This is a genomic window from Campylobacter fetus subsp. fetus (assembly GCF_900475935.1).
GTDB classification, from domain to species: domain Bacteria; phylum Campylobacterota; class Campylobacteria; order Campylobacterales; family Campylobacteraceae; genus Campylobacter; species Campylobacter fetus.
The window spans coordinates 1-55,920 of the sequence record NZ_LS483431.1 but is presented as its reverse complement, the minus strand read 5'-3'; the positions used below and the strand labels follow the sequence as shown (position 1 = coordinate 55,920).

The window sequence follows — 55,920 nt, the reverse complement described above, 5'->3', positions numbered from 1 at the left end:
CCAAAGTGCATATTTTTACCTCTTGGAAAGTCTCCAAAACCTTTAAGTTCTGTTTTATTACTAGGTGCAAGATCTGCGCTACCGCCGATAAATCCAGGAAGCGCGGCAGCTAAAGCATTTAAAATCTTGCCGTTACTATCTCTAGTAGCTAGTTTCTCTCCTTTTAAATTTGGAAAATCAATTTTAGAAAAATCGGGATTTAAAAGAGTGTTTAAAAGCTCTTTTTTCTCATTTGGAAGTTCGCTAACTAGCTTGTCCCACTGCGCATTTGCAAGGTCTCCTAACTCCACGGCACTTCTAAATTTAAAAAGCACGTCATCATCTACAAAAAACTGTTTTTGCGGATCAAATCCGGCTTCTATTTTAGCTTGTTTTATGATTTCTTCACCAAGCGGAGCGCCGTGAGCATGGTGACTACCTTCCAAATCTCCTGCGCCTTTAGCAATCTTTGTACTTGCGATAATAAGATAAGGTTTTTCTTTCGTATCTGCTTCGCAAAGTGCAAATTCAATCTCATCATAATTATGTCCATCTATCCGCGCAACTTCAAATCCAGCCGCTTCAAAACGTACTTTTACATCTTCACACCACGCTATACTAGTATCGCCCTCTATCGTGATATTATTGCTATCATATATAATCACTAAATTATCTAAAGAGTGTTTTCCAGCCAAAGCACAAGCTTCATAACTGATACCTTCTTCTAGATCTCCATCGCCGCACAGACAATATACTTTATGATTTATAATCTCATTTCCAAGTAAATTTGAAGCGCTTTTTGCCGCCATGGCAAAACCTACAGCATTTGCCACTCCTTGTCCTAATGGTCCAGTTGCTATCTCTACTCCCGGGGTTTCTATCTCGGGATGTCCGGGAGTTTTAGAGTGAAGTTGTCTAAATTTTTTCAAATCATCCAAACTAACGTCATAACCACAAAGATATAAATAACTATAAACCAAGCTACTTGCATGACCACCGCTAAATACCAATCTATCTCTATTTAACCATGTTGGATTTTTAGGATTATGTTTTATATGATTTACCAAAACACTCATTATATCAGCCAAACCCATAGGAGCACCCGGATGTCCGGAGTTTGCTTTTTGAACCATATCGGCACATAAAAACCTTATTGTATCGGCTTGTTTCTTAAACATTTTAACTATCCTTTTAGATATTTATTTATTAAATTTAAAATCAGAGTTTTAAGAGGCGATCCATCAAGCTCGTATAAAATCTCATTTTCTATCTCATCTCTAGCATCTATAGCGCCGTTAACACCCATTAAATTTGTAAAAGAATTTTTAAACAAATCGTTATTTACTGTTTTACCAGCTTTCATCTCATCGCTAGTAGCGTCTATTATATCATCGTGAATTTGAAACGCAAGTCCGAGCTTTAATCCTATATTATAAATTTTTTCACATTGTTTGTCGCTCTGAGCTGATATTATGGCACCCATTTTCATGCTAGCTGCGATCAAAGCGCCGGTTTTATGCAGATGTAAAAACTTAAGTTCATCTAAATTTAAATGCTTATTTTCAAAGTAGCAGTCTATGGCTTGACCTATTACCATACCGTATATACCGCCATTTTCGGCTAATGTTTGGACGCATTTTACTACCGCTTCGGCAGGAAGATTAGCCGAACTAAGCATATAAAAAGCATGGGTATTCAAAGCATCTCCAGCCAATACCGCACTTACTTCATCGTATTTAACATGTAAAGTTGCAACGCCTCTTCTAAGATATGCATTATCCATACAAGGGAGATCATCATGTATAAGAGAATATGTATGAAGCATTTCTACTGCTGCTGCGACTGGGTAAGATGCGCTCTTAAGATCAGGCTTCAAAGCATCTACGACTCCTAAAAGAAGTTTAGCTCTAAAATGCTTTCCGCCTGCTTTCAAAACCCAAGAAAGAGAATCATTAAAATGAGGATGGAAACTATCGACCTTTGGTAAATTTAACTCAAAAAACTCTTCAAAGCTCATCTATAAACTTTCACAAAAAACTGAAAATCATCACGCGAAACTAGATAATAAAAAGCACCATTTTTTGCAGACATTATTTTTTCTATATCGGCTGAGGAATTCAGTTGTTTTTTATCAATCTGCATTATTTTATCTCCGTTCCTAAAACCGGCTTTATACGCTTTTGAGTTTCTAGCTACACTTTTTATAGTTAAATTCGGATTTAAAGTTATACCGTACTGACTTAAAAAAGTACGCTTTTTAACAGGTTTTTTGGCTTTGAGCGAGGATGTTTTATTATCATCGGAAGAATTCATAATTTTATTTGGCAAATTTGACATCTTGATGCTATAAGACTGGTTTTTACCATCTCTGTTAATATCAAATTTCAACACCGCATCTTTTGGAGCAAACAAAATCATCTCGTTTATTTCTCTTAGATTATTTGGTACTTTTGAATTTACAGATACTATAGTATCTCCTGTTAAAAGCTCTTTTCCTGCTCCAAAAGGATTTGCGCTTTTTACTGTTATAGTTCCGTTATCATCACTAAAAGTCACGCCTATATCGCCGTAATATACATCGTTATATTTCATAAAATGTTTTATGTATCTATTTCCTATAAATTTATTTCCTCCAACGCCTATACCGACCATAGTACCGCAATCGCAAACTAAAAGTCCGGCTTTGCTAGCGTTATAACTAAGCTCGTCGAGTTCGCCTATATCTTTTGCAAAACTCTTTATATGCCCCATTTCAGTAGAGTTTTTATCTAAAATCATAACCCACATATCTTCTTTGCTATCTAGCTCATCTATCATAAATGAAGCTCTTAAAGTATTTTGGGATTTGATAAGATAAAGCCCTAAGTACGGATCAAATTTAATATAATCCTTACTATCTAATTTATTGTTTTTATCATAAATAACAGCAGCAAGATCCGCATTTAATGCAACTGCGATATTGCCTTTATAGTTAAACTGAGAATCTTTGTTTTTTTGATATATCGCATCTACGTCTTCAGGAGTCGGCTTAGGTGCGCTGTAAGCAAAAATAGCTAAAAATAGCAGTAAAAATGAGCATAATTTTTTCATTCTACACTCCAAATCCGCCAAGACCGCCAAACATAGCAGAAGCGGCACGTTTTTTCTCGTCTTCAGATAGCTTAATAGCATCATTTATAGCAGATATAAGCAGTATTTGAAGACTCTCTTTGTCTTCTAAAAGCGTATCATCTATACTTATGTCTAAAATTTGGGATCGACCGTTAGCTTTTACACTTATAAGACCGCCGCCGCTTTTAGCCACAAACTCTTTAGCGGCAATCTCATTTTCAAACTCTGCAGCCTTTTTTTGAGCCTCTGAGAGCATTTCACCCATTTTAGAAAAATCAAAATCTTTAAACATAAACTACCTTTAGTTTTGATTAATTATAACAAAACGGGTATTAAATTTAGCTTTTTACCGAATTATCAAATCTTGAAAAATCCTATTAATTCATTCAACTTTCTAGATATCGCTTCCAACTCTTTAAGTTTTTCTTGATTTTGGTTCATATTGTCTTGAGTATCATGTGAGACTTTTGATATATTTTCTATATTTGTAGCCAATAAAACCATTGATTCTACTTGATTTTCAGCCACACTTACAACTTCACTAGCTTTATGAGACGAATCAACTGCTTGATTATAAATTTCATTTAAAAGCCCTGCTACGTCGCTTGATAGTTTGTATCCGTCTTCGACTCTTGGAACTCCTTGTTCGATAATACTTACTGCCACTTCGGTTTGTTCTTGAATAATTTTAATTGTATTTGTAATCTCATCTGTGGCCGTGCCTGTTCTTTCGGCAAGCTTTCTGATCTCGTCTGCAACAACCGCAAATCCTCTTCCTGCTTCTCCTGCTCTAGCTGCTTCGATAGCCGCGTTTAGAGCTAAAAGATTTGTTTGATCTGTGATTTCTGAGATAAGTTCAGCTGCGCCACTGATATCTTTAGCATGACTGCTTAAAAGTTTTATTTGATTTACTTGTTCAGCAACAGTTGCGTTTATCTCATTCATCTTTTGAGCAACTTCATTTGAAGAATTTTTTCCATTTTGGCATAACTCTGTGGCTTTATTTGAATTTAACTGAGTGTCTTTTGCCATATTTGCTACATCGCCGGTTTTTTGTTTTGCTAATTGAACTATTTTTGTAGAATTTGTTGCTATATCATTTTGTTTAGTAACTGATGTATTAACATTCTTAAACGTCTCAATCAAAATCTTAGTTTTATCATCGACTTGATATGAAGCTTGATTTATGGATTCGACTATCTCTTTTAATTTATTTTGCATTTTGATAGTTTGAGCTAAAATACTAGCCTCATAAGTCGTATCTGATTTTATACTTAAATTTCCGCGAGCGACTTCCGAAATAATGTTATTAACATCTTTTGGTTCACCGCCGATCTGCCTTTTTATACCACTTTGTATCAAAAATCCTATAGTAGAAGCTATAACGATAGCTATCAAAGTCAAAACGATCATTATGTATTTAAAACCGGAGGCTTCGGCTTTTATAACATCGGTAAGCTCTTTGTTTGCGTTTTCTTGATAATCTATAAATTTGTTAATAGCAGCCAACCATTGCGTAAATTTGCCAGCTATTTCATGCATAAGAAGCTCATGAGCTTCATCGTATTTTCCTTCTTGTTTTAGCAAAATGGCTTTTTTGTATAAAGGAACGGTGGTTTCATTGATATAATCAATATCCTTTATCATATCTAGCTCTTCTTTCGTTACTGAGCCGATCTGCTTTATAAACTGTTTTAGAGGAGCGTCAGATTCATTATAGAATTTTTCAAGCCTAACTATATCGTTTAAAAATGTTTTTAATTCATCATTTTCATTTGTCAATATAACATCTCTTATGGCTATAGCCCTATCATGAACCGATCCTCTAAAGTTTATACCGTATCTTTGCTTGAGTGAATTAACATCTGTCATTGTAGATAGAGATTTATCGATAAAATCAACCCTATTTATGCCTATCACGCTAATTATTATCATAAGAAAAATGACAATAGCAAAACTTAGATAAAGTTTTGTTGAAACTTTTAAATTCTCAAAATAATTCATAAACAAATCCTTTTCGTAACTAAATTTGGCGAATTATAACATTTTTTGTTAATTCTATGTTAATTCACATAATTGATACTTATTATAATTCTATTTTTTATCTCTAAATAAACTAATAAATATAATCTAATAATTTATTATTTTTGTACAAATAATGCGATAAAAACTATGCTTTATGTATATTATAATGATAAATATCATCATTTCAAATATTTATTTTTCAATATTTATTTACATTTATAAATTTTTATTTTTTTTAAAAATAGGATTATTTTAGTCTATACAAATTTAAAAGTTTTATAAATACTTAAATATTTTAATATATCAAATTAAGACTAAATTTATTATCTTAAATGAAGAGTATAGGGTATAAACCTAGGCGATCCAAATTTAAAACTAGATTATTTTTAAATTTAAATAGCCCAAGTAGAACTTATAGTATATTTTGCATCTAAAATCCAATTTGGGAAGCTTGCATTGTACCGTTTCATTCGTTAATTTCGTTTTTTTCATTTACGTGAACTATCGTAGGAGAGAAGTTTTTTGCTTTTTTACGCTTCATCGACGCGTAGCTTACTATGATTATTATATCACCTATACATACTTTTCTAGCTGCTGCTCCGTTCAAGCAAATTTCACCTTTTTTTTCACCTTTTATAACATATGTTTGAAATCTCTCACCGTTGTTAATATCTAAAATTTCAACCTTTTGAAACTCGAGTAAATTTGCCGCTTTCATAAGTCTCTCGTCTATAGTTATCGATCCTACGTAGTTTAAATTTGCATCTGTGACCGTGGCTCTGTGAATTTTGCTATATAACATCTCTATTTCCATTTTAATTCCTTTTTTTGGTTTAAATAGCACTTAAAATTTCTTGAACGACTAATTTATCGCTAAACGGATACTTTTTACCGCTTATTTCTTGATAAGGTTCATCGCCTTTACCAAGTACTACTACTGTTTTACCGGCTGCTAGTTCTATGGCTTTTTTTATTGCATCTTTTCTATTTTCTATAGAAAAAACGCTGTTATTTATCTGCATACCAGCTAGTATATCGTCGATTATTGAATTTGGATCTTCTGTTCTGGGATTATCGCTTGTGACTATAGATATCGATGCGTATTTTTGTACTATTTTACCCATTATAGGACGTTTTGTTTTATCTCTATCTCCACCTGCGCCAAAAACTACTACAAGCTCATCGTGACTTAAAGCATCTAAAACTTTTTCTATTCCATCTGGAGTATGAGCAAAATCGACGATAACAAGCGGATTTTTACTAACTATCTCGACTCTACCTGCCACGCTTTCAAATTTGCGCACAGAGTCAGCAGCCTCTTGCAAGCTAACTCTGCTTAAAAACTTAATGGACCCGATCGCAGCCAAAAGATTATAAAGATTAAATTTGCCTTGTAAATGACTTTGCAAATTTGCCGTTTCATTTTTGCTTTTTATATTAGCTTTTATACCGCCTTTAAAATCATAATTTTCTACGAAAAAACTTGCGTCGCTATTTTTAAGCCAATAAATCATAGTATTTTTATGATTAAATTTAATACTCTCGTCATCACCGTTTATAAGCTTAGGAGAATCATCATCAAAAAAACTTGATTTTACTCTAGCATACTCACTAAAACTTTTGTGATAATCTAAATGATCTTGACTTAAATTAGTAAAAACTTTAAGAGCAAAATTAAGCCCTTCTATACGATTTTGAGCTATGGCGTGCGAACTTACCTCCATTACAAAATATCTACATCCGGACTCTTTTGCCTGCTTTATATAGCTTAGGGTTTCTAGAATTTGACTTGTTGTGAGACCTTTATCTGCTATTTGTTTATCGCATATAAATGCGCCCCTTGTGCCGCTTATCCCGACTTTATATCCAAGAGACCTAAGTCCAAAAGCAATAGCAAACGCGGTTGTAGTTTTACCGTTTGTACCGGTGATACCGATTAATCGTATTCCATCATCTAAATTTAAAATAGTTTTTGCTCTCTTAGGAGTTATGATAATAGCTCCGCTCTTTATCGCATCATTTTCAAATTTAGCATTAGAATTTGATTTGAGAAAAAAGCATCCGCTTTCACATGTTTTGGAGTTATCGGTTATAAAATTTCCGTCATTTAACAAGATTTTCATTTTTATTCCTAAGCTTGTTTAACATCTGTTCTATGCGAATATCTCCGGCAAACATAACAGCTGAACTCTCAAGATAATTAAGCCCCATCTCGTCATATCCATTATCTATAAGCTTAGTGACAAACTCAAGCAAATCCTCTTTATCTGCTATAATAATTTTAGTCGAAAACATAACGCTTTGAAATATATCTTTAAAATCCTTGCCTTTTAAGAGATTTTTAAAATCCGCGTATGTTATAGCATTTTCATAATCTAACTCTTTTAAGTTCTGCATATTTCCACTTTGAAGTATATTTATAATCTCGTTTATATTATCTTGTTGATTATCTTTAGCCGTATTTATATAAATTTCAAACAACGACAAAGCCTCTTGACCGCTTGATTTTGCGACCTCACATAGATCAATGAGGGCTAACAACTCTTCGCTACTTTTATCTTCATAAGCTAGTGAAAAGTATGATTTTGCTTCATCGAATTTAGAAGCCTTAAAAAGTTTTATACCTAAATCTTTGTAATTTTTAGAGTTCAAATTCCTCTCCTATTGGTATATTAACTACACTGAGTTCTGGATGAATATCTACTTTTAGCTGTCTTTCTACGCCGTATTTCAACGTCTGTGAACTAGCTGCACATCCATGACAATGCCCAGTAAGTCTAACATATACAACTCCATTTTTGATCCCAAGAAGCTCCATGCCGCCGCCATCTTGTTCTAGCATAGGCATAATAACTTTTAAGCTTTCTTTAACCGGTTCCAACAGCTCTTCATCGCTAAATGGTATCATAAAATTCCTCTTTATTTTTAGCTTATTATATCACTAAAGGACTAAAACAGAACTTATCTGTTTAGGCCAATAAACATGAATTATCTTTAAATAAAATATCGTTTTAAATTTTAGAATGTTTAATAAATTTGAATAAAATTTTGATTTATAATAAAATAATTAAGAAGCCTTTTTAAATTTAAAAAGGTTTGCCAAGAAAATTCTTGGCAAAACAAGACTACTAGTTATTGGGCTACTAACTCTATATAAGCCATCTCGGCTGCGTCGCCTTTTCTAACGCGAGTTTTGATGATACGAGTGTATCCGCCGTTTCTTGTAGCATATTTTGGGGCTATTTCAGTAACAAGCATATTTGTAGCTTCTTTGTCTTGCAAATGTGCAAAAACAAATTTATGGGCGTTAAAATCACCCTTTCTAGCTCTTGTTATAAGTTTTTCTACATAGCCTCTTAGCTCTTTTGCTTTTGGTAACGTTGTTTCTATCTTACCAGCCTTAACGATAGCTATCGTAAGGTTTTTAAGCAAAGCTGCACGGTGAGAGCTAGTGCGTCCTAGTTTTCTATATCCGTGATTATGTCTCATTATATATTCCTTCGCTTCTTATGATTTTAACTCAGATATCTTTTTTCTGAGCGCTTCTTTACTATCACCTAATGTATTTTCACCAAACGGATAGCCGATTTCTGCCATTACAGCTTTTATCTCATCAAGAGATTTTTTACCTAAATTTTTGAGATCTTTCAACTCACTCTCTTCCATAAGAGCAAGCTCGCCTATATAGCGTATATCGGCTTTGTCAAGACAGTTAAAACTTCTAGCACTTAAATTTAAATTCTCAACGCTTTCAAGCAATTTTGAATGCTCATTTGAGTTTTGACTTGAAGTTAATGCCATATTTACATCTATATTTAGAACATTATTAAATATAGACATCTGCTTGTACATAGCCTCTATTGAGTGTTTAAACGCTTCTATAGGACTTACTTGACCATCTGTTGTCACTGTTAAAACGATCTTTTCATAGTCTGGATTGTCTTCAACCAAAACATTTTCTATCTCATAAACCGCTTTTTTAACAGGAGTAAAGAAAGCATCAAGCGCTATATACTCGCTATCTATATAATCCCTGATCTCTTCGCTAGGCACATATCCAATACCTTTTTCTACTATAAGGCTAAACTTAAGCTCAGCATCTTCGTTTATGGTAGCAAGGTAAGAATCCGGATTTACAATCTCAACTATATCATTGTTTAAATCAATTCCGGTTATCTCTTTTGGCCCTTTAAAGCTATACTCTATGACTTCACGTTTTGAGTCATTTTTGAGCTTAAAACGTAAGTTTTTTAAATTTATAATAAATAGCGTAACATCTTCAAGCATACCGCGCATACTATCAAATTCATGAGCTACGCCATCTATCTTAACAGCAGTCGGAGCAAATCCAACCGTGCTAGTATAAAGTAATCGGCGAAGCGGATGAGCCAAAGTTACAGCGTAGCCTGTCTCAAACGGATATGCTATAATCTTAGCTACATTCTCACTCACATTAACAACCTCAATCTCAGTTGGCATATAAGCTGATGTTGTAATTTTTTTCATAATCGCCTCCTACTATTTTGAGTAAAGCTCTACTATATATCTTTCCTCAACTGGAATGACCACTTCTTCACGTTCTGGAATCCTTGTGAAAATTCCATATTTTTTATCTTTTTCTACATCAACCCAAGCAACTATACCAGTTTGATTTGTAAGTTCTATTGCTCTTACGATCTGTGGATTAGTTTTACTTTTTTCTGCGACTTCGATTTTCTCTCCGGCAGTAACTCTATATGAAGGGATATCAACCTTTTTACCATTTACTAAAATATGTCCGTGAGTTACAAGTTGTCTTGCGAATCTTCTAGTTGTAGCAAATCCCATTCTATAAACTACGTTATCAAGTCTTTGCTCTAAAAGACCTATAAGAAGAGCTCCGGTGTTGCCCTCTCTTCTAGCAGCTTCAGAAAACAATCTTCTGAATTGTTTTTCGCTAACGCCGTACATAAATTTAGCTTTTTGTTTTTCTCTTAATTGTAAACCATATTCGCTAATTTTTGTTTTTCTTTGTCCGTGTTGACCGGGTGCGTATGGTCTTTTATCTAACGCGCTTTTACCAGCTAGTCTTCTTTCACCTTTTAGTGCAAGAGATACACCTAGGCGTCTTTCTAATTTTTCAACTGGTCCTCTATATCTTGCCATTATAATTCTCCTAAATTCTATCTAACATTACACGCGGCGGCGTTTTGGTGGTCTACAACCGTTGTGAGCAAGTGGAGTTATATCTTTTAGATACAATACCTTAATACCCTCAACTCCGCCAATACTCTTAACTGCTGTTTCTCTACCGCTTCCTGGTCCTTGAACTTTGATACCAACTTCTTTGATACCATGCTCTTTTGCTTTATTCATAGCGTCTTCAACTGCTTGTTGAGCTGCGTAAGGAGTAGATTTTTTACTACCTTTAAAGCCAAGACCGCCGGCACTGCTCCATGCTATAGCATTTCCCATTTCATCAGTCACTGTAACCATTGTGTTGTTGAATGTAGCAGAGATATAAACGATACCTTTTGCTATATTTTTTCTAACGATTTTTTTCTTAATTACTTTTCTTTTTGCCATTTTCTATCCTTACTTTGTAGCCGCGCCGACAGTTTTACGTCTGCCTTTTCTTGTTCTTGCGTTAGTCTTTGTTTTTTGACCGCGAACAGGAAGACCTTTTCTGTGTCTTAAGCCTCTATAGCTACCTAAATCCATAAGTGCTTTGATATCCATTGCAACGCTTTTTCTAAGATCACCTTCAACCATATAGTGTTCTTGGATCTCTTTACGAATAGCAGCAGCTTCATCTTCGCTTAACTCATAAACTCTTTTATCATAAGAGATTCCAACAGCATTAAGAATCTTTCTTGAAGTAAATAAGCCTATACCGTAGATATAGGTAAGGCCATACTCAACTCTTTTTTTCTTTGGTAAATCAACACCTGCTATACGAGCCATACCTTATCCTTGTCTTTGTTTATGTTTTGGATTCTCGCAAATAACATGAACTATGCCTTTGCGTTTGACAATTTTACATTTGTCACACATCTTCTTAACAGAAGGACGAACTTTCATCTTAGTCTCCTAAAAATTTATTACCACTTTTATTCAACTGCACTTAGGTTTTGACGAAATCTCAAACCAACTGTTTTCAAAATAGTGGTTAATTTTGAAAACACTTCTTCACACAGTTAGTTGCAAAAAGTTGGATTTTATCTAAATTTAGCTTTAATATTACTTATACCTATATGTTATCCTGCCCTTATCAAGGCTATAAGGCGTAAGTTCAACTTTAACGCGATCCCCCGGCATAATCTTAATATAATGCATACGCATCTTACCGGCTATGTGACAAAGTATTATATGCTTGTTGTCAAGTTCGACTTTAAAAGTCGCATTTGGTAGAGCTTCAACTACATTGCCATCGATCTCTATGACATCATCTTTTGCCAATATTTTCTCCTTTCTATTTTGATGTTCTTTTAGCGTACGAATAAATTCGTACTAAAGAACCAAATACTAAAGTCCGTTCGCTTTTGCTCACGCTTTAGAAATTTATATTCTTTCAAATGACACGAATAAATTCGTACTAAAGAACCAAATACTAAAGTCCGTTCGCTTTTGCTCACGCTTTAAGTATTGAGTAAATTTAATTAAATACCTAAAATAAGGTATTTTTACCAAGCAAGGCGATTTTTAAATTTAGAGTGATGCAAACTTAACATCAGTGATTGACTAAATTTAAAAACCAACACAACATAGTCAAAAAAGACAAAGTTAAAAACTTTAAATTTGACTTAAAATCTCTGCTTTACCGTCTATTATCGCTAAACAATGCTCATAATGGCTAGTTCTAAGACCATCTTTGCTCGTCACAGTCCATTTATCATCTGCGATAACTGGTGTACCGTCTTTTTGACATATCATAGGCTCTATGCAAAAAACCATTCCATTTCTGATCTTTGGTCCGCTTTTTGGATTATTTCCCTCAAGATAATTTGGAATTTCTGGCTCTTCGTGAGGGCGTTTTCCTATACCATGACCGCAAAAACCCTTTAATGGAACAAATCCTCGATTTAATATAAAATTTTCAAGCTCATAGCAAATCTCTTTAAAATGCATTCCGGATTTTATATACTCAATCGCAAAATAAAGAGCATCTTTACTGCAAGCTATCAAAGCTTCATCAGTAACTGAGATTTTACCGACTGGATATGTTCTAGCACTATCGCCGAAATATCCTTTTAAATTTGAGCCGATATCCACACTTACTATGTCGCCCTCTTTTAGTTTATATTCATTTGGAATACCATGGATAACCACTTCATTTACGCTTATGCAAGCTGCATTTGGAAAACCGTAAAGCCCTTTGAAAGCCGGTTTTGCACCGGCACTTCTTATCATATCTTCGCAAATTTTATCAATTTCCAACAAAGAAATTCCAGGCTTTATATAGTTATGCAGATAATCAAGAGTATTAGCGACAATTTTATTTGCCGCTCTTAGTTGTTCTAGATCCTTTGCATTTTTAATAGATATCCCCATATTAAAGTCCAACCGCACTTAATGTTTGATATTTATTCATGTAAATTTGAGCCTCTATTTTTCTCATCGTGTCAAGCGCTACTGAAACGACTATAAGAACACTTGTTCCGCCAAAATAAAACGGTACTCCCATAAATTTAACCAAAATCCAAGGAAGTGTTGAGATAAGTCCTAGATAAACAGATCCGGTTAAAGTAAGTCTGCTAGCAACCTCGTTAAGATATGTAGCCGTACTCTCGCCCGGTCTGACTCCTGGGATAAATCCGCCTTGCCTTTTTAAATTCTCGCTGATATCTTTTGCATTAAACGTAATAGATGCGTAAAAATATGCAAAAAATAGAATAAACAAAAATGTTAAAAAGTTGAAAAAGTAGCTATTTGGATTTAAAAAGTCGTTTATAGCTAGTATAAACTCATTTGTGCTTGCTTGCAAAATCGTGCCCGGGAACATAAGAATCGCACTAGCAAAGATAGGAGGAATAACACCGCTTAAATTTACTTTAATCGGAATGTAGTTCATTATTCTCTTATTTTGGTTTTGCATTACCGTTTTTCTTGAGTATGAGATCGGAACACGTCTTTCACCCATCTCTACAAAGATTACTATTCCTACTGTTATAAGTATAACAAGAGCTATACCAATAACAACTAAAAAGTTCATCTCTCCGGTATTTACTAAATTTATAGTTCCGCCAATAGCACTAGGAATTCCACTTACTATACCAGCAAATATAATAAGGCTTATACCGTTACCGATACCTCTTTGAGTTATCTGCTCACCTATCCACATAAGAAGCATAGTTCCGCTTAGCATAGAGATACAACTTATAGCTATAAATAGATTTATATCTATCATAATAGCTTGCTCGCCGCCTCGTCCAGTAAGGCTTTGCAAACCTATACTCACTCCTATAGCTTGGATAATAGTTATAACTATAGTTGCGTAACGGATGATTTGCATATATTTTTGCATACCGTCACGCTCTTTTTTCATCTTTCCAAGAGTAGGGAATGTGGCTGCTAATAACTCCATAATAATCGAACTTGTGATATAAGGCATAATACCCAGTGAAATAATACTCAAACGTTCAGCTGCTCTACCGCTAAACATATTAAATAATCCTAAGGCATTGTTACTATTTGAAGTAAAGAATTCTTTTATGACATCAACATTGACGCCAGGTACTGGCACATAAGCCAGCACTCTGTAAGCAAACAAAAATCCAAGCGTAATAAGTATCTTGTTGATTAATGTTTTATTCATTAGTTATTTCCAGTAACGGTTATGTTCTCGTCTTTTATTTTGCTTGCTAAATCTTTAGCACCCGCACCAATAAGCTTAACTTTTTTGATGCTATTTGAAAATTTATGAACTGTTTTAAGGCTATCAAGCGTAATTTCGCTTAAAGTTTTAATACCTTCATTTTTATCTACGTTTATGGCATAAGGTTTTACAAATTTAGAAGCAAAGCCGACTTTTGGAAGTCTTCTTTGAAGCGGTTGTTGTCCGCCTTCAAAACCTCTTTTTTCATTATAACCTTTTCTAGCGGTTTGACCTTTACCGCCCTTTGTAGCGGTTTTACCCCAACCGCTACCTTGACCACGACCGATTCTTTTAGTATTGCGAGTTGAGCCATTAGCTTTTTGTAAATTTTCTAGTCCCATGCTCTCTCCTTAACCTTTTAGCATACTAAGCGCTTTAATTGTAGCGCGAACAACATTTGCAGAGTTGTTTGAACCAAGTGATTTTGTAAGTATATTTTTTATACCTGCAAGCTCTACAACAGGACGTGCGCCACCACCGGCGATAACTCCGGTACCTTCACTAGCCGGTTTTAGCAAGATTCTACTTGCGTTAAATTTAACTTCAATATCATGAGGAATCGTACTGCCTTTTAGTTTTACTTCAACTATGTTTTTAAAAGCGTCATCAACCGCTTTTTTCATAGCGTCTGGAACTTCTTTAGCTTTTCCAAAACCAAAACCTACACGACCTTTTTTATCGCCTACTACCACAAGAGCCGTAAATCTAAATCTTCTACCGCCCTTAACAACTTTTGTAACGCGACCGATGTCGACGATTACTTCTTCAAATTCTTCTCTATTATACTTTTCCATCAACAATCCTTGCGTTATAGCTTAATGCCATTTTCTCTTAAAGCTTCAGCAAAAGCCGCAACAACGCCATGATATAGATAGCCGTTTCTATCAAATACTGCTTCGTTTATACCTTTTGCACTTAGCTTACCTGCGATATCTTTAGCCAAAACTGCTGCTCCAGATTTGTTTGCCTTTATACCAAGCTTCCTACCATCACTTGCACAAAGAGTTGTTGCATTAATATCTTCGATCGCTTGAACATATATAGTTCTATTTGATTTGAAGATTGAGATTCTCGGGCAAGACGGTGTACCGCTAATTTTAGCTCTGATTCTTCTTTTTCTCTTAATTCTTAGAGATATTTTTCTTTTTAATACATTTGCTACCATTACTTACCCTTATTTCTTAGATGTTTTGCCGGCTTTGCGGATTATGCGCTCTTCGACGTATTTAACACCTTTACCTTTATATGGTTCTGGCGGTCTAAATCCTCTAACTTCTGCTGCTACTTGACCAACAACTTGTTTATCGCTTCCTTTGATAGTGATAATATTTTTTTCCACGCTTATCTCTATGCCTTCTGGAAGTTCATAATTTATAGGGTGAGAAAAACCGAGCGCAAGCTCTAAAACTTTACCTTTTGCAGCTGCTTTATAACCGACACCGTTTATCTCAAGTTGTTTTGTAAATCCAGTAGTTAGACCAACAACAACGTTGTTCGCTAAAGCTCTATAAGTTCCCCAATAAGCCCTGCTTTGTCTATCATCGCCTTTACTTGTAAATATGATATTTCCGTCTTTAACTTCGATATTAACATTACCTTTAGTATCTAGCTCTTTAGTGTTGTTGCCTTTTTTAAAAACCAAAACACTACCTTTTAAACTAACATCTAAACCATTTGGGATAGATATCGGTTGTTTTCCAATTCTTGACATCTTTTTCCTTTTTTATTTGTCTAGGGTATTTCTACATAAAACGAATGGATACCCAATGCCATAAAAAAGATTTAGCCTTTTTTAAATTTAATACTACAAATTTAAAAGGCTAATTCAACTCTTACCAAACTGTGCAAAGTACTTCGCCGCCGACACCTGCTTTGTGGGCTTCGTCGTTGCTTAGAACACCTTTGCTTGTGCTTACTATGATAGTTCCGTAACCGTTTTTAAATCTTTTGATCTCATCTCTACCTTGATAAACTCTACGACCTGGTTTTGAAACTCTTTTTAATTCATTTATAACACTTCTTCCACGCTCGTCATATTTTAAAACTACGTTAATAAACTTTTTATTTCCCTCTTCAACAACGTTATAACTCTCTATATAGCTTTTATTGGCTAAAATTTTCAAAGTTGCTTCAACAACATTTGAATGAAGAAGTTTTGTTGTATCGAGTCTTCTCATGCTAGCGTTTCTAATGCGTGTTAGTCCATCTGAAATTAAGTCATTTATCATCTTGCTTCCCTTACCAACTTGCTTTTTTAAGACCAGGTATTAGTCCTTCGTTAGCCATTTTTCTTAGGCACACACGGCAAATTCCAAAATCTTTATAAACAGAGTGTGGACGACCACAAATTTGACATCTAGTATATCCGCGCGCGCTAAATTTAGGTTTGCGTGCTGCTTTTGCTATCATTGATTTTTTTGCCATATTACTTTCCTTTTGCAAATGGAATGCCGAACAATTCAAGTAATTTGAATGCTTGTTTGTCATCACCCGCTGTTGTAACTATAGTTATATTCATACCATGTGTTCTTAAAATTTGATCATATACTACTTCTGGGAACATTAATTGTTCATTTAAACCAAAATTGTAGTTTCCACGACCATCAAATCCATCTCTTGGAAGACCACGGAAGTCTTTAACTCTTGGTAAAGCAACGCTTACAAGTTTATCTAAAAATGTATACATTTGCTCTTTTCTTAGAGTGACTTTGATACCTACAGGATAGCCCTCGCGAACCTTAAATCCAGCTACTGATTTTTTAGCGTTTGTTACAACTGCTTTTTGACCAGCTATCAAAGATATCGTATCAGCCATATTTTGAAGTAATTTTTGATCTTTTGCGCCCTCGCCTGCTCCAACGCTGATAACAATTTTCTCAATTGCTGGGATAAGCATAGGGTTTTTTATATCAAACTCTTTTGTTAGAGCCGGTTTAATGCTCTCATTATATTTTGCTTTTAGTCTCATACTTATCCCTCAACTTTTGCAACATTTGAAATGTCAATAGGCATCTCTTTGCTAATAAATCCACCATTTGGATTTTTCTCGGTCGGTTTAACCGCCTTTTTAGCAACCTTAACACCCTCAACTATTACCTGACCTTTTTTTGGCAAAACCGCAATAACTTTTGCAACTTTACCTTTATCATCACCTGCGATTACTTTTACTTCATCGCCTTTTTTAATTTTATATTTAACTGCCATTATAGAACCTCCGGTGCAAGAGATACAATCTTCATAAAGTTTGCATATCTTACTTCTCTACCAACCGGGCCAAATATACGAGTGCCTACTGGCTCTTTTTTATTATCAAGTATAACGGCTGCATTTTCGTCAAATCTAATAAGTGATCCATTTGCTCTTTGGACCTCTTTTTTCGTTCTAACTACTACTGCTTTAACTACTTGACCTTTTTTTATTTTACCGTTTGGTAGAGCTTTTTTTACTGAGCAAACGATGATATCGCCGAGGCTTGCATATCTTCTTTTGCTACCGCCTAAAACTTTTATACACATAAGCTCTTTTGCGCCACTGTTATCAGCTACTGCTAGTCTTGTAAAACTTTGTATCATTATTCAACTCCTGTTTTCAAAACCGCTTGTAAGCGGAAGCTTTTTCTAGCACTTAGTGGTCTGCACTCAACAGCAGATATAGTATCTCCTGCTTTTAGTTCATTTTTTTCATCATGAACTAGGTATTTTTTAAAGCGTTTTACAAATTTGTGATATCTTGGGTGCATAACTCTTCTTTCAACAAGAATAGTCGCCGTCTTATCACCAGCCTTTGCAACGACAACGCCTTGAATTTGTCTTTTCATTTCTACTGCCATTGTTCGCCCCTTATTTCGCAGCACTAATTGCAGTGTTAATTCTAGCGATATCTTTTTTAGTCTCGCCGATCTCGTTTGGGTTAGTTAGCTGCATAGTTTTTAGCTTTTGTCTAAGTGTAAATAAAAGCACCTTTTTCTCTTTTAATAAAGCGTTAAGTTCGCTCATACTTTTTGCACTTATATCAATATACTTCATTTTCGCTCTCTTTAGTTACAAACTTAGTCTTAAATGGTAGCTTGTGCATTGCAAGAGTTAAAGCCTCACGAGCAAGCTCTTCACTAACTCCAGACATTTCAAATATAATTCTACCAGGTTTTATATTCATAACCCACTCTTCAACACCGCCTTTACCTTTACCCATACGAGTTTCAAGAGGTTTTTTAGTAATAGGTTTATCTGGAAAAACTCTGATCCAAGTTTTAGCTTGTCTTTTCACATGACGAGTATATGCTTGACGAGCCGATTCTATCTGACGTGAATTTACTCTACCGGCTTCAACAGCCTTTAGTCCAAACTCACCCAAAGCAAGATCTACTCCTCTTGTTGCATAGCCGCGGTTACGACCTTTCATCATTTTGCGATATTTAGTTCTTTTTGGTAATAACATAACTATTTACCCCTTCTAGCACGTCTTGGTTTTTTTGGTGATGTATCTTCATTTTTATCGGCTTGAATACCTTTTTGAAGTACTTCGCCTTTAAAGATCCAAACTTTAACACCTATGTTACCATAAGTAGTATGGGCTTCTGCAAAGCCGTAATCTATTCTAGCTCTTAGCGTATGAAGCGGCACACGACCCTCCAAATACCACTCTGTTCTAGCCATTTCAGCTCCGCCTAAACGACCAGCAACTGAAACTTTGATACCTTTGGCACCAGCTTTTTGGGCACCTTGGATAACTTTTTTCATAGCGCGACGGAAAGCAACACGACGCTCAAGCTGCATAGCTACGTTTTCTGCTGCCAATTGAGCTGAACTTCCTGCTTTTCTCTCTTCTTTGATATTGATAGCGATATCTTTATTTACAAGTTTTGTAACCTCAGATCTCAAATTTTCAATCTCTCCGCCCTTTTTACCTATTATGATTCCTGGACGAGCCGCAACTACGGTAACGCGAAGTTTTTTAGCTGTTCTTTCAACAAGAATTTGACTAACACCAGCATAATATAACTTAGTTTTTAGGAATTTTCTTATTTTATAGTCTTCGCCTATATTTTCTGGTAAAGTCGCTTTTGATGGAAACCATCTAGACTCCCAGTTTCTATTGATACCTAGTCTAAGGCCTATTGGATTAACTTTTTGTCCCATTTTATGCTTCCTTACTTTCAGGTTTAGATACTTCTACAAGAATATGGCTAGTTGGTTTTCTAATTCTACTAGCGCTTCCTCTTGCACGTGGTCTAAATCTTTTAAGAACCGGACCAGCATCTACTCTACAACTTTTTACAACTACCTCTTCTGGCTCAAATCCGCCATTAGCTACAGCTGAGCTGATAGCACTCGCGATATATTTTGCGCCGCGATTAGGCATAAAACTCAAACTTGCAAGTGCAAGCTCTGCGTTCATTCCTTGTACTTCATCTGCTATAAGTCTAGCTTTTGTTGGAGATAGTCTTATGAATTTAATAATAGCTCTACTCATAACTTCCCCTTACTTACCTATTTTCTTTTGCACAGAGCCTTTATGACCCTTAAATGTGCGTGTTGGTGCGAACTCACCGAGTTTATAACCTATGTGATTTTCTGTTACATAAACCGGAATAAAACCCTTACCGTTATGAACGTTAAATGTTAAACCTATCATTTCAGGTATTATCATGCTTCTTCTTGACCAAGTTTTTATCGGCTTATTATCATTAGCAGCTTTTGCAGCTAGAACTTTTTTCATAACATGATCATCGACAAATGGACCTTTTTTTAGCGATCTAGCCATCGTTATTTACCTTTCCTTCTTGATATTATAAGTCTATCACTAGCTTTTTTGCGGCGAGTTTTAGCACCCTTAGTTGGTTTGCCCCATGGAGTAACAGGATGGCGACCTGAATTTTTCTTACCTTCACCACCGCCGTGTGGGTGATCTACCGGGTTCATCGCAGAACCTCTAGTTTGAGGGCGAATTCCTCTATAACGATTACGACCTGCTTTACCGATAGTTACGTTTGCCCAATCTTCATTTCCAACAACGCCGACTGTAGCCATACACTCAGCTAAAACTTGTCTCATCTCACCGCTTGGGAGTCTTAAAATAACATATTTTTCTTCTTTACCCATAAGTTGAGCATAACCACCTGAGCTTCTAGCCATTTGAGCGCCTTTGCCCGGCTTAAGCTCTATGTTATGAACTATTGTACCAACAGGGATACTTTTTAACTTCATAGCATTACCTGGTTTTATATCAAGTCCGCTTTCAGCTGAGCTTATAACATCACCTACATTTAAACCGCTAGGGCGAATAATATATCTTTTTTCGCCGTCGCTATAAGATATAAGAGCTATACGGCAATTTCTATTTGGATCATACTCGATAGTTTCAACTTTTCCAGGAATACCAAATTTCTTTCTTTTAAAATCAATTATACGGTAAAGTTTTTTTGCGCCTGCTTCTTTATGACGACTTGTGATTCTACCATTGTGATTTCTACCTGCGGTAGCCGGAATTTTTACAAGTAAGCTTCTAACGCTTGGTTTAGCAGTTATATCTTCACTTGACAAACCTGTCATAAATCTTCTGCTTGGAGTATATGGTTTAAAACTTTTTATAGCCATCTTACGCCTCCCCATTTTCTAGGCTAACGCCATCTGGTAATTTTACATAGAATTTTTTGAAGTCGTTTCTTACGCCGACTCTTCCTTTAAAACGCTTAACTTTTCCGTCCATTCTTAATGAATTTACTCTAAGCGGCGTTACGCCAAAATACTCTCTTAGCACCTCTTTTAGACCGTTTTTAGTCATTTTTGGTGAAGTTTGGATAACCACTACACCTTGTTCTTGAAGGCCAAGAGTCTTTTCTGTATAAAGTATAGTTTTGATATCTGTTATATCTGCCATTTTTAGCCCTCTTTTACGATAGATTGTAGTGCTGCTTTTTCAGCTATAACCGCACTATAAACTGAAACCAAATATGCATTTACTTCGCTAGCATCTATAACGTAGCAATTTGCTAAATTTCTAAATGCTAAAAGTGTTTTTGCATCAAGTTCATTTTTGATGATAAGTGCATCTCTTACACCGAGTTTATTGATGATAGATGCTGCATCTTTTGTCTTGCCGCTTGATATTTCTATGCTATCAACCGCAAAAAATTTGCCGTTTGCAACTTTGTCATTTAAAGCAAACTCAAGAGCAAGTCTTTTTTGTTTTTTATTAACTTTTTGATCATAATTTCTGTTGTTTTTTGGACCAAATGCAACTGCACCGCCTACCCATACGTTAGTTCTAGTTGAACCAGCACGAGCACCGCCGCGACCCTTTTGTCTCCAAGGCTTTTTACCACCACCACTTACATCTGAGCGACCTTTAGTGTGGGCTGAATTTGCTCTTATACCAGCAAGGTAGCTTTTAACATATAAATATAAATTATGCGAATTTACTTCAGCGTAACTTGCTGGAAGTTCAATCTCGCTTGTTTTTTCAAATTTTTCGTTTAAAACGGCTATTTTACTCATTTGACTATCCTTACTCTACCCATAGCACCGTTAAATCCTGGTACTGAACCTTTTAAAACCAAAATTCCATTAGCACTATCAAAGCTCACTACTTCATTTTTAACTGTAGTTTTCTCATTGCCGTAATGCCCTGCCATTTTTCTACCTGGCTGAACACGACCTGGCCATTCGCAGTTTCCTATAGATCCCGGACGTCTGTGAAAACGTGAGCCGTGACTTGCTGGACCGCCTGAGAATCCGTGTCTTTTTATAACGCCCTGGAAGCCTCTACCTTTAGTATTAAAACTTACTTTTAAAACTTTTGCTTCATTTAGTGGATTTACGTCCAAATCGCCAGCTTCGCTATTTGCAACGCTTAAAGTAGCAAATGAATTAAATTCACTACTCAAACCATATTTTTTTTGCTGACCTTTTATAGCTTTGTTATCTGCTTTTGTATACGCATAAGCCACTATAGCTTTACCGCCTTCGCCTAGCTCGCAAACTTTAGCAGGAACTAGCCTAAGCAGAGTTACAGGAGTACTAGGAGCTGAAACAGTTCTACTCATGCCTATTTTTTCTACAATATATTCCATCATTTATTCCTTTTACTCTTACTTGCCCATAGCACGAACTTCGACATTAACTTCTGGAGCTAAGTCAAGTTTTGTTAAACTATCAACTGTATCAGGAGTAGCTGCTACGATATCTAGCATACGAGCATGAATTCTCATCTCGAACTGTTCGCGAGAATCTTTATTAACATGTGGAGATTTTAACACTGTATAGCGTTTAATCTTTGTAGGCATTGGCACTGGACCTCTTACGTCGGCTCCAGTTCTTTTAACAGCTTCTACGATAGCTGCAACTGTACGGTCTAGAACTCTGTGGTCATAAGCTTTTAGCTTAAGCCTAATTCTTTCCATTGTTTTTCCTTTAAAAATAACTTGTCACGACACGTGACCTTTTGATATAATCAAGCTTGCATAGGCTTTATTTGGGTTAGAATAAGCATACAAGTAAGGCTAAGCCTTCTCATCAAAAGACGCGTATTATATCCAAAACAGAGTGTAAATAGCAAATTTTACGTTGATTTTTATACATTTTTTATAAATATTTTCCTTTAAAAAAGGAATAAATTAAAATTTAAAGCTATTTTGCATATTTTAAATTTAAAAGATTTTTGAGTTCAAAAGCTAAATTTAAAGTTTAGTTAACGGTAAAAATTATAGATTATCGGTTATAGAAAGATTGCTAAATAAGCAAATTTATTATACTATTTCAAATCAATTTTTTAGCACTAATAGATTAAAAAAGCAGAACCAAAGCCGGTTCTGCTATAATTTATAAATTTATATAAATGTTATAAGTCAATTATATCTTAATGACAACCGCAATGTCCACCGCAACAGCCCGAACCTTTATAAATTTCATCTATATAAAATTTAACCGAGCTTAAACTCTCTTTTTTAGCCCATTCATAAGCAGCACTTACAAAGTCCCAATTTATATTTTCATAAAATTTCTCTAAATAAGCAGCTCTTGCATTTCTCGCATCGATATAGTATGCATGCTCCCACACATCAACTACTAAAAGTGGGATCAAACCTTCAGTTACCGGCGTTCCTGCGTTACTAGTGTTTTTTATCTCGAGTTTATGTGAATTTGGATTATAAACAAGCCAAGTCCATCCGGCACCGAATAAAGTAGTAGCGCTCTTTAAAAACTCAGATTTAAAATCCGCGAAATCACTCTGCAAAGCAGTTTTTAACTCATCGCTAATATCTGTCTTAGCAGCTATACAATCCCAGTAAAAATCATGATTGTAAATTTGAGCAGCGTTATTGAAAATCGCACCTTCAGAGTGAGTTAAAATCTCAAAAAGATCGGCACCTTCAAAATCCGTACCTTTTATGAGGTTGTTTAAATTATTTACGTAAGTTTGATGATGTTTTCCATAATGATAGTTACAGGTTTCTTCACTTACGACAGCATTTGTAGCCGGATTAAAAGGCAGTGTTCTTAATTCCATAATTTCTCCTTAATTATTTTTAATAGCATAATTATACACAAAAAAGTTAAATAAGAGAAATATACTCTTAAAAACTACTCTCTACCATCTAATAAAGGAACAAACTCACACTCATCAAGAACTATTTTTTCTAAATTTGAGCCATTTTTTTTAAATTTAACTATAAATTGTTTACTATTTTCTTTAATAGGAGCTACTAAAATTCCGCCATCTTTTAACTGCTCAAAAAGCCTAGTCGGAACACCTAAACAAGCGCAGCTAAGTATTATTCTATCATATGGAGCGTAACTTTTCCAGCCTACGTTTCCATCGTCATATCTTATATTTACATTATTAAAACCGAGTTTTTTCATCTTTAGCTTAGCTTCATTTGCAAGTTTTTCTATACGCTCAATACTAAAAATTCTGTGAGCAAGCATACTTAAAATTGCAGCTTGATATCCGCTTCCGCAACCGATCTCAAGTATATTATCGCAATTTTCAGCTTCCAAAGCAAGTGTCATTTTAGCTACTGTTAGAGGCGAACTAATCCATTGATTGCCTCCAATCGGATGAGCATCTAACTTAAAAGCATTGATCGAAACCGGAACAAAATCCGTACGTGGAGTACTACAAAACGCCTTATAAACCATAGGCGTCAGCTCTATAACATCGGCTATATCATCAGCCATTTTTTGACATCTGGCACGCTCTAAACTATCCATTTTTTCCCTTCAACAAAGGGAAATTATACATAAAATTTGCTTATAGTAGTATTTAAATTAAACGAGTCCTAAAGATTTTTTAAACTCATTAGCCGAATTTGGTTCAAACTCAGAGCTTTTGGCAATGTGACCATTTGGCTTAAAAACTGCTTCGAATTTTAGATCTTTATCGCTACAAGCCACCACGTAGCATCTATTTTGTAAGGCTAAAGCTTCGCACAAAATTTCAAAATGTCTTTTGCGTCCTTTTCCCCAAAGCGATGGCACGAGAATGATATCCGCGCCTTTTAATTTCTCCCAAAGCTCAGTAAAACGTAGCTCAAAGCAGATCAAAACGCCGATTTTAACGCCCTCAAGTTCAAATAAATTTATATCTTCAACTTTTCCAGCTTTGAACTTATCTTGTTCTAAATTCGGAGTAAATAAAATCGCTTTTTTCTGTTTATAAATTTCTTTATCGCCATTTAAAAGTATAAATTCGTTAAAACCATCACTAAAATGAGTAAAACCGAAAAAAGCACCGTTAGAAAGCGATTTTTTTAAATTCGCTATTAGAGCGTTTTCAAAATTATCACCCAAACTTTCATATCCGCTCACGCAAAGCTCACTGCCTAACGCCAATTCGCCCGGTTTTATATCTTTTACTAAATTTAAAAGCTCACTAGCCCTATTTACCACACCAAGCGAATCAAGAGTTAAAGATCTAAGGCTAGAAATCATCAAAAGTAAGGCTTCCTTTACTATAATTCGTAACTTTACTTTCAAAGAAATTACTCTTTTGGTCGTTAAATTTAGCAAAATCATCAACCCACTTTATAGGATGTTTTGCGTTATAAAGCTTTTTAAGCCCGATAGAAGTCAGCCTATCATCAACGAGATAGTGGATGTACTCCTCTATAATATCATCGGTAAAGCCCATTATCTGATTTCCAGTGATGTATTTTCCCCACTCTATTTCAAGGTCTCCGGCTTTTTTGAACATCTCGTAAATTTTAGCTTCGACTTCGCTTGTAAATAGATCTGGACGCTCTTTGCGCACTGAGTTTATCATGTTTTGAAACAAAAGTAAGTGAGTTATCTCATCTCTTTGGATAAAGCGTATCATCTGAGCGCTTCCTAGCATTTTTCCGGCGCGCGCCAGTGCGTAAATCGCTGTAAATCCACTGTAAAAATACACGCCTTCTAAAATTTGATTTGCCACCATAGCAAGAAGTAGTTTCTCATCCGTAACTTCGCCCGCAAGCTCTTCATATACGCTTGAGATATAGTCGTTTTTCTTACGTAAAACGTCGTCGTATTTTTCCATTTCGTAAATCAGATCCGTGTTATCGCAGATCGCTTCTACCATTACGGCGTAACTTTTTGAGTGATTTGCCTCTTCGTAAGCTTGACGCGCTAAGATCGCATTTATCTCAGGAGCTGTGATATAAGGATTTATGTTATCGGCTAGATTGTTTGTCTGAAAACTATCCATAGAAATGAGTTGGCTCCAAACTAAGTCATACATGCGTTTTTCAGCGGTCGTGAGATTACATGCGTAGTCACGCACGTCATCGGTGGTATCGACCTCTTTTGGAAACCAGGTATTTGCTTCCATAAGATCCCAAAGCTTGAGCGCCCATGTGTATTTTGCTTTTGTGAAGTTTAGAATTCCATGCGGATTTCCACCAAATACTTTTCTATCGTTTAAAGTCTCGTTTGAGCTTGGATTATAAATTTTTTTTCTATTCATAATAAATCTTTCAAATTTTAAAGTAGATTAGATTTTATCCAAAAAAGTATTAAATAACTTTGAATACAAATTTATGAAAATAAAATAATAATGCATGCTTTTTAATAATTATTGATAATATATTAATTACATTGGTATTAGAATTCAAATTAAAAAAAGGATTACCGATGAAAAAAGCATTTACGATGGTAGAATTAGCATTTGTTATAGTTATTACCGGCTTATTAGCAAGTGTTAGTATACCAAAACTTACAATGTCAAGAACGGATGCCGAAGTGGCAAAAATAGTAGTCGATATAAAAAATACATTTGATAAAATAAACTCTATCTATATATCAAATAGCTCAGTCAATAAAAAATTAAATGCCGATAAAAACGAAGTTGATAGTTATCTCCATTTAAGATTATTAATAGGAAATGACTCGACATTATCTGATTTTGAGGCGATTAAACGCGGTGCTAAAGAGCACCCTTGGGCAGTTGAATGCTTATTTTATAGTATTGATAATAGCACGATAAAGTTTAAAACCATGTGGCAGCAATCATCTATCTCATGGAAAAAGACCTGCAACGCTCTTTATCTTCACCCTACAATGAAAGAGTGGATACAAAACGGAATTCAATTAGGCGGAGATAGCATCTTAAAAAACAGTTAAATTTATAATTGGATAATTTTTATATAACTGAAATATATAATAAATATCGGAAAATCAAATTTAAATACGAAAAGTAACGATCTGAATAAATCATCCTTGAATTATAAATATTTTTATTATGAATATAAATTTTTCAAATTTCACAACAACTTAAATTTTATACAAATAAATTTTAATATATTATATGACGAAATTTTCGACTATGAAGTTATAATTTTGGTATGTATTTAAAATTTATTTATTTTTATTTATTAAATTTTACAAATATCATTATAGGTAAATTTTATGAAAAAACTTTTGCGGCTATTAAATCTACTCAGCCAAAATGATATTTTAAAAATTACCAAAATCAAAAAATACTAAAAAAGGAAATTTATGACTAAAATTATTTTCAAGCATATTAAAAATAGTCTTATTTTACTATTTTGTATCGCTCTTTTTAGTGCTTGCTCATCAAAAACGACAAATGTAAGCACTCAAAAAATAAATCCATTAGGAAGCATTTTTGGCAAAACGGATGATCCAGATCCGCTAAATTTAGGCGATTTTCCAACTCTTCTAACATCAAATTTTACAAATCCTATGCCTACTAGAACGCCATCGCTACTTAAAAAAGTGGATTTGCCTGTAATGAACTCATTAACACATGGTCCGATGTTTTCAAGTGCTTTTAGTAAACCGGACTTGAATTTCAAACAACCGACTATCAGTCTACAAGGCATCCCGCCTGATCTATTTGATAGAACAAGCGATTTTATGGTGATAATGGGTGCAAACGGCGTTGTGATCACTATTTGGTACACATCTCCTGGAAACTGGTTATGGGGCTACTCGCTCTATGAAAGCGGCAATTTAGGAGGATATCGTGTTTGGCGTCTAATTTTACTACCAAATAATGAAGTCATGATAGTAAATTTCAACACTCGCACGACTTGCATAAATACTTATAAAAACGGAGTAATTCACTCACCTTGCAATAAAGATAATCCTTTTCAGAAATTTACGTTTCGTCCAATGACAAACGGAGCCGTACAAATTTATAACAAAGCTACTAATTCGTGCTTGCAAACGCCTGTTAATAATCTATTCGGTTTTGACGTTTTTGGGGCGATAAATCTTACGACAAAATGCACTGATACTATCGATCAACAATGGTATTTGCTCCCGCCGCCGCAAGTTGGAAGACTATTTTATTAGGAGTAAAAATGCGAAATGTTATTATGATTATATTTATAGCAACTTTAGGCTTTGCAAAACCAGAAGATTATAAAATTGCTACTTGGAATTTGCAAGGCAGTTCGGCTATAACCGAAAGCAAATGGAATATAAGCGTACGTCAAATAATTAGCGGTGAAAATCCAGCAGATATATTAGCCGTTCAAGAAGCAGGAAATTTACCTCAAACCGCTCTTCCTACAGGTAGAAGCATAAATCAAGGCGGCACGATCGTAACTGAGCATTTATGGCAGCTAGGCAGTATATCTAGACCGTTCCAAGTCTATATATATTATGCTCAAATCGACACAGGGGCAAATAGAGTAAATTTAGCAATCGTTTCACGCATAAAAGCTGATGAAATCATCATCTTGCCGCCTCCTACGGTAGCTTCTCGTCCGCTCATAGGTATAAGAATAGGAAACGACGTATTTTTCAACATACACGCTCTAGCAAATGGCGGAGTTGATGCTCCGGCGATAATAAATTCAGTATTTGACAGATTTAGAAATATGCCAAATATCACTTGGATGATTTTAGGCGATTTTAACCGCTCACCTGAGAGTTTAAGAGGAACTCTTGGATTAGAAACTCGCGTCAGAGTAACGTTTTTAGCACCTCCGGCGCCTACTCAAAGAAGCGGCGGAACGCTTGACTGGGCTATAGTTGGAAACTCAGCCGGAGATCTTGTCCGAACTACGCTTGTAGCAGTATTGATGCTAGCAAACCTGCGGACTCACCTAGTTTCGGACCATTTTCCGGTAAATTTTAGAAAATTTGGAGATAACTAATGAAAGCTTTAGCAACAATATTTTTATTTGTAAGCATAAGTTTTGCAAACGAAAACATAACCGACGCTTTTCAAATACGCAATGCAAACACCGGAATTCCTATAAATATAAAGCGATTTTCAGGGCAGTTTAATTACCAAAACTGGTTTTTAAATGATTTAGGAGTAGATTCTAAGATAAAAAAAGTAGATAAATTTTCAAATTCTTTTCCTTTTGGATACGTGCAATTTCAAGTAGCAGCCGACGTAAAAATGTGCCTTCAGATCGCTCCTAGCGGATTTTTAGCACTAAAAAACTGCAAGCAAGACTACGATAGCGGAGAGTTTGAGACTATTTTTCAGATCATCCCTACAAGTAGTGGAGCTATGCAGCTACGATCACTAGTTCTAAAAACAAACGAGTGCTTAGGAACATTTGAAAATCCAAACGTGCCGATCGAAGATAGAGTAGGACTAGTACGCTGCGTTTTAGAATTTTTTGTCGACATAGAGCCTAAACAACTTTTTGTATTTTCACCGCCGCTTAGTGAAGCTAAGGTAATTAGATAAAACAGTCGGTAAAAGCTAAAAACGGCTTTTACCTAATTTTAATCCAAATCAAAAATTCCTAAGTTCTATGTTTAAATTTGATTTTATCAACTTCGGATCGAATTTGGTTTTTGGTTTTTGTAAATTCCCTAAATTTAAGGATTCAAAAAAGTTTTGCAGATAGTAAGTTTTATCATAACCGTTTTGACTTAAAACTTTTACCATATCACTGATATCGTTTTCGTTTAGCATATCTGCGTGGATAGTCGTTCTACACTCAAATTCAACTCTGTTTTTTAGTAAAGTTTGAAGCGTTTTTATAAATTTATCATATAAATTCGACGCAGTTATAGCTTCAAATTTAGCCTTTGGAGCTTTGAAATCAAGTGATATAAAATCGATCAAACTCAAATTTTCTTCTATAATCTCAGGACTACTTCCATTCGTATCGACTTTGGTTTTATATCCAAGATCCTTAGCCAGCTTCAAAACATCACTAAAATGCAAACTTTTAGTGCATTCCCCGCCACTTAAAACTACCGCACTTAAAAGGTTTTGGCGTGAATTTAAAAACTCGCTTAGATAGCGCATATCAAACTTGCCCTCACCCAAAACTATATCTTTGTTGTAGCAATAAACGCAGCGCATATTGCACTTCGCAAACCACACTATAGCAGCGAGTTCATCAGGATAATCAACAACGCTAAAAGGCGTGATATCGTAGATAAATTTGTCTAGCATTTAGTAGGTTCTAAAAACTTGATCCTCTCTTTATGCTCGCCTTGTTTGCCAAGATTAAAGCTCTCAACTGGTCTATGATAGCCCATAACTCTGGTATAAACCACGCATTTTGTACGTTTATCTTTAAATTTGGCTAGTATCTCTTCTTTTCTCATATCTTCTCCTTTAATTAAATTCTTTAACCCTAGCTCTGATATCATCAAAACTTACTTTACTTAGAATTTTACCGTCTTTGAAAACCGGTTTTAGTTTATTTTCTTCTTTTTTTAGCTCATTTAATCGAACCGTTTTAAACAAATTTCCTTTTCTCACCAACGCAAGACGTCCAGATTTTGAACGTTTTGAAGGATCGGTGATAGGATCTTTTTTTACATCTATCCAATGCTCACCGTCTTTTGATACTGCATTTGCTTTCATAGCAAATCTAAGAGTATCGCGGTTAAGGTGTTGCAAAAGCGCTCCACCCATACCAAAAACTATATTGTCCGCGCTTATCTTTCTAAGTTTTAGCTCGTTTAAAATATCGACTAAACTTTGCGGATTTATACCGTCTCCATAAATCAGTCTGACGTGATTTGGAAGTACGCGATAACCCTTTTGATTTACGCTAAATCCAGCTATATCCATCATCTTTTCTAAGCACTCACTAGCCATAGTTACTGGATTTCCGCTATCTGGGCGAAGCACGACGCGACCGCCATTAGCTTTTACCTCATCAAATAACTTTCCCCAAAGATCTATCGCATTTAGCGTATCGTAGCTATCTATCACGCAAGCAAAAATACCACTGCTAAATTTATCCACCATATTTTTATAAGCTTCATTTTCGCGCTCTTTTCCCCAAGTAGTCATCGTACTATGCTCGCTTGCCGGGATACTAAATGCCGCCATATCGGCGTCATAATACTTTTTAGCAAATACGGCTCCAGTTATCGTATCTGAGCCTTTAAAATTTACCATATGAGCACTTCCACCGATCCCCGCACTCTCAAAGCTACTCACGCCGCGCGCACCAAAATCATGCAAACAAAAGTCGATAAGCTCAGGAGTTCCGGTCTCATTTAAAAATTGCAAAATGTTTTGTTTGCAAAAATAACTATTCGTAGCCACAGCAACTGGATACCAAATAGCCCTTAAAATAGCAGTTTCTAAGTAACCTGCCAACCATGGAAGCTTTGGATCGGTATTTCGTATCTGCAACAACACATTATCTGTTTGAACTATGCTACCTTCTTTTACCGCTTCTATCTCAAGAGGAAGTGCGCCGCCGTGTTCATCTACGATATATCTCCAGCCCTCTTCATTAAAAGGAAGTCCGTAAATTTTCATAAAATCTTTAGCTTCTAAGATATCATCTTGTGTTATTTTCTTGCTTAGATACTCCATTAAAAACATTTGCAAACCATAAAATAGTACTCTATTCCACCTACCGCCGCGCGATTCTATGTAAGAGCTTACGTATTTTATATCGTTTGGATACTGAAGATAATGTGAAGGTTTATAGCCGTCTGTGTTTAGTATCAAATTCATATCTTACCTTTAAATTTTCTGGCGATTTTATCAAAAAAGGGCTTAAATTTGATAATTCAAATTTAAATAACGCTTTTCCAATGCCTTAAAAACAAATCTTGCTCAGCAAAGTATTTTTAGATGATTTTACGGTTTGAAACCATGAGCACCCAAGGCACACTAAAGCGATAAAGCAAACGGTTTATCCTCATAAAAAGTACTAAAAATACAACTTAGGCCAAATTCAAAATCTCCTCATCGCATTTTGGACAATACTCATGCTCGCCTGCGATATACCCGTGTTTTGGACACACGCTAAACACGGGAGTTATCGTAATATATGGAAGTTTATAATTCTCCACTATATTTTTCACTAAATGCTGACAAGCCTTTGTACTGCTTAGTTTTTCACGCATATAAAGGTGAAAAACAGTTCCACCCGTATAACTGCTTTGAAGTTCATCTTGCAAATTTAAAGCCTCGAAAGGATCATCGCCGAAATCAGCCGGAAGCTGAGTAGAGTTTGTATAATACACCTTATCATCAAATCCAGCTTGAATGATGTCTGGATAACGTTTTTTATCTTCTTTAGCAAAGCGATAAGTTGTTCCTTCAGCAGGAGTCGCTTCAAGATTATATAAATTTCCGGTAGTTCTTTGAAACTCTATCATTTTAGCTCTTAGATATTCTATAAGTTCTTTTGTAAACCCTATACCGAATTTGGTCGTTATATTTTCTTTATCATCAGTGAAATTGCGTATCATCTCATTTGCGCCGTTTATTCCTATTGTACTAAAATGGTTATTAAAATTTCTAAGATATCTAGCGGTATATGGATAAAGTCCCCTTTGATACATCTCATTTATAAATTTACGCTTCTTTTCAAGAGTACTTTTTGCCAACTCTAGCAGTTCATCAAGTCTTGCATAAAATGCACTTTTATCACCTTTAAACAGATATCCTAGGCGCGCTAAATTTATAGTAACTACGCCGATACTTCCAGTCATCTCGGCACTTCCAAAAAGCCCTCCCCCGCGTTTTAAAAGCTCTCTTAAATCCAGCTGAAGCCTACAGCACATAGAACGAACGGCACCCGGTTTATAGGCTTTTTCATTCGGTATTTTATTGCCGTTTTCATCTGTCGTATATTGACTTCCGATAAAATTTTGAAAATAACTCGAACCCATTTTTGCGGTATTTTCAAATATCTTTTTAGCCACAGAGCTATCCCACTTAAAATCCTCAGTCAAATTTACAGTTGGTATAGGAAACGTAAATGGCTGCGAACACTTATCTCCGGTAGTTAAAATATCATAAAATGCTATATTTATCCTATCCATTTCAGGTTTAAAATCCGAGTAAGTCATATCTTTTAAACTATTTTTACCGCGTTGTTTGCAAAGTTTTTCAAGTTCGTTATCTTTTAAATTTAAAAATAGATGCTCATTGTTTTTTGTAGGAATTTGATCGGCAAGATCGCTTGGCGGAGTTATATCTATAGTAACATTCGTAAATGGACTTTGACCCCAACGTGCCGGCACATTTAGATTGAAAATAAAGCTAGTAAGAGCTTTTTTGATTTCTATATCGCTTAATCGATCTTTAAAAACATACGGCGCAAGATATGTATCAAAGCTACTAAATGCTTGCGCTCCAGCCCATTCGCTTTGCAAAATTCCCAAAAAGTTCGCCATTTGAGATAAAGCCTCTCTAAAATGACTCGGCGCTCTGCTCTCGACCCTGCCTCTAACACCGTTAAATCCTTCATTTAACAAGGCTCTAAGACTCCAACCAGCACAGTATCCAGTCAAACAATCAAGGTCATGTATATGATAATCTCCGTTTCTATGAGCCGCTCCTTCATGATCGCTATAAACAGCATCTAACCAATAATTTGCAATGACTTTTCCAGCGGTGTTATTGATAAGTCCGGCGTTTGAATAACTCGTATTTGAGTTTGCCATAATACGCCAATCAGACTTTCCGATATACTCTTCTATAGTTTGAGTCGAGTTTATATAAGTCGTTCTTTCGTCAAGCTCACCGTCTCTTTGCATAGTATGAGTATGACGATAAAGCATAAAATTTCGCATTACTGTAAAATCACCACTATCAAAAAGAGTTTTTTCTATAATATCTTGAATTTCTTCTACGCTCATTTTGTCTTTTACCTCAGACAATACTTTTTTGATAAGCGCCGTATTTGGTTCTTTAAGAGCACTTTTATAAGCTTTTGTTATCGCATTTTCTATTTTATAACTTGCAAAATCTTGCAAACTTCCATCGCGTTTAATTATCTTCAAATTTAATCCTTTTTGGCTGGGATTATATATTCTTTTAAGTTTTACAAAGCTTAAGAAATATAATTACAATATTGTTACCAATGATATCAAATATCATTTAAAAATAAATTTATCATTATTTTTTAAGCTTTATGAAATAAATAGTATCGATAAATCCATAGTTTTATAATAAAATTAGAAAAATTATTAAAATAAAACTTAAATTATTTAATTAAATATTTTATATAAATTTAAATTACTAATTTAAAGAGTTATTTTATCTTTTTTAAAGTAATTTTGTGCTAAATTAAAATTAAATTTTAAAAACTAAGGACAAAATATGCAATGCGTATATGGACATATAACACACAAACCGCTTGAGCAGAGTTATCACGATCACGCAAGTGACCACCATCACGCACATTCACACTCTCACTCATCGGCAAATACAAATAAAAAAGTTCTCAAAATCAGCCTTTTTATAACAGTTGCCGCTATGATATTTCAATTTGTATATGCGCTAATCACAAACTCTTTAGCGCTTATGAGCGATACTTTGCATATGCTATCGCACGTAATAGCTTTGGGGCTTAGTTGGTTTGCCATATGGGCTGCTTCTAGCTTTAGCAGTGAGCAAAAAACATTTGGATACCACAGACTTGAGACGATAGCGGCTTTTATAAACTCGATTTTGATAGCTGTTTTTGGTCTATTTATAGTGTATGAAGCCATTGTTAAGCTCATAAATCCAGAACCGATCGAGATAGGTACAATGCTTATAGTGGCTGCGATAGGTCTAGGAGTAAATATCACGACTGGATTAATAATGCTAAAAGGGGATATGGGTAATTTAAATATCAAATCAAGTTTTGCTCATATGATGAGCGATTTATTAAGTTCTGTAGCTATAATTTTAGGCGGCATAATAGTATATTTTACAAATTTATGGTGGATAGACAGTGCTTTGGCTCTATTTATCGCTATCATAATAGCTAAATGGTCATTTTCTCTAGCAAGAGACAGTATGAACATACTATTAGAAGCATCTCCTATAGATATAAACGCAGCAAAAAACGTTATGCTAGAAAACCCTTTAGTTTTAGACGTGCATGACTTACATATAAGTGAAATAACTCATAAAATGTACGTTTTGACTGCTCATATAGTTCTTAACAAGGATAATATTTTTAAATTTGATGAAATAATCAACGATCTATCTCTTAGTTTAAAAAATAGACTCGAAATAGGTCACATAACTATCCAACCCGAGTGGCGGGAGAGTTAGAGATTAAATTTAAAATAAAACGGCATTTACAAATATATAAAAATCGGTCGCATGATAAGTTGGATTTAAAAATTAATATGATAAATTTATAATATTGTATTTATTTTAAAGGGATATAAATTTGAAAAAGCTAGTTTTGGTTTATATTTTAAGTACTGTTTTAGCGTTTTGCAAAGATTATGAAAACGGTTTGAAAGCATACGAAAAAGGAGATTACAAAAGTGCGGTCATAAGCTTTCAAAAAGCGTGCAATAAAGGAAATATGAACAGCTGTTATACTCTTGGAAATTTATATGTATTAAATCAAGGCGTAAAGCAAGATTATAAAAAAGCCGTAAAATTATTTCAAAAAGCCTGCGATGGCGGAGAAGCAAAAGCTTGCGGATATCTAGGAGTAATGTACGAAAACGGTAACGCAGTAGAGCAAAACCGCCAAATAGCTGCAAAGTTATATGAAAAAGCGTGTGAAATGGGACATTATATCAGTTGTAGCGAGCTTGGGATTATGTATGCAAATGGAAACTTTATATCAAAAGACTACTATAAAGCTATGGAATTATTTAAAAAAGCGTGTGAAATGGGAGAGGCAAACGGATGTAATTATCTAGCGCTAATGTATTTTATCTACTCAGAAAAAAGCGGCATAGAACAAGATGCTATCAAAGCAAAAGACTATTTTTGTCATGCATGCGAAATGGGATTTGAAGATGCTTGTGAGAGCTGCAACATGCTTAGTCAAAAACAAGATTAAGCAAAAAACTTAAGCTAAACCAAATTTAAAACTACTATTTATATCATAGATCGAACTTACAAAAGTATGAAATCTAACTCCCATAAAATCAAGCTCAAGTTTATAATTCGCACCTAAAAACTGTGAGCTTATAACTTTAGCTTCAAACTCATTTGAGCTTATTATCTCTTCTGGTCTAAACATAAAATTTTTTGCCTCTAACCAGTTTTTAAATTTATCTGGCAAACTTAAAGCAGCGTCTGCGGTTATCTCGTTTATATCGCCTAAAAACTTAGCTATTTCAGCCGTTTTTGGCTCGAAATAAAGTTCTCTTGGCGTTGCGCAAGCCAAAACTTCACCTCTTGATATGAGAGCTATCTTATCGCTTAGCAAAAACGCGTCAAATTTATCGTGAGTGACCATTATAGCGCTTAACGAATTCTCTTTTATCATAGCTTTTAGCTCATTTCTAAGCATATTTTTTAAATGTGAATCTAAATTTGCAAATGGTTCGTCTAAAAGCAAAAGCCGCTCCTCATTTGCCACGGCTCTTGCAAAAGCTACTCTTTGAGCTTGACCGCCGCTGATTTTATCTATCATTTTATCTTTTAACTCGCTTATGTGAAACTTATCTAGCAACTCTAAAACTTTTTGATTTCTCTGATATTTTGGTAAAGCGTGAAGCGCAAAAGCGATATTTTCAGATACGTTTATATGCGGAAACAAAGCATAGTTTTGAAACATCATACCTACTTTTTTATTTTTACTGCATACTCCATTTTTACATACCTCATCACCTAAAAGCTCGATATCTCCGCCGTCTGCGGTTTCTAAATTTGCTATTATTCTAAGAAGAGTTGATTTACCGCATCCGCTACCGCCTAAAATAGTCAGTATCTCGCCTGAGTTTAAACTAAGATTTATATCTTTTAAAACAGTGTTATTTCCGAATTTTTTACTCAAATGGCTAATTTTTAGTATCTCTTGCAAATTCTCTCCTAAATAAATTTGAGCTATTATACATTAAAATATTTAATGATATTTAATATCATTAATCAAACATTATAATATTAAATCAATTTATGCTATAATATTTTTCACTTTTTTGGAGATTTTATGAAATACTTTTACTCATCATTTATTATTACGATTTTAGGTCTTTTGCTTGCATATTTTATCGGTGGTTTTTTAGCGGTTTATATCTGTTTTTTGCTTGGAATTTTAGAAGTTAGTCTTAGCTTTGATAATGCTGTTGTCAATGCTAAAATACTATCTGGAATGAACAAAAAATGGCAAGATAGATTTATAATTTTCGGTATTCCGATCGCTGTTTTCGGAATGAGATTTTTATTTCCTATCCTTATAGTTTCAGTCGCGGCAAATCTTGGAATGTGGGAAACATTCTCTTTAGCTTTAAACGATCCTGATGCTTATCACAACGCATTAAGTGCGAACAAAAATCAAATTTATATATTTGGCGGTGCGTTTTTGTTAATGGTGTTTTTGTCGTTTTTCTTTGAGGAAAAAGATGTAAAATGGATAAGATTTATAGAAGATAACTACCTTGTGCACATACTTTCTAAAACAAATTCTATAGCGCTTTTTATAGCGATACTAACAGGCATGATCATCGTATTTTTAACACAAAATACTAGTTACGCACTATCGTATTTCGGTGCCGTGCTTTTGCATATGGCGTTATCTTTGTTTGATGATATTTTTAGTGCAAATGGCGTTAAAAGCGGTTTCATGGGATTCTTATACTTAGAGGTTTTGGATGCTAGCTTTAGTTTCGATGGAGTTATCGGCGCATTTGCGATGAGTGAAAATATCTTTATTATTATGATAGGTCTTGGAATCGGAGCTATGTTTGTAAGAAGCTTAACAATTTATATGGTACATAAAAAAACTCTTGAAAGTTTCATCTATCTTGAACACGGAGCGCATTACGCCATTTTGGCGCTAGCTATCATAATGTTTATAAATGTTTTTCATGAAGTCGGCGAGGCGATAACAGGAACCATAGGATTTGGACTTATAGTAATTGCGTTTTTAAGCTCTATTTATAAAAATAAAAAGATAACAAATGGCTAAAATTTGCGGCATAGATGAAGCTGGACGCGGAGCGTTGGCAGGTGAATTAGTTGTAGCTGGATGCGTGTTTAAGCCTAAATTTAAAAAAGAAATTATTAAACTTGGACTTAGCGATTCAAAAAAATTAACCGAACAAAAAAGAGAGGAAATTTTTTTAAATTTAGAAAAAATGAGCGATTATTTAGTAGTTTATTTTAGGAATACTATAGTTGATAAAATCGGACTTAGCGACTGCTTAAGGCGTGCTTTAAACGTGATAAAAATGCATTTTAACGAGTGTGATTTTATCTATGATGGAAACTGCGATTACGGTGTTAAAAATATAAAAACTATCATAAAAGCCGATTCAAGCGTCCCTCAAGTAAGTGCAGCTAGTATAATAGCAAAAGTTAGCAGAGATAGACAAATGAGACGTTTTGATAAAATTTATCCAGATTTTGGATATGCAAAACATAAAGGATACGGCGTAAAAGCACATATAGAAGCTTTAAAACAACATGGCTCAAACGAACTAACAAGACTTAGTTTTCATCTAAAAGCGCTTGAGAAATCGCTATTTTAGGTATGTTATGGATATTTTAGAATATTTCTATCAAAATCCGCCAAAAAATCCAAAATTTATAGATAGAAAAACGTATTTTAACGGTAATAAAATTATTTTACAAGGAGCTATAAATAGCGGTAAAACAGCACTTTTAATACAGTATTTAGAGGAGTTCGGACAAGATTTTTTATATTTGAACTTAGAAGATATTAGAGTTGATTTCATCCCTAATTTAAATGAGTTTATAAAAGATAAAAAGATAAAAGCTATAGGATTCGATGGAGTAAAAAACGACTTTTATACTCCTTGCAAATGCGACAACATCATTATTTCAACCACTTCAAACTCGTTTTTTATAGATAAATTTACAAAAGTTAAATTAAATGGACTTGACTATGAAGAGTTTATAGCATTTTATAGAAAAAATTACGAAGCAAAAACTCTATTTAGTCATTTTTTAGCTCGGGGAAACGGCGCTAAAAGTGCATTTTTGCAAGATTTTGAAGTGAGTGAATTTCTGCAAATGAAAATCAAAGCTTATCTTGGCGAACAAAAAGCGAAAATACTCTCAAAAATCGCCGCTTACGTACATCAGCCATTTAATACTCATAAAATTTATAAAGATTTAAAAGAGACTACAAAGATATCAAAAGATAATATTTACCGTATTTTAAGCGAATTTGAGAACGAAAATCTAATAAATTTCGTACATCACATAGATGAAAAAAGCAGTCTTAAGAGAGTTTATTTTAGCGATTTTGGATTTAAGAATGCTCTTGGTTATGAAAAAGATCCAAAAAAAACAGTTGCTAATATGGTTTTTTGTGAGCTTTTAAAACTAGAAAATGAACTATTTTTTAGCGATGAGATAGATTTTTTCATTCCTAAAAAAAATTTAGCGATTTTAGTAATTCCGTTTTTACCGCCAGAATTTATATTTCTTAAATTTAAAAAATCTATAAATTACTATAAAAATTTAGGGATCACAAAAGTCGAAGTCATAAGCAATTCAAATAACTCGAACATTGCTTTTGAAGGAATCAGATGCTCCGTTATGCCATTTTGGCAATGGGCAGTAGCTCTATAAATCAAAAAAAAGGCTTGAATATAAACTTAAATATTTGCTATTTTAAAAGCTTTTAAACAGCTCTAAAACTGTGTTTATGCCTGATTTAAATTTAAAAATATCTACTCCTTCATTACTAATAGGAGTTTTTAAATTTAGTGATAAACTATCGCCTTGGCTATTTATATATAATAAAATTTTATTATCTGAAATAAAATAACTGATATCTGAGCCAAAAATATCTTTTAAATTTGAGATATCCAAACTATTTTTATCCATACTTAAAGTTTTTTTAAATTTAGAACTCGCGAAAAGCCCGTAAAATAGCGTATTTGAGCTATTCGTATCTTTTAAATATACATCGTAAAATTTGATATTAAAACTATCAAACTCAGCTTGACAAATTTTATAAGAGTTAAACAAAATATCTGTTTTTGGAAAATTATTTTTACCTTCTAAAAACTCATTTTCGTCAAGCTCGTCTTTTAAAGCTTTTAAATTCATGCTTATAAGAATTTGAGCTAAAACTCGCTCCTTTAAATCATGTTCAAAATCTTTTGTAATTTTAAATTTAAAATGATAGTAGACAAAAAGCGTTATAAAAATAGCAGCTATTATCGCCATAACAGCGTCAAATTTAAAGAGCAAAGCAGCCGCCAAAAAACCGAAGGCGGCGGCTATGACTAAAACGGCAAAAAGCTTTAGCCTTAACCGCTTTCTAGTTATTTCAAGCTCTTTTAAACTCATTATTCTTTAGATTTCGCCATTCTTTTTCTCATGGTTGGATCAAGGTAGCGTTTGCGGATACGGATACTTATAGGAGTTACTTCTACAAGTTCGTCTTCTTCTATCCACTCAAGAGCGCGCTCTAAGCTATGTTTGCGCGGCGGAACTAGTTTTATAGCGTCATCACTTCCGCTTGCGCGTACGTTTGTTAAGTTTTTACCTTTTATAGGATTGACGTCAAGATCATTTGGACGACTATGTTCACCGATGATCATGCCAACATAAACTTTGGTTTGAGGATCGCAAAATAAAATACCTCTATCTTGCAAATTAAATAGCGAATACGCCAAAGCCACGCCGCTTTCCATACTAACTAAAGCGCCGTTACTTCTATGTTCTACCGAACCGCTTAATGGACGGAATTCCAAAAAGCTATGGTTCATAACACCCTCGCCTTTGGTATCAGTTAAGAACTGGCTTCTAAAGCCGATAAGGCCGCGCGCAGGTATCTCAAACTCGATTCTAGTTTGTCCGTCTCCAGTTGGATTCATACTTACCATTTCGGCTTTTCTTTTGCCTAATTTTTCGATAACGGTTCCAGTACAATCATCTGGGGAGTCGATAACAAGAAGTTCATAAGGTTCACATCTTACGCCGTCTATAACTTTTATGATAACTTCAGGTCTACCAAGACAGAACTCAAAGCCTTCTCTACGCATATTTTCAGCCAAAATAGTGATCTGCAATTCACCACGACCGCTTACTTTAAATTTACCCTCGCCTATATTTTCGTATTTCATAGCGATATTTGTCTTCATTTCGCTCTCTAAGCGCTCATCTATCTTATTTGAAGTGACGAATTTGCCTTCTGTTCCGGCTAATGGAGAGTCATTTACGCTAAATACGACGCTAAGTGTCGGCTCTTCGATATGGAGCGGGTCAAGCGGCATAGGATTATTTGGATCGACAACGCTATCGCCCACATCAAGCGTCTCAAATCCCGCGATAGCCACGATATCACCGGTTCCTGCTTCGTTTATATCCATTCTATCAAGTCCGAAAAATCCGATAAGTTTGCTTATGCGTCCAGTTGTTTTTGTACCATCAGCCTTTGCTAGCATAACGTTTTGATTTTTACTGATTTTACCGTTAAATATACGAGCGATGCCGATCTTGCCGACGTAATTATCGTAATCTAGAGTAAAAACTTGGAGTTGAAGAGGATTGTCGTCTTTTCCAGTTGGCTCTGGAACATGAGCTAAGATAGTCTCAAAAAGCGGTTTCATATCTACGTTTTCATCATCAAGTTTAAGCTTTGCGTAACCGTTTTTAGCAGCGGCGTAAACTACCGGAAATTCCAGCTGTTCATCAGTCGCGTCAAGTGCGACGAATAGATCGAAAATTTCGTTTATAACCCTGTCTGGATCTGCTGCTGGTTTGTCGATTTTGTTTATAACGACTATCGGACGAAGACCTAAGCTAAGAGCTTTTTTTACGACGAATTTAGTTTGAGGCATAACGCCTTCTTGTGCATCTACAAGAAGCAAAACACCATCTACCATCTTTAAAACACGCTCAACTTCACCGCCGAAATCGGCGTGTCCTGGAGTATCTATAATGTTTATTTTATGATCTTTATAACGAATCGCTGTATTTTTACTAAGAATTGTAATTCCACGCTCACGCTCAATATCATTGCTATCCATCACCCTCTCACCTACTGCTTGATGCTCGGTAAAAGTTCCTGATTGTTTTAGGAGTTCATCGACCATAGTAGTTTTACCGTGGTCAACGTGGGCGATAACTGCAATATTTCTTATCTTTTCCAACTGCTTTCCTTGATTTTTTTAAATTTAGGGGTAGATTATACCCTAAATTTTCTAAATCTTTTATATGATGAAATTTCTTTATAAATTTACTCATCTTTTAAAACCATCTTTCCAATAAAAAAATAGGTAAAAAAAGCTAAAAATATACATCCAAATATCATTACAGAAAGTAAAAACGGTGTATTTGCTTGAACAAATCCAACTATAAAAGATACCAGTCCGGCTATAGCAAACTGTAATGTGCCAAGTAAAGCAGAAGCTGTACCGGAGTGATCTCTAAATCTAGCCATCGCTAAAGTAGTTGTGTTAGGCATAATAAAACCAAGCATAGAAATGATAAAAAATAGAGATATTTCAAACGCATAAAAGCCTAAAAATGAGCAAAATATCAGAGCTGCACCAAAAGTAAGCATAGCAAAAAATGCCTTCGGAAGCAAAACATAAGGAGAATAATTTAGAACTAATTTTGCATTGATATTTGCAGCGATTATAAAACCAAGCGAGTTTAACCCAAATAAAAACCCATAAGTCTGCTCAGAAAGCCCAAAGCTTTTTATAAATACAAAAGAAGAGCCGGTAATATAAGCGAAAATCGCACCCATAGCAAATCCGGATGAAAATATATAGACTAAAAACGGTCTATCTTTTAGTACAAAAGCGTAATTTTTTATAATCTCTTTTTGTGAAAATTTAACTTTATTTGATATGGACGCACTCTCTTTAAGTACAAAAACAACTAAAAATATGAGCAAAACTCCTAATAAAAATAGAGTTACAAATATACTTTGCCACGAAAAAATCTTTAAAAGCAAACTACCAAAAGTTGGAGAGAGCATAGGAGCTAAACTAGAAACTACCATCATTAAAGCAAATACGGCTCCGGCTTCTTTTAATTCAAATAGATCATTTACCACGGCCCTAGCTATAACAACTCCGGCGCAACCTCCAAGAGCTTCTAAAAAGCGAAATACGATGAAAAGTTCTACATTATCGACTAAAACACATCCTAAACTTGAGAACATAAAAATCACTATACCGACAATAAGAGGTTTTTTACGACCGAAAATATCACTTAATGGTCCATATATCAACTGTCCAAATGCAAAAGCTATGAAAAAAGTAGCGATAGATAACTGAGTAAGAAACTCGCTTGTGTTAAAACTTTCTTGAACACTCTTTAAAGCAGGAAGATACATATCGGTAGAAAGTGGTGCTATAGCTGACATAAGAGCCAAGATAAAAATAATTTTAAATTTAGAAAATCCATGGATTTTCGTATAATTTTGCATATATCTCCTTTAAAAAATAAAACTGTTTAGTATATCTTAAAAAACTTAAAGAGTAATTTATATTACATTTAATTATTTTATAAATTTCGGATGAAATGAGTCGTTTGGAATAATTTTTGCTAGTGAATAACAGCAGATTTTAATTATTTAGGACTATTTATGCAAACACTAAACGCATTACTAAACAATACTGCATCAAGTACGATGCAGACAAAACCGAGTGATAGCCATGAAAGTAGCAATGATAGCTTCTTGTCTATGGTTATAAATAGCGTAAATAAAAATGAAAATATTAGCGAAGAGAGCAGCAAAAGCGTAGTAGAACAAAATGCAAAAAAGTCCCAAATAGATAAAAAAGATGAAAAAATAGACTCAAAATCCAATCCGGATGAAATCGAAATAGAAGAAAATTCATCTCAAGAAAGCCCAAATAAAAATAGTATATCTATCTTAGAAGATGCTGATTTTATGCAAATTTTATCGCTTCTTGAAGCATTGAATGACGGAAAAAAACTTGATAAATTTCCGGCTCTTTCAAATACTTTAGCAAAATTTTTATCAACGGAAAAAAATATAAATGAGATAAAAGGTGCAAAAAGCTTACAAGATATAATAAATTTGAGCAATAAATTTGGATTAGGTCTAAGTAATTTGAAGATTACGAAAGAGGATTTAGCAACTCTAAAAACCGAGTTCAAAGCTCTTGAAGCAAAAGGATTTTTTAAAATTCAAGATACGCAGATAGTTTTAAACGAAGTAACAAAACAAAAAATAGAAAAATCATTAAAAATAGATAAAAAAAGCGACGAATCAACCCCTAGTCTAACAAAACTTCTTCAAAGTACGCAAACAATCGATGATGCAAGCGGAAAAAAAACCAAAAATAAAACTGAAACTAATAACATAAAAGAAGCTACAGAAGATACTATAAATTTAAAAAACACGGATAAGTCAAAAATTTCAGTAGAGCAAGCGGAACATAAAAATAGCAAAAAAGCAGATTTAAACGGTGAAAAAAATGCAATTCAAAATACAAAAAATATCGAAACAGAACTAACTAAAAACGACAAACATACAAAAGATACAAGCGGTGCGACTGCAAATCATACATCTCAAAAAAACGCAAAAGATACGAATGTAGATGATTATCTAGCAAATATTATGCAAAGAGCTATAAAAGAAAGTAGCGAAACAAAAGATAAACAGTCTCAAACTACACTTAGTGGCAGTTTTACAAAAGAGACAAAAAATAGCGGTGAAAAAGATAACATGCAAAATAACAGCGATCAAAACGGCAGTCAAACAAGCTCAAATCAGTCGGTAAAAGATGTGGTCGCAAACTCTAAACTCCAATTAAAAAACGGTCAAATCAAACAAACTTTTGAGAGTTTTGCTTCAAATTTACAAGAAAAAATAGCTGAATATAAACCACCTGTTACTAGATTTCATATGACACTAAATCCGACTAATCTAGGCGAAGTAGAGGTGACTTTGATAAACAGAGGAAATAATCTACATATAAATTTCAACTCAAATAATCAAACTATGCAGCTATTTATCCAAAATCAAGCCGAATTTAAAAATAGCCTTGTAAATATGGGATTTACTGAACTTTCTATGAATTTTAGCGATCAAAATAAAAATAAAGAACAAGGTCAAAACAGTAAATTTAAAAACTATGACAATGATTTTGAAAATGTATTAAACCAAAATGAAGATGAACAAGTCATCTTAGAAGTTGTCGTACCGCGATACTTTTAAGTTAAAAAGGAATGAATTTTGCTTAAAATAGCAAAATTGCATATAAAAGGATAATCCATGGCAATAAATTCTATGAATAATACGGCAACTCCAACCGGAACTCAATTCACGACAGACAAATGGGCAGCACAAACGGAAGCAGAAAAATTAAATAACGCCAGTGGAACAGGTACAAATCCATATTCACAGCTTGATAAAGACGCATTTTTAAAACTACTTCTTGTCGAACTTCAGTATCAAGACCCAACAGAGCCTATGGATAGTGCAAAAATGCTTGAGCAAACTAGTCAATTAGCCACTCTTGAAATGCAAGAAAATACAAATAAAGTTATGAAACAACTAACAACTCAAATGCAAAGCAGCCTTTCTATGACAGCTATGAGTGCGCTTGGAAAGATGGCAAATCTCTCGAACGCAGTGTCAAAAGATACTACGACTAGCTCTGTGGATTTTAGTTTATATTTTCCTAATGATGTTAAATCAGGCAGCATTCAAATATATGATTCATCAGAAAATTTAGTAAAAAATATAAAATTTGATGAGTTAAAGTCCGGAATAAATAAATTTAACTGGGACGGCACTGATAATAACGGAGATATAACTTTACCAGGAGAATATCTGATAAAAGCAACATATACAGATACATCAGGCAATTCAGGAGAAAGCATATTAGGAAGCTATCCTGTAGAAGCGGTTAAATTCGTAAATGGCATAGCTCAAATCAAAATAGCCGGAGAATACGTATCAATGGATAAAATAAGCGAATTTACAGAACCGGTTAAAACTACGGCAGTAAATAACTCAAATGATTCATCTAACTCAAATGATTCGGAGAAACCAAGCTCATGATGATAGGATACTATAACGGTATAAGCGGGATAAAATCTGGAAATTTCGGTATTGATGTTATATCAAATGATATTTCAAATATCAATACTGTAGGATACAAATCAAGCACCGCTGAGTTTAAAAGCATACTATATCAGTCACTAAACCAGACAAGTACAAGTCCGGTCACATCACAAATCGGTCTTGGCTCAACGAGTATGGCAACTAGTTTAAATTTCAAGCCAGGAAGCCTACAAAATACCGATAAAGTATTTGATCTAGCTATAGTAGGAGATGGATTTTTTGGACTTAGTGGGATAAACGGTGAGCAGTATTTTACTAGAAACGGTGATTTTAGTAAAGACGTAAATGGAGATATCGTAAATAGAAACGGGCTTTATCTACTAGGTACGATGGCAAATTTAAACGCGATAGCTCTTAGTCCAAATGCAGAGCAAAAGCTAGGAAATCTTATGGGAAATAACGATAAACAAGCATTTACTCTACAAACAGGTACTTCAATAGAGTTAAGTGCTTCTACGGCGCAAACAAAAATACATTTGCCAGACGTGCTATTTTTACCTGCTACTGCAACAACAGACGTATCATTTAGCGGTAATCTTGACTCTACCATAAATACTCAAACGATAAATATAAATTTAGATAATACAAAAATTACAACGGCAATAAATAAAGAAGGTAAAACCATAAGTTTAAATGGATCGCTAACGGACACTCCATTAGTACAAAATCCAAATAGCCCAAACGAAGATGTACTAATCACTATAAAAGATGCTAACGGCGAATCCATCACAACCGCAGCAAAAACAGATGAAAACGGTAATTTTAGCTTAAATGACTTCGATATAAGAAGTTTAAATTTAGATGGTGAACTTAGCATAGAAGCAAATGTAAATTTAAAACAAGAAGTACCAAATACTCAAAGTTTTAGTACAGATATAATCTCTCCAAACGGCAATAAAAATATATTAAAAATGGAGTTTTCAAAACAAGTTCCGCATCTTGATAACGGAACAGCATGGAATGTTAGTGCTACTATTTTTTCTCCTACTAACGAAGTTATATCGACTTCAAACGGAGTTTTAAATTTCAATGAAAAAGGTGCTTTAGTAAGCAATACTTTAGGAACTTTAGATAATGATGGAGCTGAACTAAACGTCAATTTAGGTACTCCATATGATCCAAATACTCCAAATAGCGGATTTGACGGTATGAGATCAACGGGGGATCAAAATTTAAACTTATCTGTAAATAAAAACGGTGAAGCAGAAGGTTTGCTAAAAGAATATACTATGAATGATAACGGTGAAGTTGTAGCTATATTTGACAACGGTAAAATGGCTTCTGTCGCTAAAGTTGCCCTATATCATTTCCAAAATAATCAAGGTCTTTCAAAAAGCAGCGAAAATACATATCAAACAACTGCAAACTCAGGTCAACCTATATTTTATCAAGATCAAAACGGGAATGTAGTTTATGGAGCAGCTATAAAAAATAGCACTCTTGAAATGAGTAATGTAGATCTTGGCGTATCTTTAACCGATCTTATCATTATGCAAAAAGCTTATGACGCAAGTGCAAAATCGATCACTACAAGTGATCAAATGATACAAAAAGCGATAAATATGAAAAAATAGTTATGAGTATCTCCTAACTTCGCTTAAGAAATACTCATAAACTCTTTGTTGCAAAAGAGCATCATCTTCATCACTATCTATCATAAGACGTCTTAAATGAGCAAAATCTATCTTTTTAGCATATCTTCTTAAATTTTTTAAATTATAGTCTATGTCTATAAGCAATGAATCAAGACTTATATAACTAAATTCTTTTACTTTTTGAACATACTCTTTTACGGTTTGTACCAAAACACCGACACGTCTTTCATCGTTTATATAAATTTCTGTTGCAATATCTTTTATATCGTTATAATCACTTTGTGAAACAGTTTTTTTAGCACAAAGCATAGCAGCTAAAACTTTAGCACGAAACTCTAAAGAGCGATGATGCGGTATAAAAATCTCACGAAAAACAGACAAAAAATGAAATTTATAATTCATAGCGTAATCCTAATTTAAGTATAATTTAGATATAATCCTTTTCGCCTTTCCTTAGACCTGTGCAATGCTTTTAAAAAGAACCGCTTCAGGATGGGAACATAGCAGAGCACTTTTTCTTAGTGTGTGCCGCAGTCATCTGGGGAAGGGTTTCTAAAGTCTTATATCAAAATACTCTATGATCTCAGCACAAATTTTACTAAAATCAACGCCTTCTATCTTTGGATTTTTATCAAATTTAGCTTGTATGTTATTAAATCCGCTGACTAGATCCTTGCTTTTTACACCATAACTTATAGAAATTCCCGCTTCTACAAATGCAGCTAGATTATCACAGCATTTTAGAGCTTTACCATCTATAGCGTTGAACTCATTATCATTTACGCTGCTCATACTACCTTCAAAATGTATCGGAGTAGTTTTATTTATACGGTTTTCAAACTCATCTTTTTTCAAAACACCATCTTCTTTTCTAACGCCTAAAATGTAGCTAAACTCACTTCTAAAACTTTCAGGAACAAAAGGTAAAATTCGCTCATCTATAAGTCTCATCTCGTATTCGCTTATTATCTCGTTTAGTCCATTTATACCGTATTTTACAGGACTTATGATGTCACGCGTAAGGCTTTCTGGTAAGTCGTGAAACAAAGCGCAATAAAAGTTATTTTCAAGTCGTTTTGGACAAGTCCCTACTTTCAAGCTATAAAAATAAGCAAATATCGCCACGACTAGCATATGTCCAAGCACTGCAGTCTCAGGAATACGCTGAGTTTGTGCCCAACGCTTTTGAAAACGAAGTCGTCCGCTTAGATCTATGATACGAGCTAGTTTTTGGTTCATAGCGATTTTACGAACTCCTATAAGCTCGTAGTAATCTTCTAACTCCTCATCGACTTTTTGTTTTAACTCTTCTATGTCGCTTAGAAATTTACTAGTTTGATAAACTATGCTAAACTCCCATTTCGTCGCTATATAGCTAGCCGCTTTTAATATAAGACGCTCTTTTTTATGAGTTTTATCATCTTGATAAGCTTTAAACCTTTCAAAAAATTTACCCCCATCGATATCTTCAACCATATTTTCAAGTTTAGTTAAAATCCAGCTTTGAATTTCTTGATTTTTGGATTTTTGGATTTGATGGAAAACATCAGGGCGAATGTCAGTCACTACTACACGGCTTAAAAACTCAAAAACACCGCCTTCTATGATATAGTTCATATCCACGTCAGGCTCGAGCTTTGCGATAAAATAAGCTATTATAAATTTATGTGCTTGTTTATCAAGCTCGACTAAATTTACCATTTTTGGATAGTCATTCCAACGCGAAATCGAAGCAGCTTTAAAGATGTGATCTATGAGTTTAGCGTTTATCATTTTTGAGCCTTAAAATTTGCGAGTAGTTTCTAAAGTGATAGAACTTACGTCGAATTTTTCTTTGCGAACTAAATTTGAGTCCAACTCTATAACCGTATGCACGTTTCCACGCGGATTAAAGTCTCCCACTACGCGTAAATACTTTGGATTTAACTTTTTATCTAAAGTATCATAGATCTCGTTTATGCTTGCTTCGTGGCTTATATGACGATTTAAAAAGCTATTTATATAGAGTTTTATCGCTTTTAGTTCAACGACAAAGTCACGCGGCACGTAAGTTAGATATATAGTAGCAAAATCAGGATATCCCGAGCGCGGACAAAAACACGCGAACTCAGGCAAAGTTATGCGAATAGCATAGTCGTTTTTACTAGAGTTTGGCCAAATTTCAAGATTTTTTTCTATATCAAATTCATTTATAATTTTTTCACCATATTTTTTATTTTCCATATTTAATCCTTTAAATTTAACTTAGGTTTTTCAATGTAAAAACCTTGGATATAATCAACTTCACTATTTTTTGCTATTTCATAAAGCTCATTACTACTTATAAATCTAATAATTGTTTTTATATCAAGAGCTTTTGAAGCGCTATTTACACTATTAAATAACATTTTAAATCTATCTTTATGTAGATTTTTACTAAATTCAATATCATAAATTATATAATCAATATTTAAATATTTAAGATACTCAAAGCTACTATTTTTTCCACCAAAATGGCTCAAAGCAAAGCTAAATCCAAATTTTTTATACTCATTTATAATATTGTTAAAATTTGAAATTTCATCATAAAATTTATCCTCAAAAAACTCAAAAACTAAATTTTTAGCATTTATATTATACTTTTTTATCATTTTAAAAAGCTCTGCTTTAAAAAAGTAGTTTCTTAGACTAACAGGAGAAATTTCTATGAAAATTTTACCTTTTATATCTTTGCTAATTCTACTAAAAAACAGCCTTAAAACCTCTTTATCATAAAATATCTCATAACCGATTCTGTTTATAACTTGGGAAAATTTGATTTTTGATATATTTGAGTTCGGAAGTTTTAGTCTTTGCATCACATATGTCATATCATCTGAGTTTTTATTACTTTTTATAGTTTGAAATTTAAAAATAAAATTTTTATCGCGCAGTGCTTCAAAAATCATCTTTTCATATTTGCTTTCGTTTATTTTTAGCTCATTTTGTCTATCTAAAATCATATAAAATAGAGTTGAAAGAGTGACATTCAAATTTAAATCATAATCAGATCTAATATTATTGTAAGCTAAATTAAGCTCTATATTATCGATATTATCTCTTAAAATACTAAGCTCAAAGCTTTTTAATAAGTTATTAAATTTACTAAATTTAGAGTCGATAAGCAAAATAAAACATCCATCAATATATTTACCGATAGGAACTTTGCGAATACTATTTTTTTCCAAAAAACTATGGAGTTTTTCTAAAAATTGTTTTGAAACTTTATCAACACTTCCAAGCCCGTATTTATTAGCAATTTCATTTAAATTTTTTATAGATATCATAATGATATACTTTTTTTCACCGTTTTTAATGCTTTTATTTATAATTTTTATAATTTTATCTCTTGTAAAACTTCCCGTAGATTGATCAATAAGACTTGTATTAAATCCATTATAAATCATATAAAAAGTATAATAAACATATATAAATGTGAGCAGAGCAAATAGAATTATTTCATAAATTTTATAGTTTTTTAAATTTACAAACGCATAACCCCAAATAAATAAAATAATGATAAAAGGAGTAGCTATCCTAAGAGCAAGAGCAAAGCGGTTACTTCGCTCTTTTTGCTGGCTATAAAGCATTAAACGTCCAGATGTTTTACATCTTTTGCATGAGCTTGTATATAATCTCGTCTAGGTTCAACCTCATCACCCATAAAGAGTTCAAAAATTTCACTAGCTGTTTGAAGATTGCTAACATCTATTTTTAAAAGTCGTCTATTTTCTGGATTCATAGTTGTCTCCCAAAGTTGACTAGGATTCATCTCTCCAAGACCTTTGTAACGTTGTATATAAGCACCTTTTTTAGCATTTTTTTCTATATCTTCAAGCACTTCTACTGGATCTCTTTTTAGATCTATATCACGCTCTTTCATTTTTGTAAATATATGAACAGCCTCCTCATAAAGAGGATTTGCAAATAAATTGTCATTTATAACAAGTTCCTCAAGCCCATTTTCAGTCTGAACATATATCCTAATCTCATCTTCATTTACGTATGAATTTAAAATATTAAATTTTTCATCTTCAAGTTTTTTCTTTATAATCTCAAAAAGTTCATTATAATTTTTTGCTATAACATCCGGATTTTCTATCATATATCTTATAACGATTAGTACGTTAAAACGTTTTTTAAGATCCATCAAAATACTTCTATAAGCCGCGATTATCTTTAAATAATCAATCAGATCTTTATTTCCAACACCTTCAAAATCCTCACCTTCAATTCCAGTTTCTATAAGAAATTCATTCAAAGCTTTTTCATCTTTTAAGTAGATCTCTTTTTTACCTTTTTTGTATCTATAAAGAGGCGGCTGAGCTAGATAAACATAACCATTTTCAATGATCGGAGTTAAAAACCTAAAGAAAAAAGTAAGAAGTAAAGTTTGAATATGGCTTCCATCTACGTCCGCATCAGTCATAATAATTATCTTATGATATCTAAGTTTTTCAGGATCAAACTCTTCACCAATTCCGCATCCAAATGCGGTTATCATATTTTTTATCTCTTCTGATTTTAAAATTTTATCAAGTCTACTTTTTTCTACGTTTAATATCTTACCTCGAAGTGGTAAAATCGCTTGAAACGCTCTATCACGACCTTGTTTTGCAGAGCCTCCAGCAGAATCTCCCTCAACAAGATAAATTTCACTCTCACTTGGATCTTTACTTTGACAATCAGCTAATTTTCCAGGAAGCGTTCCTACGCTATTTAAACTATCTTTTTTGCGTGTTAAATCTCTCGCTTTTTTAGCTGCTTCACGACCACGAGCAGCCATAAGAGCTTTATTCATTATAGCTTTTGCTTCGATAGGGTTTTCTTCAAAATATTTGCACAAAACATCAAAAGTCATTTTTTGAACGATAGGTTTTACATAACTCGAGCCGAGTTTTCCTTTAGTTTGACCTTCAAATTGTGGTTCTGGAACTTTTACGCTAACTATAGCTATAAGTCCTTCTCTTATGTCATCTCCGGTTATCTTAGTATCTTTCTCACGAGCTGCAGCATTTGCAGCTATATAATTTGTAATAGCTCTTGTAAGCCCAGCTCTAAAACCTGCTTCATGAGTTCCACCATCTGGAGTTTTTATATTGTTTACGAAACTTAGTAAATTTTCTGTATATGTTTCATTGTAAAGTAGAGCAAAATCCACTATAACATCTTCTTCACCACCGCTAAAACTAACTGCTTTGCTTACTGGATTACTTTTGTTTATATCTGTAACAAAACTTTCAAGCCCACCTTCAAAATGATAAGTTTCACTAAAACCGTCTCTTTGATCTTTAAAATTTATAGTAATTTTTGGATTTAAATATGCTAATTCTTTAAATCTTTTTGATAAAATTTGTTTATCAAATTCAGTTACTTCAAATATATCATCATCAGGCCAAAACTCAACACTAGTTCCTGTTCGATTTGTAGTTTTTACAGCTTCTAAAATATTTTGGGGTATTCCTTTTGAAAACTCTTGACGATATAAATTTCCATCTCTTTTTATGTTAAGAATTAGTTTTTTTGAAAGAGCATTTACAACCGAAACTCCAACACCGTGGAGTCCTCCTGAAACTTTATAAGTATCTTTATCAAATTTACCACCTGCGTGAAGTACAGTTAAAACTACTGTTGCTGCTGAAATTTTTTCTGTAGGATGAATATCAACAGGAATTCCACGACCATTATCAGTAACTATACAAGAACCTTCTCTTGTAAGCTCTATATTTATCGTATCACAGTAACCTGCCATAGATTCGTCTATAGAGTTATCAACTACTTCATAAATCATATGATGAAGACCGCTAATATTCGTATCGCCGATATACATTCCTGGACGTTTTCTTACAGCTTCAAGCCCTTTTAGTACTTTTATATTTCCAGCACCATAATTTTTTTCTAAATTTTCCATTATTTTCCTTAAATATTTACTGGCATTACAACAGTTCTAAGATCGCCTGAACTTAATATAAAAGGCAAATTAGGTTCGTTATATCCTAAGTTAAACTCACTATCTTCAATACTTGATAAAAAATCAAGTATAAATCTGTTTTTAACTCCTAAAATAATCTGATCACTAACATTACTTCTATATTCTATAAATGTTTTTGCTTCACTATTATCATCATTTATACTCTCAAAACTTATATTATCTGGAGCTATTGTTATTTTTACTATTTCTGAAAGCATTGATATAGTTTTTATGCCTTCTATTATTTTTTCTCGATTTAAAATTATATTTTGTTTTATCTCATTTGGTACTACTCTTGTATAATCTGGATATCTTCCGTTAATTAGTTTCGTGAAAAATTCAAAGTTTTGTGATACTGCTATAAATATATTTTCATCATAATAAATTTCAATGTTTTCAAAGAATAATTTTTGAATTTCGGTTATAGCTTTTTTTGGTATTATTATACTAAAAGGATCGTTTTGAGAATTTATTTCAAGTTGATAAACGCTTAATCTTTTTGTATCCGTACCTACTAAGTTTATATGATCTTTTTTTATATCAATTAAAGCTCCTGTTAATTCTATTTTTGAATTTACGTTTTCTATTGAGCTTGATATTTTTTTAAGACTTTTACTTAAAGATCCTGCATTTATATCAAATTTCTTTTTGTTTTCTAAACTTGGAAAATCTGGAAAATCCTCTGGTTTTTGCATAGGAAGTCTATATTTTGAGTTATTTTGTTTTATGTAAAGATGATTTTGAATAGTTTCTAGCATTATATCGCCGTCTTTTAAGCTTTTAATTATATCAAGAAGTTTTTTACCATTAGCAGTTGCCATTCCTTCATCTGCTATAGTTGCATTTTTTACTTTATATTCAAGTCCTATTTCATTGTCAGTCGCTTTTATATTTAAAACTCCATCTCTAGCAGATAAAAAGATATGAGAAGTTATAGAACTTAAATCTTTTTTATCAAGATAGGGGTTTGTGTTTATAACTATTGATTCAAGGACATTTTTTTTAATTAGAACTTTCATTTTTTTTGCCTTTTAAATTTAATTTATTTTTTTATTTTTAGTTGATATGTTGATTTTGTGAAAATCATCATTAAACACCGTAAAATTCGTTATTTATATATTGAAAATAAAGTTTTACTTTTTCACTTCTTTTCACATTATTCCTTTGATGTTATCTTATTTTTTAGTTCTTCAACTCTTGCTTTAAAGTATCCATCGTTATTTATTATTTCATTTATTTTTTTTATATTATGACTTACTGCGCTGTGATCTTTTAGTCCAAAATGAGTTGCAAGTTGAGGCATTGAGTTTGGAGTTAATGTTTTTGCTAAATAGATACAAATTCTTCTTGCTTCAACTATACCTTTTGTTCTGCTTTTGCTTTTGATATCACTTGGTTTTATGTTCATTTCATGACTTACACAGCTTATAATATTTTCAAGACTTATGTTATCTTTTTTCTCTTTTATTTGATCTTTTATAACATTTTTAGCAAATTCTAAAGTAATTTCTTGTCGCATAATGTTTGCAAACGCGTTTATATTTATAATTGCACTTTCTATCTCGCGAATGTTATCTCCCATATTTGTAGCTATATATTCGATTATATCACTGCTTAAATTTATACCGTCAAATTCGCATTTTGCTTTTATAATTCGTATTTTTGTGTCAAGTTCAGGCGGTGTTATATCAGCCATAAGTCCCCATTCAAAACGACTTTTTAATCTCTCTTCAAAACCTTTTAACATTTTTGGAGGTTTATCAGAAGTCATAACGATTTGACCTTTTTTTGCATGAATTTCGTTGAAAGTATGAAAAAATTCCTCTTGAGTTTTTTCAGATTTATGAAAAAATTGAATATCATCTATGAGTAAAATATCGCAATTTCTATATTTTTCTTTAAATTTATTCATAGTTCTATTTTCTACATTTCTGATAAAATCACTCATAAATTGTTCACTAGTTACGCAAATTACTGTTTTTCCGTGTTCTAAACAGTAATTTCCTATGGATTGTAAAAGGTGAGTTTTACCAAGTCCTGTTGAGCCATATATAAAAAGCGGGTTATAAACTTTACCCGGATTTTGAGCAGCTTGCTGTGAGCTTATATAGGCAAATTGATTTGAATCGCCCACGACAAAACTTTCAAATGTATAGCTAGGATTTAGAAGTGAGCTTTGTGTGCGAATTTGTTTTACATCTATATCTTTTGCTTTGATTGATACTCTATTTTTTTGTGTTGTTATGCTTATGACCGGTTTAATTCCGGTTTTAACTTCAAAGATATTTGCTATTTTGTTAGCATATCTAGTTTGTATAAATTTAGCTACAAGTTCATTCGGGGCTGTAAAAATAATATTTTCGCTATTTGAAGATTTTTCATTAAATTTAATTTGAGATATGTAGTTTTCCAACTCATTTTTAGATATCTCTTGACCTAAAAGCTCTATTACTTCATCTGCTAGCAA

At 33.7% G+C, this 55,920-nt stretch carries 69 protein-coding genes, 1 other RNA gene and 1 pseudogene (1 of these 71 only partly in view); 13 read left to right on the top strand and 58 right to left on the bottom strand.

From position 1 onward, the window contains the following. The 43 genes and pseudogenes from tkt to DQN38_RS00145 all read right to left on the bottom strand — a co-directional run. Positions 1-1,157, bottom strand: partial view of a transketolase gene (gene tkt / locus DQN38_RS00350; RefSeq protein WP_065843888.1) — the 5' portion only. 745 nt of this gene lie to the left of the window's left edge; only the first 1,157 of its 1,902 coding nucleotides appear in the window; its start codon is at positions 1,155-1,157; its stop codon lies off the left edge, out of view. A 5-nt stretch (positions 1,158-1,162) separates the two neighbouring features. Continuing rightward, a complete protein-coding gene (locus DQN38_RS00345; RefSeq protein WP_065843887.1) occupies positions 1,163-1,996 on the bottom strand; it encodes a polyprenyl synthetase family protein in 834 nt (277 codons plus the stop codon). Then, positions 1,993-3,069 carry a DUF7488 domain-containing protein gene (locus DQN38_RS00340; RefSeq protein WP_111738133.1) on the bottom strand — a complete coding sequence of 359 codons (1,077 nt, stop codon included), beginning with the start codon at positions 3,067-3,069 and terminating at the stop codon, positions 1,993-1,995. The genes DQN38_RS00345 and DQN38_RS00340 overlap by 4 nt, the downstream gene beginning before the upstream one ends. A 1-nt stretch (position 3,070) precedes the next feature. Further along, positions 3,071-3,382: a YbaB/EbfC family nucleoid-associated protein gene (locus DQN38_RS00335; protein WP_002848044.1), complete on the bottom strand. Its 312-nt coding sequence runs from the start codon at positions 3,380-3,382 to the stop codon at positions 3,071-3,073. A 65-nt stretch (positions 3,383-3,447) separates the two neighbouring features. Next, the gene (locus DQN38_RS09215) at positions 3,448-4,035 is read right to left on the bottom strand and encodes a methyl-accepting chemotaxis protein (protein WP_375153236.1); all 588 of its coding nucleotides are present in this window, start codon (positions 4,033-4,035) and stop codon (positions 3,448-3,450) included. A gap of 504 nt (positions 4,036-4,539) precedes the next feature. After that, positions 4,540-5,094 (bottom strand): annotated as a pseudogene (locus tag DQN38_RS09210) (MCP four helix bundle domain-containing protein); the annotation flags it as partial. A gap of 487 nt (positions 5,095-5,581) precedes the next feature. Further along, positions 5,582-5,929: an aspartate 1-decarboxylase gene (gene panD, locus DQN38_RS00325; protein WP_002848041.1), complete on the bottom strand. Its 348-nt coding sequence runs from the start codon at positions 5,927-5,929 to the stop codon at positions 5,582-5,584. Positions 5,930-5,948: 19 nt separating this feature from the next. Then, entirely contained in the window at positions 5,949-7,238 is a 1,290-nt protein-coding gene (locus DQN38_RS00320) for a UDP-N-acetylmuramoyl-L-alanyl-D-glutamate--2,6-diaminopimelate ligase (RefSeq protein WP_002848040.1), read from the bottom strand. Further along, entirely contained in the window at positions 7,219-7,767 is a 549-nt protein-coding gene (locus DQN38_RS00315) for a hypothetical protein (protein ID WP_002848039.1), read from the bottom strand. Before DQN38_RS00315 ends, DQN38_RS00320 begins: the two co-directional genes overlap by 20 nt. Continuing rightward, positions 7,757-8,023, bottom strand: a complete 267-nt coding sequence (locus tag DQN38_RS00310) for a NifU family protein (RefSeq protein ID WP_002848038.1) — start codon at positions 8,021-8,023, stop codon at positions 7,757-7,759. The genes DQN38_RS00315 and DQN38_RS00310 overlap by 11 nt, the downstream gene beginning before the upstream one ends. 224 nt (positions 8,024-8,247) lie before the next feature. Further along, on the bottom strand, positions 8,248-8,604 hold the full coding sequence (gene rplQ, locus DQN38_RS00305) for a 50S ribosomal protein L17 (RefSeq protein ID WP_002848037.1): 357 nt from the start codon (positions 8,602-8,604) through the stop codon (positions 8,248-8,250). 18 nt (positions 8,605-8,622) lie between these two features. Then, positions 8,623-9,621: a DNA-directed RNA polymerase subunit alpha gene (locus DQN38_RS00300; protein WP_002848036.1), complete on the bottom strand. Its 999-nt coding sequence runs from the start codon at positions 9,619-9,621 to the stop codon at positions 8,623-8,625. Between the two features lie 12 nt (positions 9,622-9,633). Further along, positions 9,634-10,260, bottom strand: coding sequence for a 30S ribosomal protein S4 (gene rpsD, locus DQN38_RS00295; protein ID WP_002848035.1), 627 nt, complete (start codon positions 10,258-10,260; stop codon positions 9,634-9,636). A gap of 27 nt (positions 10,261-10,287) precedes the next feature. Next, positions 10,288-10,680, bottom strand: a complete 393-nt coding sequence (gene rpsK / locus DQN38_RS00290) for a 30S ribosomal protein S11 (RefSeq protein ID WP_002848034.1) — start codon at positions 10,678-10,680, stop codon at positions 10,288-10,290. Positions 10,681-10,689: 9 nt separating this feature from the next. Continuing rightward, positions 10,690-11,058 carry a 30S ribosomal protein S13 gene (gene rpsM, locus DQN38_RS00285; RefSeq protein WP_002848033.1) on the bottom strand — a complete coding sequence of 123 codons (369 nt, stop codon included), beginning with the start codon at positions 11,056-11,058 and terminating at the stop codon, positions 10,690-10,692. Positions 11,059-11,061: 3 nt separating this feature from the next. Next, entirely contained in the window at positions 11,062-11,175 is a 114-nt protein-coding gene (rpmJ, locus tag DQN38_RS00280; RefSeq protein ID WP_002848032.1) for a 50S ribosomal protein L36, read from the bottom strand. Between the two features lie 159 nt (positions 11,176-11,334). Beyond that, on the bottom strand, positions 11,335-11,553 hold the full coding sequence (gene infA, locus DQN38_RS00275; RefSeq protein WP_002848031.1) for a translation initiation factor IF-1: 219 nt from the start codon (positions 11,551-11,553) through the stop codon (positions 11,335-11,337). A gap of 333 nt (positions 11,554-11,886) precedes the next feature. Beyond that, entirely contained in the window at positions 11,887-12,645 is a 759-nt protein-coding gene (gene map, locus DQN38_RS00270) for a type I methionyl aminopeptidase (protein ID WP_002848003.1), read from the bottom strand. 1 nt (position 12,646) lies between these two features. Next, positions 12,647-13,909 (bottom strand): preprotein translocase subunit SecY, encoded by a 1,263-nt coding sequence (gene secY, locus DQN38_RS00265; RefSeq protein ID WP_002848001.1) that lies wholly within the window; start codon positions 13,907-13,909, stop codon positions 12,647-12,649. After that, the gene (rplO, locus tag DQN38_RS00260; RefSeq protein ID WP_010402709.1) at positions 13,909-14,310 is read right to left on the bottom strand and encodes a 50S ribosomal protein L15; all 402 of its coding nucleotides are present in this window, start codon (positions 14,308-14,310) and stop codon (positions 13,909-13,911) included. The genes secY and rplO overlap by 1 nt, the downstream gene beginning before the upstream one ends. A 9-nt stretch (positions 14,311-14,319) precedes the next feature. Further along, positions 14,320-14,763, bottom strand: a complete 444-nt coding sequence (rpsE, locus tag DQN38_RS00255) for a 30S ribosomal protein S5 (protein ID WP_002847997.1) — start codon at positions 14,761-14,763, stop codon at positions 14,320-14,322. A 14-nt stretch (positions 14,764-14,777) separates the two neighbouring features. Then, positions 14,778-15,134, bottom strand: a complete 357-nt coding sequence (rplR, locus tag DQN38_RS00250) for a 50S ribosomal protein L18 (protein WP_002847994.1) — start codon at positions 15,132-15,134, stop codon at positions 14,778-14,780. Positions 15,135-15,143: 9 nt separating this feature from the next. After that, positions 15,144-15,680, bottom strand: coding sequence for a 50S ribosomal protein L6 (gene rplF, locus DQN38_RS00245; protein ID WP_002847992.1), 537 nt, complete (start codon positions 15,678-15,680; stop codon positions 15,144-15,146). A gap of 121 nt (positions 15,681-15,801) precedes the next feature. Continuing rightward, the gene (gene rpsH / locus DQN38_RS00240) at positions 15,802-16,197 is read right to left on the bottom strand and encodes a 30S ribosomal protein S8 (RefSeq protein ID WP_002847989.1); all 396 of its coding nucleotides are present in this window, start codon (positions 16,195-16,197) and stop codon (positions 15,802-15,804) included. A gap of 10 nt (positions 16,198-16,207) precedes the next feature. Next, positions 16,208-16,393 carry a type Z 30S ribosomal protein S14 gene (locus DQN38_RS00235; RefSeq protein WP_002847988.1) on the bottom strand — a complete coding sequence of 62 codons (186 nt, stop codon included), beginning with the start codon at positions 16,391-16,393 and terminating at the stop codon, positions 16,208-16,210. A gap of 1 nt (position 16,394) precedes the next feature. Continuing rightward, positions 16,395-16,937 carry a 50S ribosomal protein L5 gene (gene rplE / locus DQN38_RS00230; RefSeq protein WP_002847986.1) on the bottom strand — a complete coding sequence of 181 codons (543 nt, stop codon included), beginning with the start codon at positions 16,935-16,937 and terminating at the stop codon, positions 16,395-16,397. A gap of 2 nt (positions 16,938-16,939) precedes the next feature. After that, a complete protein-coding gene (rplX, locus tag DQN38_RS00225) occupies positions 16,940-17,173 on the bottom strand; it encodes a 50S ribosomal protein L24 (protein WP_002847984.1) in 234 nt (77 codons plus the stop codon). Continuing rightward, positions 17,173-17,541 (bottom strand): 50S ribosomal protein L14, encoded by a 369-nt coding sequence (rplN, locus tag DQN38_RS00220; RefSeq protein ID WP_002847983.1) that lies wholly within the window; start codon positions 17,539-17,541, stop codon positions 17,173-17,175. The genes rplX and rplN overlap by 1 nt, the downstream gene beginning before the upstream one ends. Then, positions 17,541-17,786, bottom strand: coding sequence for a 30S ribosomal protein S17 (gene rpsQ, locus DQN38_RS00215; RefSeq protein ID WP_370510335.1), 246 nt, complete (start codon positions 17,784-17,786; stop codon positions 17,541-17,543). Before rpsQ ends, rplN begins: the two co-directional genes overlap by 1 nt. Before the next feature lie 22 nt (positions 17,787-17,808). Next, the gene (gene rpmC / locus DQN38_RS00210) at positions 17,809-17,994 is read right to left on the bottom strand and encodes a 50S ribosomal protein L29 (protein ID WP_002847981.1); all 186 of its coding nucleotides are present in this window, start codon (positions 17,992-17,994) and stop codon (positions 17,809-17,811) included. After that, a complete protein-coding gene (gene rplP, locus DQN38_RS00205; RefSeq protein ID WP_002847980.1) occupies positions 17,981-18,406 on the bottom strand; it encodes a 50S ribosomal protein L16 in 426 nt (141 codons plus the stop codon). The genes rpmC and rplP overlap by 14 nt, the downstream gene beginning before the upstream one ends. 2 nt (positions 18,407-18,408) lie before the next feature. Then, positions 18,409-19,107 (bottom strand): 30S ribosomal protein S3, encoded by a 699-nt coding sequence (gene rpsC, locus DQN38_RS00200; protein WP_002847979.1) that lies wholly within the window; start codon positions 19,105-19,107, stop codon positions 18,409-18,411. A 1-nt stretch (position 19,108) separates the two neighbouring features. After that, positions 19,109-19,441, bottom strand: a complete 333-nt coding sequence (gene rplV / locus DQN38_RS00195; RefSeq protein WP_002847968.1) for a 50S ribosomal protein L22 — start codon at positions 19,439-19,441, stop codon at positions 19,109-19,111. 9 nt (positions 19,442-19,450) lie between these two features. Further along, entirely contained in the window at positions 19,451-19,732 is a 282-nt protein-coding gene (gene rpsS, locus DQN38_RS00190) for a 30S ribosomal protein S19 (RefSeq protein WP_002847965.1), read from the bottom strand. A 2-nt stretch (positions 19,733-19,734) separates the two neighbouring features. Beyond that, positions 19,735-20,565 carry a 50S ribosomal protein L2 gene (gene rplB / locus DQN38_RS00185; protein ID WP_111738132.1) on the bottom strand — a complete coding sequence of 277 codons (831 nt, stop codon included), beginning with the start codon at positions 20,563-20,565 and terminating at the stop codon, positions 19,735-19,737. Position 20,566: 1 nt separating this feature from the next. After that, on the bottom strand, positions 20,567-20,848 hold the full coding sequence (locus tag DQN38_RS00180; RefSeq protein WP_002847963.1) for a 50S ribosomal protein L23: 282 nt from the start codon (positions 20,846-20,848) through the stop codon (positions 20,567-20,569). A gap of 2 nt (positions 20,849-20,850) precedes the next feature. Continuing rightward, complete coding sequence (gene rplD, locus DQN38_RS00175) at positions 20,851-21,465, bottom strand: 50S ribosomal protein L4 (RefSeq protein WP_002847960.1); 615 nt, start codon at positions 21,463-21,465, stop codon at positions 20,851-20,853. Continuing rightward, positions 21,462-22,040 carry a 50S ribosomal protein L3 gene (rplC, locus tag DQN38_RS00170; protein WP_065843859.1) on the bottom strand — a complete coding sequence of 193 codons (579 nt, stop codon included), beginning with the start codon at positions 22,038-22,040 and terminating at the stop codon, positions 21,462-21,464. Before rplC ends, rplD begins: the two co-directional genes overlap by 4 nt. A gap of 18 nt (positions 22,041-22,058) precedes the next feature. Beyond that, positions 22,059-22,370, bottom strand: a complete 312-nt coding sequence (gene rpsJ / locus DQN38_RS00165) for a 30S ribosomal protein S10 (RefSeq protein ID WP_002847957.1) — start codon at positions 22,368-22,370, stop codon at positions 22,059-22,061. Between the two features lie 455 nt (positions 22,371-22,825). After that, positions 22,826-23,479, bottom strand: a complete 654-nt coding sequence (locus tag DQN38_RS00160; RefSeq protein WP_065843860.1) for a superoxide dismutase — start codon at positions 23,477-23,479, stop codon at positions 22,826-22,828. 71 nt (positions 23,480-23,550) lie between these two features. Then, positions 23,551-24,180: a protein-L-isoaspartate(D-aspartate) O-methyltransferase gene (locus DQN38_RS00155; protein WP_002847951.1), complete on the bottom strand. Its 630-nt coding sequence runs from the start codon at positions 24,178-24,180 to the stop codon at positions 23,551-23,553. 57 nt (positions 24,181-24,237) lie between these two features. Next, positions 24,238-24,900, bottom strand: coding sequence for a carbon-nitrogen hydrolase family protein (locus DQN38_RS00150; protein ID WP_065843861.1), 663 nt, complete (start codon positions 24,898-24,900; stop codon positions 24,238-24,240). After that, positions 24,890-25,912, bottom strand: a complete 1,023-nt coding sequence (locus DQN38_RS00145) for a ribonucleotide-diphosphate reductase subunit beta (protein ID WP_002847947.1) — start codon at positions 25,910-25,912, stop codon at positions 24,890-24,892. Before DQN38_RS00145 ends, DQN38_RS00150 begins: the two co-directional genes overlap by 11 nt. A gap of 167 nt (positions 25,913-26,079) precedes the next feature. On the opposite strand from DQN38_RS00145, the gene DQN38_RS00140 reads away from it, so the two are divergent. From DQN38_RS00140 to cdtC, 4 genes are all read left to right on the top strand, one after another. Beyond that, complete coding sequence (locus DQN38_RS00140; RefSeq protein ID WP_038452562.1) at positions 26,080-26,568, top strand: type II secretion system protein; 489 nt, start codon at positions 26,080-26,082, stop codon at positions 26,566-26,568. Between the two features lie 375 nt (positions 26,569-26,943). Continuing rightward, a complete protein-coding gene (cdtA, locus tag DQN38_RS00135; protein WP_002847943.1) occupies positions 26,944-27,765 on the top strand; it encodes a cytolethal distending toxin subunit Cf-CdtA in 822 nt (273 codons plus the stop codon). Positions 27,766-27,773: 8 nt separating this feature from the next. Continuing rightward, complete coding sequence (cdtB, locus tag DQN38_RS00130; protein WP_002847942.1) at positions 27,774-28,574, top strand: cytolethal distending toxin nuclease subunit Cf-CdtB; 801 nt, start codon at positions 27,774-27,776, stop codon at positions 28,572-28,574. Then, positions 28,574-29,122, top strand: coding sequence for a cytolethal distending toxin subunit Cf-CdtC (gene cdtC, locus DQN38_RS00125; RefSeq protein ID WP_065843862.1), 549 nt, complete (start codon positions 28,574-28,576; stop codon positions 29,120-29,122). Before cdtB ends, cdtC begins: the two co-directional genes overlap by 1 nt. 48 nt (positions 29,123-29,170) lie before the next feature. Here cdtC and DQN38_RS00120 read toward each other — a convergent pair whose 3' ends face one another. From DQN38_RS00120 to DQN38_RS00105, 4 genes are all read right to left on the bottom strand, one after another. After that, the gene (locus tag DQN38_RS00120; RefSeq protein ID WP_042960140.1) at positions 29,171-29,842 is read right to left on the bottom strand and encodes an anaerobic ribonucleoside-triphosphate reductase activating protein; all 672 of its coding nucleotides are present in this window, start codon (positions 29,840-29,842) and stop codon (positions 29,171-29,173) included. Next, the gene (nrdD, locus tag DQN38_RS00115; protein ID WP_011731679.1) at positions 29,836-29,997 is read right to left on the bottom strand and encodes an anaerobic ribonucleoside-triphosphate reductase; all 162 of its coding nucleotides are present in this window, start codon (positions 29,995-29,997) and stop codon (positions 29,836-29,838) included. Before nrdD ends, DQN38_RS00120 begins: the two co-directional genes overlap by 7 nt. A 10-nt stretch (positions 29,998-30,007) precedes the next feature. After that, the gene (locus DQN38_RS00110) at positions 30,008-31,372 is read right to left on the bottom strand and encodes a nicotinate phosphoribosyltransferase (RefSeq protein ID WP_011731678.1); all 1,365 of its coding nucleotides are present in this window, start codon (positions 31,370-31,372) and stop codon (positions 30,008-30,010) included. Between the two features lie 212 nt (positions 31,373-31,584). Next, positions 31,585-33,654, bottom strand: coding sequence for a ribonucleoside triphosphate reductase (locus DQN38_RS00105; protein WP_065843863.1), 2,070 nt, complete (start codon positions 33,652-33,654; stop codon positions 31,585-31,587). Between the two features lie 319 nt (positions 33,655-33,973). On the opposite strand from DQN38_RS00105, the gene DQN38_RS00100 reads away from it, so the two are divergent. Together DQN38_RS00100 and DQN38_RS00095 are read left to right on the top strand one after the other, a co-directional pair. Then, a complete protein-coding gene (locus DQN38_RS00100; protein WP_065843864.1) occupies positions 33,974-34,918 on the top strand; it encodes a cation diffusion facilitator family transporter in 945 nt (314 codons plus the stop codon). A 121-nt stretch (positions 34,919-35,039) separates the two neighbouring features. Beyond that, complete coding sequence (locus DQN38_RS00095; RefSeq protein ID WP_042960138.1) at positions 35,040-35,669, top strand: tetratricopeptide repeat protein; 630 nt, start codon at positions 35,040-35,042, stop codon at positions 35,667-35,669. Between the two features lie 9 nt (positions 35,670-35,678). Here DQN38_RS00095 and DQN38_RS00090 read toward each other — a convergent pair whose 3' ends face one another. After that, positions 35,679-36,629 carry an ABC transporter ATP-binding protein gene (locus DQN38_RS00090; protein ID WP_024305264.1) on the bottom strand — a complete coding sequence of 317 codons (951 nt, stop codon included), beginning with the start codon at positions 36,627-36,629 and terminating at the stop codon, positions 35,679-35,681. A gap of 135 nt (positions 36,630-36,764) precedes the next feature. On the opposite strand from DQN38_RS00090, the gene DQN38_RS00085 reads away from it, so the two are divergent. The 3 genes from DQN38_RS00085 to DQN38_RS00075 are packed head-to-tail and all read left to right on the top strand — an operon-like array spanning position 36,765 to position 39,373. Further along, on the top strand, positions 36,765-37,742 hold the full coding sequence (locus tag DQN38_RS00085) for a DUF475 domain-containing protein (RefSeq protein WP_002847933.1): 978 nt from the start codon (positions 36,765-36,767) through the stop codon (positions 37,740-37,742). Then, on the top strand, positions 37,735-38,304 hold the full coding sequence (locus tag DQN38_RS00080) for a ribonuclease HII (RefSeq protein ID WP_065843865.1): 570 nt from the start codon (positions 37,735-37,737) through the stop codon (positions 38,302-38,304). Before DQN38_RS00085 ends, DQN38_RS00080 begins: the two co-directional genes overlap by 8 nt. 7 nt (positions 38,305-38,311) lie before the next feature. Continuing rightward, a complete protein-coding gene (locus tag DQN38_RS00075) occupies positions 38,312-39,373 on the top strand; it encodes an ATP-binding protein (RefSeq protein ID WP_002847924.1) in 1,062 nt (353 codons plus the stop codon). 42 nt (positions 39,374-39,415) lie between these two features. Here DQN38_RS00075 and DQN38_RS00070 read toward each other — a convergent pair whose 3' ends face one another. The 3 genes from DQN38_RS00070 to DQN38_RS00060 all read right to left on the bottom strand — a co-directional run bounded on the left by DQN38_RS00070 (position 39,416) and on the right by DQN38_RS00060 (position 43,196). Beyond that, on the bottom strand, positions 39,416-40,099 hold the full coding sequence (locus DQN38_RS00070) for a hypothetical protein (RefSeq protein ID WP_065843866.1): 684 nt from the start codon (positions 40,097-40,099) through the stop codon (positions 39,416-39,418). Further along, the gene (gene typA, locus DQN38_RS00065) at positions 40,099-41,907 is read right to left on the bottom strand and encodes a translational GTPase TypA (RefSeq protein ID WP_002847920.1); all 1,809 of its coding nucleotides are present in this window, start codon (positions 41,905-41,907) and stop codon (positions 40,099-40,101) included. The genes DQN38_RS00070 and typA overlap by 1 nt, the downstream gene beginning before the upstream one ends. Before the next feature lie 86 nt (positions 41,908-41,993). Beyond that, positions 41,994-43,196 carry a multidrug effflux MFS transporter gene (locus DQN38_RS00060; RefSeq protein ID WP_065843867.1) on the bottom strand — a complete coding sequence of 401 codons (1,203 nt, stop codon included), beginning with the start codon at positions 43,194-43,196 and terminating at the stop codon, positions 41,994-41,996. Between the two features lie 159 nt (positions 43,197-43,355). Here DQN38_RS00060 and fliK point away from each other — a divergent pair, with 159 nt between their 5' ends. Genes fliK through DQN38_RS00045 form a run of 3 tightly spaced genes read left to right on the top strand, consistent with a single transcriptional unit; the run spans position 43,356 to position 47,443 of the window. Next, a complete protein-coding gene (gene fliK / locus DQN38_RS00055; protein ID WP_065843868.1) occupies positions 43,356-44,957 on the top strand; it encodes a flagellar hook-length control protein FliK in 1,602 nt (533 codons plus the stop codon). 57 nt (positions 44,958-45,014) lie between these two features. Continuing rightward, a complete protein-coding gene (locus DQN38_RS00050; RefSeq protein WP_042960192.1) occupies positions 45,015-45,806 on the top strand; it encodes a flagellar basal body rod modification protein in 792 nt (263 codons plus the stop codon). Further along, positions 45,803-47,443, top strand: coding sequence for a flagellar hook-basal body complex protein (locus tag DQN38_RS00045; RefSeq protein ID WP_111738131.1), 1,641 nt, complete (start codon positions 45,803-45,805; stop codon positions 47,441-47,443). The genes DQN38_RS00050 and DQN38_RS00045 overlap by 4 nt, the downstream gene beginning before the upstream one ends. On the opposite strand, the gene DQN38_RS00040 is transcribed toward DQN38_RS00045, so the two are convergent. Beyond that, on the bottom strand, positions 47,444-47,866 hold the full coding sequence (locus DQN38_RS00040) for a hypothetical protein (RefSeq protein ID WP_111738130.1): 423 nt from the start codon (positions 47,864-47,866) through the stop codon (positions 47,444-47,446). A 48-nt stretch (positions 47,867-47,914) separates the two neighbouring features. Between DQN38_RS00040 and ffs the strand changes: the two genes are divergently transcribed. Then, positions 47,915-48,012: signal recognition particle sRNA small type (gene ffs, locus DQN38_RS00035), an RNA gene on the top strand. Between the two features lie 4 nt (positions 48,013-48,016). On the opposite strand, the gene DQN38_RS00030 is transcribed toward ffs, so the two are convergent. From DQN38_RS00030 to dnaA, 6 genes are all read right to left on the bottom strand, one after another. Beyond that, entirely contained in the window at positions 48,017-49,237 is a 1,221-nt protein-coding gene (locus tag DQN38_RS00030; protein WP_065844193.1) for an HD domain-containing protein, read from the bottom strand. A gap of 9 nt (positions 49,238-49,246) precedes the next feature. Continuing rightward, the gene (queF, locus tag DQN38_RS00025) at positions 49,247-49,687 is read right to left on the bottom strand and encodes a preQ(1) synthase (protein ID WP_038452533.1); all 441 of its coding nucleotides are present in this window, start codon (positions 49,685-49,687) and stop codon (positions 49,247-49,249) included. A gap of 2 nt (positions 49,688-49,689) precedes the next feature. Continuing rightward, positions 49,690-51,072, bottom strand: coding sequence for an EAL domain-containing protein (locus DQN38_RS00020; protein ID WP_002847903.1), 1,383 nt, complete (start codon positions 51,070-51,072; stop codon positions 49,690-49,692). Then, the gene (gene gyrB, locus DQN38_RS00015; RefSeq protein WP_038452528.1) at positions 51,072-53,393 is read right to left on the bottom strand and encodes a DNA topoisomerase (ATP-hydrolyzing) subunit B; all 2,322 of its coding nucleotides are present in this window, start codon (positions 53,391-53,393) and stop codon (positions 51,072-51,074) included. Before gyrB ends, DQN38_RS00020 begins: the two co-directional genes overlap by 1 nt. A gap of 8 nt (positions 53,394-53,401) precedes the next feature. Next, positions 53,402-54,472 carry a DNA polymerase III subunit beta gene (gene dnaN / locus DQN38_RS00010; protein ID WP_111738129.1) on the bottom strand — a complete coding sequence of 357 codons (1,071 nt, stop codon included), beginning with the start codon at positions 54,470-54,472 and terminating at the stop codon, positions 53,402-53,404. A gap of 137 nt (positions 54,473-54,609) precedes the next feature. Continuing rightward, positions 54,610-55,920 carry a chromosomal replication initiator protein DnaA gene (dnaA, locus tag DQN38_RS00005; protein ID WP_065843915.1) on the bottom strand — a complete coding sequence of 437 codons (1,311 nt, stop codon included), beginning with the start codon at positions 55,918-55,920 and terminating at the stop codon, positions 54,610-54,612.

What these genes read in the sequence shown, in the direction of transcription:
- DQN38_RS00345 (WP_065843887.1), bottom strand. Translation starts at nt 1,996, where the DNA reads ATGAGCTTTGAAGAGTTTTTTGAGTTAAATTTACCAAAGGTCGATAGT.
- DQN38_RS00340 (WP_111738133.1), bottom strand. Translation starts at nt 3,069, where the DNA reads ATGAAAAAATTATGCTCATTTTTACTGCTATTTTTAGCTATTTTTGCT.
- DQN38_RS00335 (WP_002848044.1), bottom strand. Translation starts at nt 3,382, where the DNA reads ATGTTTAAAGATTTTGATTTTTCTAAAATGGGTGAAATGCTCTCAGAG.
- DQN38_RS09215 (WP_375153236.1), bottom strand. Translation starts at nt 4,035, where the DNA reads ATGAATGAGATAAACGCAACTGTTGCTGAACAAGTAAATCAAATAAAA.
- panD (WP_002848041.1), bottom strand. Translation starts at nt 5,929, where the DNA reads ATGGAAATAGAGATGTTATATAGCAAAATTCACAGAGCCACGGTCACA.
- DQN38_RS00320 (WP_002848040.1), bottom strand. Translation starts at nt 7,238, where the DNA reads ATGAAAATCTTGTTAAATGACGGAAATTTTATAACCGATAACTCCAAA.
- DQN38_RS00310 (WP_002848038.1), bottom strand. Translation starts at nt 8,023, where the DNA reads ATGATACCATTTAGCGATGAAGAGCTGTTGGAACCGGTTAAAGAAAGC.
- rplQ (WP_002848037.1), bottom strand. Translation starts at nt 8,604, where the DNA reads ATGAGACATAATCACGGATATAGAAAACTAGGACGCACTAGCTCTCAC.
- DQN38_RS00300 (WP_002848036.1), bottom strand. Translation starts at nt 9,621, where the DNA reads ATGAAAAAAATTACAACATCAGCTTATATGCCAACTGAGATTGAGGTT.
- rpsD (WP_002848035.1), bottom strand. Translation starts at nt 10,260, where the DNA reads ATGGCAAGATATAGAGGACCAGTTGAAAAATTAGAAAGACGCCTAGGT.
- rpsK (WP_002848034.1), bottom strand. Translation starts at nt 10,680, where the DNA reads ATGGCAAAAAGAAAAGTAATTAAGAAAAAAATCGTTAGAAAAAATATA.
- rpsM (WP_002848033.1), bottom strand. Translation starts at nt 11,058, where the DNA reads ATGGCTCGTATAGCAGGTGTTGATTTACCAAAGAAAAAAAGAGTTGAG.
- rpmJ (WP_002848032.1), bottom strand. Translation starts at nt 11,175, where the DNA reads ATGAAAGTTCGTCCTTCTGTTAAGAAGATGTGTGACAAATGTAAAATT.
- map (WP_002848003.1), bottom strand. Translation starts at nt 12,645, where the DNA reads ATGGGGATATCTATTAAAAATGCAAAGGATCTAGAACAACTAAGAGCG.
- secY (WP_002848001.1), bottom strand. Translation starts at nt 13,909, where the DNA reads ATGAATAAAACATTAATCAACAAGATACTTATTACGCTTGGATTTTTG.
- rplO (WP_010402709.1), bottom strand. Translation starts at nt 14,310, where the DNA reads ATGGGACTAGAAAATTTACAAAAAGCTAATGGCTCAACTCGCAATACT.
- rpsE (WP_002847997.1), bottom strand. Translation starts at nt 14,763, where the DNA reads ATGGAAAAGTATAATAGAGAAGAATTTGAAGAAGTAATCGTCGACATC.
- rplR (WP_002847994.1), bottom strand. Translation starts at nt 15,134, where the DNA reads ATGGTAGCAAATGTATTAAAAAGAAAAATATCTCTAAGAATTAAGAGA.
- rplF (WP_002847992.1), bottom strand. Translation starts at nt 15,680, where the DNA reads ATGTCAAGAATTGGAAAACAACCGATATCTATCCCAAATGGTTTAGAT.
- rpsH (WP_002847989.1), bottom strand. Translation starts at nt 16,197, where the DNA reads ATGATAAATGACTTAATTTCAGATGGACTAACACGCATTAGAAACGCT.
- DQN38_RS00235 (WP_002847988.1), bottom strand. Translation starts at nt 16,393, where the DNA reads ATGGCAAAAAAATCAATGATAGCAAAAGCAGCACGCAAACCTAAATTT.
- rplE (WP_002847986.1), bottom strand. Translation starts at nt 16,937, where the DNA reads ATGAGACTAAAAGCAAAATATAATGAGAGCATTAAACCGGCTCTAACA.
- rplX (WP_002847984.1), bottom strand. Translation starts at nt 17,173, where the DNA reads ATGGCAGTTAAATATAAAATTAAAAAAGGCGATGAAGTAAAAGTAATC.
- rplN (WP_002847983.1), bottom strand. Translation starts at nt 17,541, where the DNA reads ATGATACAAAGTTTTACAAGACTAGCAGTAGCTGATAACAGTGGCGCA.
- rpsQ (WP_370510335.1), bottom strand. Translation starts at nt 17,786, where the DNA reads ATGAAAAGACAAATTCAAGGCGTTGTCGTTGCAAAGGCTGGTGATAAG.
- rpmC (WP_002847981.1), bottom strand. Translation starts at nt 17,994, where the DNA reads ATGAAGTATATTGATATAAGTGCAAAAAGTATGAGCGAACTTAACGCT.
- rplP (WP_002847980.1), bottom strand. Translation starts at nt 18,406, where the DNA reads ATGTTATTACCAAAAAGAACTAAATATCGCAAAATGATGAAAGGTCGT.
- rpsC (WP_002847979.1), bottom strand. Translation starts at nt 19,107, where the DNA reads ATGGGACAAAAAGTTAATCCAATAGGCCTTAGACTAGGTATCAATAGA.
- rplV (WP_002847968.1), bottom strand. Translation starts at nt 19,441, where the DNA reads ATGAGTAGAGCTATTATTAAATTCATAAGACTATCTCCAACAAAAGCT.
- rpsS (WP_002847965.1), bottom strand. Translation starts at nt 19,732, where the DNA reads ATGGCTAGATCGCTAAAAAAAGGTCCATTTGTCGATGATCATGTTATG.
- rplB (WP_111738132.1), bottom strand. Translation starts at nt 20,565, where the DNA reads ATGGCTATAAAAAGTTTTAAACCATATACTCCAAGCAGAAGATTTATG.
- DQN38_RS00180 (WP_002847963.1), bottom strand. Translation starts at nt 20,848, where the DNA reads ATGGCAGATATAACAGATATCAAAACTATACTTTATACAGAAAAGACT.
- rplD (WP_002847960.1), bottom strand. Translation starts at nt 21,465, where the DNA reads ATGAGTAAAATAGCCGTTTTAAACGAAAAATTTGAAAAAACAAGCGAG.
- rplC (WP_065843859.1), bottom strand. Translation starts at nt 22,040, where the DNA reads ATGGAATATATTGTAGAAAAAATAGGCATGAGTAGAACTGTTTCAGCT.
- rpsJ (WP_002847957.1), bottom strand. Translation starts at nt 22,370, where the DNA reads ATGGAAAGAATTAGGCTTAAGCTAAAAGCTTATGACCACAGAGTTCTA.
- DQN38_RS00155 (WP_002847951.1), bottom strand. Translation starts at nt 24,180, where the DNA reads ATGGATAGTTTAGAGCGTGCCAGATGTCAAAAAATGGCTGATGATATA.
- DQN38_RS00150 (WP_065843861.1), bottom strand. Translation starts at nt 24,900, where the DNA reads ATGATTTCTAGCCTTAGATCTTTAACTCTTGATTCGCTTGGTGTGGTA.
- DQN38_RS00145 (WP_002847947.1), bottom strand. Translation starts at nt 25,912, where the DNA reads ATGAATAGAAAAAAAATTTATAATCCAAGCTCAAACGAGACTTTAAAC.
- DQN38_RS00140 (WP_038452562.1), top strand. Translation starts at nt 26,080, where the DNA reads ATGAAAAAAGCATTTACGATGGTAGAATTAGCATTTGTTATAGTTATT.
- cdtA (WP_002847943.1), top strand. Translation starts at nt 26,944, where the DNA reads ATGACTAAAATTATTTTCAAGCATATTAAAAATAGTCTTATTTTACTA.
- cdtB (WP_002847942.1), top strand. Translation starts at nt 27,774, where the DNA reads ATGCGAAATGTTATTATGATTATATTTATAGCAACTTTAGGCTTTGCA.
- cdtC (WP_065843862.1), top strand. Translation starts at nt 28,574, where the DNA reads ATGAAAGCTTTAGCAACAATATTTTTATTTGTAAGCATAAGTTTTGCA.
- DQN38_RS00120 (WP_042960140.1), bottom strand. Translation starts at nt 29,842, where the DNA reads ATGCTAGACAAATTTATCTACGATATCACGCCTTTTAGCGTTGTTGAT.
- nrdD (WP_011731679.1), bottom strand. Translation starts at nt 29,997, where the DNA reads ATGAGAAAAGAAGAGATACTAGCCAAATTTAAAGATAAACGTACAAAA.
- DQN38_RS00110 (WP_011731678.1), bottom strand. Translation starts at nt 31,372, where the DNA reads ATGAATTTGATACTAAACACAGACGGCTATAAACCTTCACATTATCTT.
- DQN38_RS00100 (WP_065843864.1), top strand. Translation starts at nt 33,974, where the DNA reads ATGCAATGCGTATATGGACATATAACACACAAACCGCTTGAGCAGAGT.
- DQN38_RS00085 (WP_002847933.1), top strand. Translation starts at nt 36,765, where the DNA reads ATGAAATACTTTTACTCATCATTTATTATTACGATTTTAGGTCTTTTG.
- DQN38_RS00080 (WP_065843865.1), top strand. Translation starts at nt 37,735, where the DNA reads ATGGCTAAAATTTGCGGCATAGATGAAGCTGGACGCGGAGCGTTGGCA.
- DQN38_RS00075 (WP_002847924.1), top strand. Translation starts at nt 38,312, where the DNA reads ATGGATATTTTAGAATATTTCTATCAAAATCCGCCAAAAAATCCAAAA.
- DQN38_RS00070 (WP_065843866.1), bottom strand. Translation starts at nt 40,099, where the DNA reads ATGAGTTTAAAAGAGCTTGAAATAACTAGAAAGCGGTTAAGGCTAAAG.
- DQN38_RS00060 (WP_065843867.1), bottom strand. Translation starts at nt 43,196, where the DNA reads ATGCAAAATTATACGAAAATCCATGGATTTTCTAAATTTAAAATTATT.
- fliK (WP_065843868.1), top strand. Translation starts at nt 43,356, where the DNA reads ATGCAAACACTAAACGCATTACTAAACAATACTGCATCAAGTACGATG.
- DQN38_RS00050 (WP_042960192.1), top strand. Translation starts at nt 45,015, where the DNA reads ATGGCAATAAATTCTATGAATAATACGGCAACTCCAACCGGAACTCAA.
- DQN38_RS00045 (WP_111738131.1), top strand. Translation starts at nt 45,803, where the DNA reads ATGATGATAGGATACTATAACGGTATAAGCGGGATAAAATCTGGAAAT.
- DQN38_RS00040 (WP_111738130.1), bottom strand. Translation starts at nt 47,866, where the DNA reads ATGAATTATAAATTTCATTTTTTGTCTGTTTTTCGTGAGATTTTTATA.
- DQN38_RS00030 (WP_065844193.1), bottom strand. Translation starts at nt 49,237, where the DNA reads ATGATAAACGCTAAACTCATAGATCACATCTTTAAAGCTGCTTCGATT.
- queF (WP_038452533.1), bottom strand. Translation starts at nt 49,687, where the DNA reads ATGGAAAATAAAAAATATGGTGAAAAAATTATAAATGAATTTGATATA.
- DQN38_RS00020 (WP_002847903.1), bottom strand. Translation starts at nt 51,072, where the DNA reads ATGCTTTATAGCCAGCAAAAAGAGCGAAGTAACCGCTTTGCTCTTGCT.
- gyrB (WP_038452528.1), bottom strand. Translation starts at nt 53,393, where the DNA reads ATGGAAAATTTAGAAAAAAATTATGGTGCTGGAAATATAAAAGTACTA.
- dnaN (WP_111738129.1), bottom strand. Translation starts at nt 54,472, where the DNA reads ATGAAAGTTCTAATTAAAAAAAATGTCCTTGAATCAATAGTTATAAAC.